This is a genomic window from Ruegeria sp. ANG-S4 (genome assembly GCF_000814005.1).
GTDB lineage: Bacteria > Pseudomonadota > Alphaproteobacteria > Rhodobacterales > Rhodobacteraceae > Ruegeria.
This window is the reverse complement of sequence record NZ_JWLK01000002.1, coordinates 403,700-461,370: the sequence shown is the minus strand read 5'-3', so window position 1 is coordinate 461,370 and position 57,671 is coordinate 403,700. Positions and strand designations below refer to the sequence as shown.

The 57,671-nt window shown below is 57.1% G+C and carries 52 protein-coding genes (1 of these 52 cut by a window edge); 36 read left to right on the top strand and 16 right to left on the bottom strand.

Going from position 1 to position 57,671, the window contains the following annotated elements:
- The first annotated feature begins 56 nt into the window (after window positions 1–56).
- Both RA28_RS09595 and RA28_RS09590 read left to right on the top strand, forming a co-directional pair.
- A complete protein-coding gene (locus RA28_RS09595; protein ID WP_039527850.1) occupies window positions 57–1,454 on the top strand; it encodes an aminotransferase in 1,398 nt (465 codons plus the stop codon).
- Window positions 1,375–2,799 carry an aldehyde dehydrogenase family protein gene (locus RA28_RS09590; RefSeq protein ID WP_082029789.1) on the top strand — a complete coding sequence of 475 codons (1,425 nt, stop codon included), beginning with the start codon at window positions 1,375–1,377 and terminating at the stop codon, window positions 2,797–2,799. Before RA28_RS09595 ends, RA28_RS09590 begins: the two co-directional genes overlap by 80 nt.
- A gap of 140 nt (window positions 2,800–2,939) precedes the next feature.
- Here the strand turns inward: RA28_RS09590 and RA28_RS09585 are convergent, their stop codons facing one another.
- From RA28_RS09585 to pdxR, 3 genes are all read right to left on the bottom strand, one after another.
- The gene (locus RA28_RS09585; protein WP_039527235.1) at window positions 2,940–5,855 is read right to left on the bottom strand and encodes a LamG-like jellyroll fold domain-containing protein; all 2,916 of its coding nucleotides are present in this window, start codon (window positions 5,853–5,855) and stop codon (window positions 2,940–2,942) included.
- A 401-nt stretch (window positions 5,856–6,256) separates the two neighbouring features.
- Window positions 6,257–6,832 carry a DUF1349 domain-containing protein gene (locus tag RA28_RS22210; RefSeq protein WP_052261393.1) on the bottom strand — a complete coding sequence of 192 codons (576 nt, stop codon included), beginning with the start codon at window positions 6,830–6,832 and terminating at the stop codon, window positions 6,257–6,259.
- A 180-nt stretch (window positions 6,833–7,012) separates the two neighbouring features.
- Entirely contained in the window at window positions 7,013–8,440 is a 1,428-nt protein-coding gene (gene pdxR / locus RA28_RS09575; RefSeq protein WP_052261392.1) for a MocR-like pyridoxine biosynthesis transcription factor PdxR, read from the bottom strand.
- 98 nt (window positions 8,441–8,538) lie between these two features.
- On the opposite strand from pdxR, the gene RA28_RS09570 reads away from it, so the two are divergent.
- Together RA28_RS09570 and RA28_RS09565 are read left to right on the top strand one after the other, a co-directional pair.
- Window positions 8,539–9,576, top strand: coding sequence for a histone deacetylase family protein (locus tag RA28_RS09570; RefSeq protein ID WP_039527231.1), 1,038 nt, complete (start codon window positions 8,539–8,541; stop codon window positions 9,574–9,576).
- A gap of 26 nt (window positions 9,577–9,602) precedes the next feature.
- Window positions 9,603–10,271, top strand: a complete 669-nt coding sequence (locus RA28_RS09565; protein WP_039527228.1) for a pyridoxamine 5'-phosphate oxidase family protein — start codon at window positions 9,603–9,605, stop codon at window positions 10,269–10,271.
- 195 nt (window positions 10,272–10,466) lie between these two features.
- Here the strand turns inward: RA28_RS09565 and RA28_RS09560 are convergent, their stop codons facing one another.
- Window positions 10,467–11,441, bottom strand: coding sequence for a GlxA family transcriptional regulator (locus tag RA28_RS09560; protein ID WP_039527225.1), 975 nt, complete (start codon window positions 11,439–11,441; stop codon window positions 10,467–10,469).
- 108 nt (window positions 11,442–11,549) lie between these two features.
- Between RA28_RS09560 and RA28_RS09555 the strand changes: the two genes are divergently transcribed.
- Window positions 11,550–12,146 carry a DJ-1/PfpI family protein gene (locus RA28_RS09555; protein ID WP_039527222.1) on the top strand — a complete coding sequence of 199 codons (597 nt, stop codon included), beginning with the start codon at window positions 11,550–11,552 and terminating at the stop codon, window positions 12,144–12,146.
- A 205-nt stretch (window positions 12,147–12,351) separates the two neighbouring features.
- Here RA28_RS09555 and RA28_RS09550 read toward each other — a convergent pair whose 3' ends face one another.
- The 6 genes from RA28_RS09550 to RA28_RS09525 are packed head-to-tail and all read right to left on the bottom strand — an operon-like array spanning window position 12,352 to window position 19,501.
- Window positions 12,352–13,719, bottom strand: a complete 1,368-nt coding sequence (locus RA28_RS09550) for an FAD-dependent oxidoreductase (protein ID WP_152612060.1) — start codon at window positions 13,717–13,719, stop codon at window positions 12,352–12,354.
- Complete coding sequence (locus RA28_RS09545) at window positions 13,703–14,569, bottom strand: isocitrate lyase/PEP mutase family protein (protein WP_039527215.1); 867 nt, start codon at window positions 14,567–14,569, stop codon at window positions 13,703–13,705. The genes RA28_RS09550 and RA28_RS09545 overlap by 17 nt, the downstream gene beginning before the upstream one ends.
- Window positions 14,566–15,186, bottom strand: coding sequence for a cysteine hydrolase family protein (locus tag RA28_RS09540; protein ID WP_039527212.1), 621 nt, complete (start codon window positions 15,184–15,186; stop codon window positions 14,566–14,568). Before RA28_RS09540 ends, RA28_RS09545 begins: the two co-directional genes overlap by 4 nt.
- Window positions 15,187–17,247, bottom strand: a complete 2,061-nt coding sequence (locus RA28_RS09535; RefSeq protein ID WP_193747379.1) for a hydantoinase/oxoprolinase family protein — start codon at window positions 17,245–17,247, stop codon at window positions 15,187–15,189.
- Window positions 17,244–18,938, bottom strand: a complete 1,695-nt coding sequence (locus tag RA28_RS09530; RefSeq protein WP_039527206.1) for a hydantoinase B/oxoprolinase family protein — start codon at window positions 18,936–18,938, stop codon at window positions 17,244–17,246. The genes RA28_RS09535 and RA28_RS09530 overlap by 4 nt, the downstream gene beginning before the upstream one ends.
- Complete coding sequence (locus RA28_RS09525) at window positions 18,935–19,501, bottom strand: tautomerase family protein (protein ID WP_039527202.1); 567 nt, start codon at window positions 19,499–19,501, stop codon at window positions 18,935–18,937. Before RA28_RS09525 ends, RA28_RS09530 begins: the two co-directional genes overlap by 4 nt.
- A 147-nt stretch (window positions 19,502–19,648) precedes the next feature.
- Between RA28_RS09525 and RA28_RS09520 the strand changes: the two genes are divergently transcribed.
- The 6 genes from RA28_RS09520 (at window position 19,649) to RA28_RS09495 (ending at window position 25,449) form a co-directional block, all read left to right on the top strand.
- Window positions 19,649–20,452: a GntR family transcriptional regulator gene (locus RA28_RS09520; protein WP_039527199.1), complete on the top strand. Its 804-nt coding sequence runs from the start codon at window positions 19,649–19,651 to the stop codon at window positions 20,450–20,452.
- On the top strand, window positions 20,449–21,855 hold the full coding sequence (leuC, locus tag RA28_RS09515; protein ID WP_039527196.1) for a 3-isopropylmalate dehydratase large subunit: 1,407 nt from the start codon (window positions 20,449–20,451) through the stop codon (window positions 21,853–21,855). Before RA28_RS09520 ends, leuC begins: the two co-directional genes overlap by 4 nt.
- Window positions 21,855–22,466, top strand: coding sequence for a 3-isopropylmalate dehydratase small subunit (leuD, locus tag RA28_RS09510; RefSeq protein ID WP_039527192.1), 612 nt, complete (start codon window positions 21,855–21,857; stop codon window positions 22,464–22,466). Before leuC ends, leuD begins: the two co-directional genes overlap by 1 nt.
- Before the next feature lie 98 nt (window positions 22,467–22,564).
- Window positions 22,565–23,578, top strand: a complete 1,014-nt coding sequence (gene dctP, locus RA28_RS09505) for a TRAP transporter substrate-binding protein DctP (protein ID WP_039527189.1) — start codon at window positions 22,565–22,567, stop codon at window positions 23,576–23,578.
- Between the two features lie 63 nt (window positions 23,579–23,641).
- Window positions 23,642–24,142: a TRAP transporter small permease gene (locus tag RA28_RS09500; protein WP_052261391.1), complete on the top strand. Its 501-nt coding sequence runs from the start codon at window positions 23,642–23,644 to the stop codon at window positions 24,140–24,142.
- Complete coding sequence (locus RA28_RS09495) at window positions 24,142–25,449, top strand: TRAP transporter large permease (protein ID WP_039527186.1); 1,308 nt, start codon at window positions 24,142–24,144, stop codon at window positions 25,447–25,449. The genes RA28_RS09500 and RA28_RS09495 overlap by 1 nt, the downstream gene beginning before the upstream one ends.
- Window positions 25,450–25,565: 116 nt before the next feature.
- Here the strand turns inward: RA28_RS09495 and RA28_RS09490 are convergent, their stop codons facing one another.
- The 3 genes from RA28_RS09490 to RA28_RS09480 all read right to left on the bottom strand — a co-directional run bounded on the left by RA28_RS09490 (window position 25,566) and on the right by RA28_RS09480 (window position 27,990).
- Window positions 25,566–26,258, bottom strand: coding sequence for a glutathione S-transferase family protein (locus RA28_RS09490; protein ID WP_039527183.1), 693 nt, complete (start codon window positions 26,256–26,258; stop codon window positions 25,566–25,568).
- Window positions 26,259–26,339: 81 nt separating this feature from the next.
- Window positions 26,340–27,503 carry an NAD(P)/FAD-dependent oxidoreductase gene (locus tag RA28_RS09485; protein WP_052261390.1) on the bottom strand — a complete coding sequence of 388 codons (1,164 nt, stop codon included), beginning with the start codon at window positions 27,501–27,503 and terminating at the stop codon, window positions 26,340–26,342.
- 82 nt (window positions 27,504–27,585) lie between these two features.
- Window positions 27,586–27,990, bottom strand: coding sequence for an RrF2 family transcriptional regulator (locus tag RA28_RS09480; RefSeq protein ID WP_039527180.1), 405 nt, complete (start codon window positions 27,988–27,990; stop codon window positions 27,586–27,588).
- A gap of 395 nt (window positions 27,991–28,385) precedes the next feature.
- Here RA28_RS09480 and RA28_RS09475 point away from each other — a divergent pair, with 395 nt between their 5' ends.
- The 19 genes from RA28_RS09475 to RA28_RS09385 all read left to right on the top strand — a co-directional run bounded on the left by RA28_RS09475 (window position 28,386) and on the right by RA28_RS09385 (window position 48,228).
- Window positions 28,386–29,909 carry an ABC transporter substrate-binding protein gene (locus RA28_RS09475; RefSeq protein WP_039527177.1) on the top strand — a complete coding sequence of 508 codons (1,524 nt, stop codon included), beginning with the start codon at window positions 28,386–28,388 and terminating at the stop codon, window positions 29,907–29,909.
- Window positions 29,906–30,589 (top strand): ATP-binding cassette domain-containing protein, encoded by a 684-nt coding sequence (locus RA28_RS09470; RefSeq protein ID WP_039527173.1) that lies wholly within the window; start codon window positions 29,906–29,908, stop codon window positions 30,587–30,589. Before RA28_RS09475 ends, RA28_RS09470 begins: the two co-directional genes overlap by 4 nt.
- Window positions 30,583–31,308 carry an ABC transporter ATP-binding protein gene (locus tag RA28_RS09465; RefSeq protein WP_039527169.1) on the top strand — a complete coding sequence of 242 codons (726 nt, stop codon included), beginning with the start codon at window positions 30,583–30,585 and terminating at the stop codon, window positions 31,306–31,308. The genes RA28_RS09470 and RA28_RS09465 overlap by 7 nt, the downstream gene beginning before the upstream one ends.
- Window positions 31,305–32,243, top strand: coding sequence for an ABC transporter permease (locus tag RA28_RS09460; RefSeq protein WP_039527165.1), 939 nt, complete (start codon window positions 31,305–31,307; stop codon window positions 32,241–32,243). The genes RA28_RS09465 and RA28_RS09460 overlap by 4 nt, the downstream gene beginning before the upstream one ends.
- Window positions 32,236–33,024 (top strand): ABC transporter permease, encoded by a 789-nt coding sequence (locus RA28_RS09455; RefSeq protein WP_039527162.1) that lies wholly within the window; start codon window positions 32,236–32,238, stop codon window positions 33,022–33,024. The genes RA28_RS09460 and RA28_RS09455 overlap by 8 nt, the downstream gene beginning before the upstream one ends.
- Before the next feature lie 418 nt (window positions 33,025–33,442).
- Window positions 33,443–35,530, top strand: a complete 2,088-nt coding sequence (locus RA28_RS09450) for a 3-hydroxyacyl-CoA dehydrogenase NAD-binding domain-containing protein (RefSeq protein WP_039527160.1) — start codon at window positions 33,443–33,445, stop codon at window positions 35,528–35,530.
- 10 nt (window positions 35,531–35,540) lie between these two features.
- Window positions 35,541–36,740 (top strand): acetyl-CoA C-acyltransferase, encoded by a 1,200-nt coding sequence (locus RA28_RS09445; RefSeq protein WP_039527157.1) that lies wholly within the window; start codon window positions 35,541–35,543, stop codon window positions 36,738–36,740.
- The gene (locus RA28_RS09440; RefSeq protein WP_039527154.1) at window positions 36,731–37,927 is read left to right on the top strand and encodes an acyl-CoA dehydrogenase family protein; all 1,197 of its coding nucleotides are present in this window, start codon (window positions 36,731–36,733) and stop codon (window positions 37,925–37,927) included. The genes RA28_RS09445 and RA28_RS09440 overlap by 10 nt, the downstream gene beginning before the upstream one ends.
- Before the next feature lie 11 nt (window positions 37,928–37,938).
- A complete protein-coding gene (locus RA28_RS09435) occupies window positions 37,939–39,072 on the top strand; it encodes an acyl-CoA dehydrogenase family protein (protein ID WP_039527151.1) in 1,134 nt (377 codons plus the stop codon).
- 9 nt (window positions 39,073–39,081) lie between these two features.
- Window positions 39,082–39,489, top strand: a complete 408-nt coding sequence (locus RA28_RS09430; RefSeq protein ID WP_039527149.1) for a PaaI family thioesterase — start codon at window positions 39,082–39,084, stop codon at window positions 39,487–39,489.
- Entirely contained in the window at window positions 39,486–40,280 is a 795-nt protein-coding gene (locus RA28_RS09425; protein ID WP_039527145.1) for an oxepin-CoA hydrolase, alternative type, read from the top strand. The genes RA28_RS09430 and RA28_RS09425 overlap by 4 nt, the downstream gene beginning before the upstream one ends.
- Complete coding sequence (locus RA28_RS09420; protein ID WP_039527143.1) at window positions 40,277–41,284, top strand: NAD(P)H-dependent flavin oxidoreductase; 1,008 nt, start codon at window positions 40,277–40,279, stop codon at window positions 41,282–41,284. Before RA28_RS09425 ends, RA28_RS09420 begins: the two co-directional genes overlap by 4 nt.
- Before the next feature lie 13 nt (window positions 41,285–41,297).
- The gene (locus RA28_RS09415) at window positions 41,298–42,806 is read left to right on the top strand and encodes a class I adenylate-forming enzyme family protein (RefSeq protein ID WP_039527140.1); all 1,509 of its coding nucleotides are present in this window, start codon (window positions 41,298–41,300) and stop codon (window positions 42,804–42,806) included.
- 162 nt (window positions 42,807–42,968) lie between these two features.
- Window positions 42,969–44,030, top strand: coding sequence for a C4-dicarboxylate TRAP transporter substrate-binding protein (locus RA28_RS09410; RefSeq protein WP_039527137.1), 1,062 nt, complete (start codon window positions 42,969–42,971; stop codon window positions 44,028–44,030).
- 66 nt (window positions 44,031–44,096) lie between these two features.
- Window positions 44,097–44,594, top strand: a complete 498-nt coding sequence (locus tag RA28_RS09405) for a TRAP transporter small permease (RefSeq protein WP_039527134.1) — start codon at window positions 44,097–44,099, stop codon at window positions 44,592–44,594.
- Between the two features lie 31 nt (window positions 44,595–44,625).
- Window positions 44,626–45,966 (top strand): TRAP transporter large permease, encoded by a 1,341-nt coding sequence (locus RA28_RS09400; protein ID WP_039527131.1) that lies wholly within the window; start codon window positions 44,626–44,628, stop codon window positions 45,964–45,966.
- Window positions 45,967–46,032: 66 nt separating this feature from the next.
- Window positions 46,033–46,827 carry an IclR family transcriptional regulator gene (locus tag RA28_RS09395; RefSeq protein WP_039527129.1) on the top strand — a complete coding sequence of 265 codons (795 nt, stop codon included), beginning with the start codon at window positions 46,033–46,035 and terminating at the stop codon, window positions 46,825–46,827.
- Window positions 46,828–46,987: 160 nt separating this feature from the next.
- Complete coding sequence (locus tag RA28_RS09390; protein WP_039527126.1) at window positions 46,988–47,491, top strand: RNA polymerase sigma factor; 504 nt, start codon at window positions 46,988–46,990, stop codon at window positions 47,489–47,491.
- The gene (locus RA28_RS09385) at window positions 47,488–48,228 is read left to right on the top strand and encodes an anti-sigma factor family protein (protein ID WP_039527123.1); all 741 of its coding nucleotides are present in this window, start codon (window positions 47,488–47,490) and stop codon (window positions 48,226–48,228) included. Before RA28_RS09390 ends, RA28_RS09385 begins: the two co-directional genes overlap by 4 nt.
- Window positions 48,229–48,253: 25 nt before the next feature.
- On the opposite strand, the gene RA28_RS09380 is transcribed toward RA28_RS09385, so the two are convergent.
- From RA28_RS09380 to RA28_RS09370, 3 genes are all read right to left on the bottom strand, one after another.
- The gene (locus tag RA28_RS09380) at window positions 48,254–48,955 is read right to left on the bottom strand and encodes a c-type cytochrome (protein ID WP_039527121.1); all 702 of its coding nucleotides are present in this window, start codon (window positions 48,953–48,955) and stop codon (window positions 48,254–48,256) included.
- A 59-nt stretch (window positions 48,956–49,014) separates the two neighbouring features.
- Window positions 49,015–50,310: a sulfite oxidase gene (locus tag RA28_RS09375; protein ID WP_039527831.1), complete on the bottom strand. Its 1,296-nt coding sequence runs from the start codon at window positions 50,308–50,310 to the stop codon at window positions 49,015–49,017.
- A gap of 269 nt (window positions 50,311–50,579) precedes the next feature.
- Window positions 50,580–51,779 carry an ROK family transcriptional regulator gene (locus tag RA28_RS09370; RefSeq protein WP_039527826.1) on the bottom strand — a complete coding sequence of 400 codons (1,200 nt, stop codon included), beginning with the start codon at window positions 51,777–51,779 and terminating at the stop codon, window positions 50,580–50,582.
- Between the two features lie 186 nt (window positions 51,780–51,965).
- Between RA28_RS09370 and RA28_RS09365 the strand changes: the two genes are divergently transcribed.
- From RA28_RS09365 to RA28_RS09340, 6 genes are all read left to right on the top strand, one after another.
- Window positions 51,966–52,985, top strand: coding sequence for a sugar ABC transporter substrate-binding protein (locus RA28_RS09365; protein ID WP_039527823.1), 1,020 nt, complete (start codon window positions 51,966–51,968; stop codon window positions 52,983–52,985).
- Between the two features lie 116 nt (window positions 52,986–53,101).
- Window positions 53,102–54,172, top strand: a complete 1,071-nt coding sequence (locus RA28_RS09360; RefSeq protein WP_039527820.1) for an ABC transporter permease — start codon at window positions 53,102–53,104, stop codon at window positions 54,170–54,172.
- Window positions 54,172–54,954: an ATP-binding cassette domain-containing protein gene (locus RA28_RS09355; RefSeq protein ID WP_039527118.1), complete on the top strand. Its 783-nt coding sequence runs from the start codon at window positions 54,172–54,174 to the stop codon at window positions 54,952–54,954. Before RA28_RS09360 ends, RA28_RS09355 begins: the two co-directional genes overlap by 1 nt.
- A complete protein-coding gene (locus RA28_RS09350; RefSeq protein ID WP_206539622.1) occupies window positions 54,951–55,622 on the top strand; it encodes a nucleoside triphosphate hydrolase in 672 nt (223 codons plus the stop codon). Before RA28_RS09355 ends, RA28_RS09350 begins: the two co-directional genes overlap by 4 nt.
- Window positions 55,623–55,930: 308 nt before the next feature.
- Window positions 55,931–56,965, top strand: a complete 1,035-nt coding sequence (locus tag RA28_RS09345; RefSeq protein ID WP_039527115.1) for an amino acid ABC transporter substrate-binding protein — start codon at window positions 55,931–55,933, stop codon at window positions 56,963–56,965.
- A gap of 69 nt (window positions 56,966–57,034) precedes the next feature.
- Window positions 57,035–57,671, top strand: partial view of an ABC transporter permease subunit gene (locus tag RA28_RS09340; RefSeq protein ID WP_039527112.1) — the 5' portion only. It continues 497 nt past the right edge of the window; 637 of the gene's 1,134 nt are visible here — the first part of the coding sequence; its start codon is at window positions 57,035–57,037; the stop codon falls past the right edge of the window.

Below are 57,671 nucleotides of genomic sequence, written 5' to 3'. Positions count from 1 at the left end.
AAATTTTGCGCAAGTCGTATTGTGTCATGTTCGGGGAAATTTTTCCGGAGGGTTCCATGTACGACCAGGTTGATATCGGAGCGCTTGATCGCGCCTCCACTTTGCACCCCTTCACACCGTTGCGCGCCTTCTCGAACGGAGAGCTTGGCGGCCCACGCATCATGACCGACGGGCAGGGTGTTCGGGTGCGGGACGCTGAAGGGCGCGAGGTTCTTGACGGCTTCGCCGGACTGTATTGCGTCAATGCAGGGTATGGGCGGACAGAAATTGCGGATGCGATTTCCAAGCAGGCGCATCAGTTGGCGTATTACCACACATATGCTGGCCACACGAACGAACCGCTTGCCATTTTGTCGGACCGGCTGGTCAAAATGGCCCCCGGTGACATGGATAAGGTGTTTTACGGTCTGTCGGGTTCCGACGCGAATGAGACCAACGCCAAGCTGGTCTGGTACTACAACAACCTGCGCGGCAAACCGCGTAAAAAGAGAATAATCTCGCGTGAGCGTGGGTATCATGGCTCGTCTGTGATTTCCGGGTCGATGACCGGGATGAGCTTCTATCACGACAACATGGATCTGCCCTTCGACATAGTCCTGCGGACGGGTGTACCCCATCACTACTGGGGCGGAAATGACGCGGAAACCGAGCGTGAGTTTTCCGCCCGGCGCGCGCAGGAACTTGAAGAGCTGATCCTGCGCGAAGACCCTGAAACCATTGGCGCATTCATCGCTGAACCCGTTTTGGGTACCGGTGGGATCACGCCTCCGCCAGAAGGTTATTGGGCCGCTATTCAGGAGGTGCTGCGGCGCTATGACATTTTGCTGATCGTTGACGAAGTCATCACGGCTTTCGGTCGTACCGGGGCGATGTTCGGATCGGATTTGTACGAAATCGAACCTGATCTGATCACGACCGCCAAGGGGCTGACATCAGCCTATGTGCCAATGTCGGCATCGCTGGTCAGCAGGAAAATGACCGAAGTTTTTGAGGCTCACAGCGATGAAGTTGGGCCTTTCTCGCACGGGTATACCTATTCAGGTCACCCGCTGGCCGCTGCTGCAGCGCTTGCCTCGTTGGATGTGGTGGAAAAAGACGATCTGCCGAACAACGCAAAGGTTGTGGGGTATTACCTGAATGACCGCCTGAACGACGCGTTTGACCAACACCCGATCGTTGGTGAGGTCCGTGGCGTCGGGCTTATGGCCGCGCTCGAGTTTGTCGCCGACAGGGAAGTTCGCCGCAGGTTTGACCCGGGCCTCGCAGTGGGTGCGCGTGTCTCGCGGGCGTGCCTTGAACGCGGATTGATTGTCCGGGCGATGCCGCATGGTGACATTCTTGGATTTGCCCCGCCATTGGTCGCAACCAAAGAGGATGTGGATCAAATGGTTGAAATCACGCAAGCCGCCGTGGCCGAGGTCACAAATCAGTTGTCGCAAGTGGGATCGTTCTGAAGTGTTGCAATCGATAAGCCCGGCGGTTGAGCCACAAATTTGCTTTGCCGACGTAATTAGAAACGCAAAGCGTGCTGGTTCAAGACTTGCTGAAAAGAGTTCGTTTGAAAGATCGCAAGCGTTGTTTGCACTGGCAGATGGAATTGCCCTGCGCGCCGATGACTTCGCCCGAGCCATCGTTTACGAGGGGGTCAAGACGATCACCGAAGCCCGTGGTGAGGTTGCCAGAGCAGAGTTGACGTTTCGCATCGCGGCGGAGGAGATCAAACGATTTTCCGGTGAGCGGATCGACTTTTCCGCCGATCCCAGAGGTGCAGGTCGACACGGATGGGTAGACCGTAAACCGGTCGGTGTGGTTCTGGGCATTACGCCATTTAACGATCCGTTGAATCTGATCGCACATAAAGTCGCCCCTGCGATTGCGACGGGCAACGCTGTCATCATCAAGCCGCACCCTGATACGCCGACGCCTGCAGTGATGCTGGAAGGCCTCGCCAAGCAAATTGATACCCTCGGAAACAGCCTGCAGGTTTTTCTTGCGGACGGTGCAACGACCGAAGCGATGATCAAGCATCCTGATGTTGATTTGGTGTCTTTTACGGGTGGTCGCGAAACCGCGAAGCATGTCGCGCGCGCCGCGGCGGGAAAACCGCTGATGATGGAACTGGGTGGCGTCGCAGTCACGATTGTGCACAAGGATGCGGACGTCGACGCGGCGATTCCGGCCCTGGTTTCCGGAATTACCGCAGCGGCCGGTCAAAACTGCCTGCATGTTCAACGTGTGTTGGTCCACGACTCGATCCGCAAAGAAGTCGAGGCGCATCTTGCGCAGCGTTTGAACGAACTGGTGATCGGCGACCGATTGAATGACCAAACCGAGATGGGTCGTCTCATTAACAGGGATGCGTTTCACCGGTGTATCGATTGGGTGCATGATGCAGTCTCTGGCGGAGGCTATGTCATCTGTGGCGATTACAACGACGATACTGTGACCAAGCCCATATTGATCGGAGATCCGGGTCCGAATTCGAACATCGTGACGCAAGAAATTTTCGGTCCGCTCACAACGTTGGAATCCTATTCGGACATTGATGAGGCGATTGCGATGGCGGCCCGATCCGGGCCAGCGCTGGCAGCGGCGGTATTTACGCGGGACATCCACGTCCCCCATAAGCTGAGTCAGCTGAAAGTCGGACAGATCATGGTGAACGACACAACCGATTTTCGCATCGACTCGATGCCGTTCGGCGGACCGTCAAGCGCCGGTATTGGTCGTGAGGGTGTGCGAAGTTCGATGCTGGCCATGACGGAGCCGCAGGTGTTCTGCATAAAGGCCCCGGTATAGGTTGGTGATACTGTTGCTCGTCGTTCGACCCGACATGTGTCGTTTGCACAAAGCAATCTGAGAACTGGCCAAAGTGAGCCTAGGTTCGGCTCCGTCTTGTAGAGAGAGGCACGGTCCCTAGAAAGGACCGTGCCATTTTTTTATGCCCAGAGATCGTCGACAGACACTGTCTGATCGGCGAATACCAGAAGGTCGATGTCCATCAACTTGTCGGTTCCTTCGTTGACACCATCCGCACCGCCGTCGTCAGCATCTTTGACGATAACCTGCGTCATGTATTCGCCGCGGGTTCCGTTATAGACAGACATCACGCTGATCTCGTAGTCATCGAAATCGCCGAGATAAACAACCGAGTCCTCGGCGTCCGCGCCAGCGTCACCACGGTGGTTGGCAAAGATGATGTCGTCGCCTTCGCCGCCTTCAAAGACGTCAGCGCCAAGGCCGCCCATCATCTCGTCATTGCCAGCGCCACCAACGATCACATCGTCATCAGCATAACCGTACAACTTATCGTTGCCGTTTCCGCCGTTCAGAGTGTCGGCACCATCGCCGCCAATCAGCGTGTCATTGCCGTTTCCACCGGAAAGATGATCATCGCCCTCGTTTCCGACAAGACGATCATCGCCCATGCCGCCGACGATCAGATCGCCCGCGTCGTAGCCGTGGATGGTGTCATCACCGTCGGTTCCGACCCGAATCTGACCGATGTTGAAGGTTTCCGATCCGAACTGCAGAAACTCGACGGTGTCATCGATTTCCACTTCGGTTCCGTCCAGGAATACTTCCAGCGTGCCGTCATCCGCGATCGAGATCACGTAATCTTCGGGCGCACCATCCAGCGACAGGATGGAGTCGTGGGCCTCGTCGCCGTACAGGTCTTCCGAGGACAGCTGACCCTCGTACACTCCGAAGTCCTTGATGCTTCCATCCAGGTAACCGTAGACCTTGTCCGACGTGCCCGGTGTGCTTGCCCATGCGCCAGCACCCAGCAGCAGGTCTTCGCCATTTGTGGCCAGACCAACCGTGACATCCGGAAGGGTGGCCATAACCACGCCGTTCAGCAGAACCTGAACACCTTCGTCGCCAAAGCTCATCGCGAAGTCGTAGTCAACGCCAGCCTGGACAGCATTCGGTATCTTGATGACATGCGCGCCGGTACCGTCGTCGATGGTGATCGTGAAGGTGCCGAACTGGTCGACCCGTACGCTGAACTCGCCTTCGGCCTTGTCCTTGGATTCTTTCGAGACCAGGGTCGATCCCCACTTCAGGGTTTCGATGTTGAATCCAAACGCAATTGTCGCCGAGTCCAGTGCAATGGAATCGGGTGATCCCAGGTTGACTTCCTGTGCGGCACCGCGGTCGAATTCCATTGTGCCAGGCACAAAGAATACGGCGTTCTGACCGCCAGGCGTTTCGGTGTTGGGTGCGTCAAGCTTCGGTTTGGGCGTCGAAGACGTGCGTTCTTCACCGTTGGTGATCGGCGTGACCGCTTCTTCCACATCCTTGATGTTGTCCACGATGCCATAAGCCGGTGCAGCGTTCTGTTCGATGTCGCCTTCCTGCACGAGATCGCCATAGACGGTGATTGTGCCCAGTTTGTCGTACTGGTGCGCGCCGCCATTTGCGCCCTGATCCGAATACAGATGAATGATCGAATGATCGAGAACACCGTCACCGTTTGAATCACCATAGGTGATCTCATAGATCTCGGTGGTGTGCCCCTCGATGACGATTTTGTCGCCTTCTTCCTTGCTGTAGTCGAGGATGACGTCGTTGCCTATTACATCCACCCAGTGATCATGCAGCTTGTCGTTTTCACCAGCAACGCCATGCCAGTTGATGGTGCCATCGGCTTTGGTGTGCTCGCGGATGTAACGCTCTTTGCCGTTGATCAGCAGTTGGAAGTAGAAGGTATCGGCGCCTGCGCCACCTTCCAGCACGTCGTCTGCCGGGATCGGTTGATCGGGGTAAAGCTTGCCATCCGTCAGCTCGTTGTACGGATCGCCTTCGTCCCGGCCCGGGATGTCCGTGATGTATCCCTCGCGACCATCAGACCGCGCGATCAGCAGGTCATTGCCAGCACCGCCACGCAATACGTCTTCGCCGTGACCTCCATCAAGAACGTCGTTGCCTGCGCCGCCTTTCAGGGTGTCATTGCCGTAACCGCCCTGCAGAACGTCATTGCCAGCATTCCCCTTGAGAACGTCGTCACCAAGTCCGCCGTGAAGGCCGTCGTCGCCCTTGCCACCCTTGATATTGTCATCTCCGGCGCCGCCAAAAATGGCATCGTCGGATTTGCCGCCTGCCATGACGTCGTCGTCGGACGTACCCATCTGCATATCATCATACGGATTGTCGCGCATTCCATGATGGTTGTAGCCGTAGTCTGACATCAATTCCTTGAGGGTATCGCTGCCGTGGTGTGCTTGCAGGAATGCCGGCACGAGATCGGTCATCGCTTCGTGCATCATCGCTTCGCGCGCTTTGTCCTCGACAATGCTCAGGGCTTCCGAGTGAATTTGGTGCTCGGTCAGTTGGCTGTCGAAAACTGCGATCTCGGCGATTTCACCTTCAAACAGGGCTTTCGCACCTTCTTTGTCTGGGCCGTAGTCCGCATTGGATCCACCAAAGATCATCTCGCGGGTGTTCATCTCGATGCCTTGCGTGAAGTCGGGGTCAGCCGCAACGATTTGGCCATCCAGCCAAACGGCCAGACCGTCTTCTCCGAAGGACATAACGATGTGATATTCTTCGTCCGCCTCAATCTGGACGTTTGGAACGCGGAACATCTTTGTTTTGTCCGCCGTTTCCATGCTGAGCAAAAGCTCAGGCCCGTCCAGCGACAAAGTGAAGTGTCCGCCTTCGTCGCGACCGCTGCCGTTCTTCGAGACCAAGGTCTGGCGACCCGTGGTGTTCGCCGCGGTGAACGCAAACGAAATCGAGCCGGATTCAAGTGCCAGGGCATCAGAGTGCCCGCCGGAAATGTAACTCCCCGGTTCACCGGTGAGTATTGCGCCATCGACGTTTTCATAAACTCTGTTCGTCGGTCGGTGCATTGCGTCTAGCATTTTAAAAGCCTTTCTGGTTTCGGTCGCTCACATGAACAACCGGAAAGTGTTTACTAGGGTGCGCCTTGAAGATCAGGAGAAAGCCAACTTAACCAAAAAATATTTATATACAGACCGTTAAGCGACCTTCAAGCGTGGCTGTCTTACAATTAAGAATTGTGTTGAGTCTTTGACATTCATTTGAGTTGGCGGAAAAAGCAGCATTTTTGGCTCGAAAAGTTGTTGTCCGTTTCGGAAGTTTGGAAACCTTCAAATCCTGTTTTGTTCTTGCTTGTTTTCGCCTGCCCGATCATCTCAAAAAGTCCAGTGATCGGTCATTGCATCGGGATGAAAAACTGTCGCGTCAAAGAGACGATTATGGTTGTGTTTCTCGCGACTTTTCCGCAGGTTCATTGGCCATTCCTGATGTTCTCAAGCGTTTCTGTGCGGATCACGGGGCGGCTGAAATGGGCACGAACACCGTCTGCCATCGGAGATTGTGCAAAAAGCCCAAACTCAAGCGATGACCGATCGGGCAATCTGGCGTAACGCACAAGACGCCACGTGCCGTCCTTTAGCCGGATGTGAAGTGCCAGCGTGGGTCCAATCACCGATACCCGAAGGTTGACCGGCATTTCAGTTTCGGGCCCGTTGCAATCGTCAGAGAAGTCTGTCGTCAGAACGGAAACTGCGAGAACCTCACCAGTAGGGGATCGCTCGGCGACAAACTTCATCGACCATGAAGGACCGCACCTCAAGAAAAAGCCAGCCGCATCAAATGTGTTTGGCAATTCAGCGTCAACCGACAATTCGCATGTGAAGTCTTCGTCGGGGGTTTCGACATACGCGACCGGGATCTTCACGACCCGGTTTGTGCCCATCGGATCCGCGAAATAATCGCTTTTCTCAGAAACAACGATGTCAAAGCCTTCGCTCTTAGATTCCCATGTTGCAAGGTCCTCGTTTTCGGTTCTGTATATTTGCATTTGACCCGACCCAACGGCTGCTTGGGTGTCCCGACCAGCGTTTAATACTCGCTGGAACAGTTTCACACCTCGCCAGAGTTTTCATCCGAAGAGAGCATGGAATATTGGCCAAATGGCGGTCTGTTCATGCCAAGTGGGTCATGCGGTATCTGGGTTTTTCAATGCCGCAACCTGTGACTGTTACCCGCGGATGATCCCGATCAGCTTTCGCAGATGTGCATGCGCATTGGCATCATCAATCATGCCGATACCCAGCAGTAACCCGGTTCTGACATCAGATGACCGATAAAACTTGGACAATGGTTCGACGATAATGCCGGCATCGAGAGCGCGGGCGGCGATCTCTTGGTCGGCACGCATATCGCGGAACCGGCAGGTCAGGTGCAGGCCGGCGGATTGCTCCATAACGTCGACCAGATCTCCGCAATATTGTTTCAGTATATTGGCCACGAGTGTCCGCCGATGCCGATAGACGTCGCGCATCGTACGGACATGAGCGGCGAAGTGTCCGTCGCGGATAAATGCATCCAATGCAAGTTGCGGCAGGTACGGGGCAGGGCCTTGTACGCTTTCCTTGAGTGTACAGAACGGCTCGACCCATTTCGTCGGCAAGATCGCGAAGGCAAGCCCTACGGACGGAAACAGGACCTTGGACAGCGTGCCGAGGTAGATCACGTTCTCTCCGGGGTCGAGTTCGTAGAGTGTGGTCAGCGGGCGACCCGTTTCGGTGAACTCGCCGTCGTAATCATCCTCGATAATCAGCGCGCCGGACTGTGACGCCCAGTCGAGCAATTGCAAACGCCGTTGAAGCGACAGAACTTGACCTGTTGGAAACTGGTGTGAGGGTGAGACGGAGACCATTGCAGCTGGTCCATCCGGCAACTGGTCGGTGCGCAATCCCTGATCGTCGACGGGGACTGGGACAAGCTGGGCTCCGTTTGCAAGAAAGGCATTGGCTGCGCCCAGATACCCCGGATCTTCGATGCAGACCCGTTTCGAACGTTTTGAGGCAAGGCGATAGATCAGGTCAAAGGACTGTCGGGTTCGTTCCGTGATAACGATATTCTCGGCGCTGCACCGGATGCCTCGCATAACGCTGACATAATTGGCCAAGGATTCCCTGAGCGATGCAACCCCCTGCGGCGGGGCATATCCCCATGCCATCTCGCCGCTCTGGCGCAGTACGGTGTTGAACGTTCGCATCCATTTCTTTCTGGGCAGATGATTGAGGTCGGGGATGCCAACCGCAAAGGGTCGGCAGTCTTGCCCTTCGACGATGAAATTCGATTCCGTTGGGCTATCCTGGACTTTTTGACCAGACGGTGACGCGCTGGTCAGCGCAATGTCATTGTTAACAAAAGTTCCGGCACCATGATGCGTTTCGATCAGGCCTTCGAACAGCAGATGCTCGTAGGCCTCGATTGCAACAACCCGCGACACCGATAGTGCCGCCGCAAGCGCGCGGGACGATGGCAATCGCGTACCCCCGGCCAAACGGCCCGAGACGATCGCGTCGCGGATGGTGGAGCTTATCTGAATATAAAGCGGCGTGCCGCTCGACCGGTCAATCGAGATCAGCGAGATGAGTGACGTATCGATTTCGCGCATGTCAGGAACTCTAAAAGTGGTCTGCCAATTTGGCACAGAATGGCTATACTGGCAATCCACTCAGCGCGCTAGAAAACTCCCAAATCTAGGAGTTGCTGATGGATACAGTTTATAGCGAAGGCCACGCGGTACATCACGCCAGCGGTGAGTTGATAAGCGGAGAGTTCAAGCCTGCGTTCGAAATGCCGCAGCGCGCGTACAACGTGATCGATGCCGTGCGTGAAGTCGGTCTCGGCGAAATCCGCGAACCGGAAAAGCACGGCAGCGCCCCCGCCACACGTGTCCACACCGAGCGTATGGTGCGTTTTCTGGAAACCGCATGGGATGAGTGGGTGGCAAAGCGTGGTGAAATCGACGCGTTCCCACTAATTTGGCCTTCGCGCAGCCTGCGTGACATTGAACCCAACGATATCGACGGAAAGCTGGGCTTTTACTGCGCCGACGCCGGTACGCCGATCACCGCTGGTACATGGCCCTGCGTTTCCGCCGGGGTCGACGTGGCTGTGACAGCTGCTGACATGGTTCTGAACGGCGCGGACTCGGCCTTTGCCGCAACGCGCCCGCCGGGACATCACGCCGGGAAAGAGATTTTCCTCGGGTATTGCTACCTGAACTTCACCGCAATCGCTGCGCAGCACATGATTGATGCGGGCAAGAAGAAAGTCGCGATCCTGGATGTCGATTACCATCACGGCAACGGCACGCAGGACATTTTCTATGACCGCGATGACGTGTTGTTTGTATCCTTGCACGCCGACCCAATGGAGGTCTTTCCGTTCTTCGCCGGACATGCTGACGAAACCGGCACCGGAGCAGGTGAAGGCTACAACGTAAACATGCCATTGCCGCTGGGTGCGACATGGGAAAGCCACTATGCCGAAGCACTTGATCGCGGGATTGAAGCTGTAAAGGACTTTGATCCGGATATTCTGATCGTTTCGCTGGGCGTTGATACCTATGAGCATGATCCGATCGGGCAAATCTGTCTGAAACGCGAAGATTATGCCCGGATTGGCGAAGCGCTGAAGGGCATCAACAAGCCCACGCTCTTCATGCTCGAAGGTGGCTACATGGTCGATCATGTCGGTGTGAACGTCGTCGATGTTCTCAAGGCATTTGACGCAGCAACCGTATGACATCCTGAATTTCGCGGAGAAATAGAATGGCCGAACAATCTGCACCGTCCGAGTTGATGCGTCTGAAACGCGCCCACAAGCGCGGCCACTATGATATGGACACGATCTATTCCGTGCTGGATGCGACCTTCATCTGTCACATTGGATATGTCGTTGACGACCAGCCGCTGGTTGTCCCAACAGCCTATATTCGCGAGGGGGATACCGTTTATATCCACGGGTCCAGCGCAAGCCGCATGCTGCGAGCTTTGGCGAACGGGGCGTCGATGGCGTTTACCGTGTCAATCGTTGATGCGCTGGTTCTGGCACGGTCCGGGTTTGAACACTCGATCAACTCGCGCAGTGTCATGGCCGTTGGCACCGGTTTCGAAGTCACCGATGCCGAGCACAAGTACAATCTGTTGGTCGAATTTGTGGACAAAGTGGCACCGGGCCGTGGCAAAGACGTGCGCGGCCCAAGCGAACAGGAAATGAAGGCGACCAAGGTGATTGGTCTGAAGCTCGATAACGCGTCGGCCAAGATTCATACGGATGCTGTGACCGATGAGCCCGAAGACCTGGACATTCCGGTCTGGGCCGGGGTCGTACCTATGGGTATGGACGCGCAGGCTCCGATCCGGGACAAAGATCTTTCGCCGGAAATCGAAGAGCCTTCGTATCTGAGCCTGTGCCCCATCCACAGAAATCGGACCTGATCGGTCCTAAGCTCGGCCACTAAAATTTGTCTCCGCCTGCCTAAGTCATTGAGTGTCGTATTACATACGCACAAAGCAGGCTGGCGGGGCGCACTATTGCCAGCCGCAACTATGATTGCAGGGTTTCTTGTAGTTTCCAACGCTGTATTGAAGCCGCGTTAGACCACGCCGAAACCGAAGCCCCCGCAGAGCACCTCATGCGTTTGCACCCGCTTGACCAAAACGTTCTCGATAATCGAGCGGGGAGACACCAAGCTCTCGCCGGAACGCGCGGCGCAGGTGATCGTCACCCGTGAAACCACATCGGTAGGCAACCGACTTGATCGAGATATCTGTGTCGGTCAGCAGCGACTTTGCGGCATCAATTCTCGCGCGTTCAACGTATTTGGCCGGAGTTAGTTGGACGGCCGCAGTGAAAAGGCGTGCAAATGTCCGGCTGCTCATGTTCATCATCTCGGCCAATCGATCGACCCGCAAATCGTCGGCAAGATGATCTCTGATCCAGCTTTGAAGTTCATCAAACTGGCCTTTCGCGTCTCGAGACTGTCGTGCCAATGGCTCGCTGAACTGCGACTGACCGCCGGGCCGCACCATGTACGAAACCAACGACTGGGCGATCTTCATCGCGGTGTTGCGGCCGAGATCCTCTGAGACCATCGCAAGGGCGAGATCAATACCAGAGGTGACGCCGGCAGATGTCCAAACGGCGCCGTCGCGAATGTAAATTGGGTCTTCCTCAACGTGGATGTCAGGATATTGCCGGGCCAGCGCGGCGCAGGAATCCCAATGCGTGACAGCACGCTTTCCCGACAGAACCCCCGCTTCGGCCAAAAGGAACGCACCGGAACAGATGGAGCCGACGCGCTCTGCGCATTCAGCGGTGTTACGCACCAGTTCGATGTATCCCGGACCATGGCCACCATGACGGGCACCATCACCGCCGACCACGAGGCAGGTGTTTATGGGCCCTGTGTGTTCCGACAGGGCAATGGTTTCGATACCAATAATCGCATCTGATGAAATCGTGCCCCCGTCCTGAGACGCCAGCGTGATTTCATAGGGCGGATTGTCCGGGTTGGTTTTGTTGGCATCCACAAAAACCTGCAACGGACCCGTCAGGTCCATCAGTTTTATCGGATCAGTCAGCAAGAATACGATAGATTGCGCCATTGGCAGAAAAAGACTGAACTATATCATTTCTGTCAAGAGGCATTTGGATAAACTGACGTCAGACCAACTCTCCTAACGGTCACCAGAGTGAAACTGAGTGGATGGATCATGAAAAATATCGCAATTTTGATTTTCGACGGGGTCGAAGAACTGGACGCTGTCGGGCCCTATGAAGTCTTCGGAACGGCTGCCACGCAAAAGGATGACGTCTGCAACGTCTACCTGGTCGGCGAAACAATGGACCCGGTGACCTGCATTCTCAACATGAAGCTTCCCCCGCACTACACCTTTGAAGATGCACCAAAGCCCGACATCCTGATTATTCCGGGTGGCCCGGGAACGCGCAAAGCGCAACACAATGAAAAGCTCATCGAGTGGGTGAACAAAACCGCCGAAGGCTGTGAGATGGTGGCGAGTGTCTGTTCAGGGGCCCGTATCACCCTGACATCCGGTATCGCCAAAGGTAAGCGGATCACGACGCATTGGGGCGTTGTCGAAGAACTGCGCGAACGTGGTGAAGCGGCAGAAGTTCTTGAAGATGTTCGGTTTGTCCGCGACGGAAACTACATCTCGTCGCAGGGTATTTCTGCGGGTATCGACATGTCGCTTTGGATTGTAGGCCAGATCTCTGACCCTGCTTATGCGCGTCTGGTTCAGCGCGAGATCCACTATGATCCCGCCCCGCCATATGCGTTTGATGTCTAAGCCGCAGGTTTAATGGCGAACTGACCAAAGGGGCCGGACTCAGTGTCCGGCCTTTATTCGACCGGATGCAGGCGCACGGCGGCTTTTCGCCTCAAAAACAGGAAGGAAACTGTGGGTCTCGCAGGATCCCAAAGGCATCCAAGGACATTGATGTCTCGGCCCTGATCGACGCCGGTCAAGCGCGCTTGCTGACACAATGCGCCCATCAGTGATTTCGCCCGGCAATTCGACCTAGCACAACGGCACTCAATAACCCGTTTCCGGAAAGATAGCCGCTGTCGCCGGTACCGGAAATACCTGCCGCCGCGCCGCCGCCTGCGAACAGGTTGGTGAATGCGGTACCGTCTTGTTTAAGAACGCGAGCCGATGAATCGACCCGCAAGCCGCCTTGGGTATGAAACAAAGCACCCGTGACGCGTACGCCCTTGTATGGCGGCGACAGTGAAGGCGGAGTGAAACGCCTGCCAAACTGATCCGATCCCTCGTCAGGTATTTCCTGCAGCGTTCGCTCCAGTGTCTCTGGGGGCAGGCCCAAACTGTTGGCAAGGGCACCGATCGTATTGCCGGTATGAATAGCCCCGGACGCCTCTGCGCGTTTGAAATCTTCGAACTGGCGCGCGATTGCGGCGATGCGTTCGTCAAAAATTGCGAATGCCGCGCCGCCGGGCTGCATAAGAACTGCGCGGGCCGCCTCGGAATAGCCTTGCGCCTCGTTCCAGAATCGGTGCCCGTCGCGGTTCACCTGCACTCCGCCCTCCGTGATCACAGCCCAGGTTATCAAGATGCCGTGTGGATGCGCGACATTGCCGTGACCTTGGTAAGCGCCCAGGTTTTGCAATTGCGCACCCAGCGTTTGACCCCAAACAACGGCCTCACCGCGGTTACCGCTGTGCCCAAACCAGAGCGCCCGTTCAATTTGCGGCATATGCTCGGCGACCAGGGCGCGATTGCCGCCAAATCCATTGCATGCGAGGATAAGGCGGTCGCAGGAAATTTTTTCGATACGCGAGTCCGGTCCGGTTACGGCTATGCCTCGGATTCGATCCTGATCCTTGTAGATCGTAGCTGCGCGGAGATTGCAGATAATGTCCAGTTCTTCCCGCTCACAAGCGCTGCGCAAGGCGTTGATCAACTCCTCACCGGACCGCGTCGGCAGCCCATGCATGCGACGGCGAGAGTGGCCGGGATAGTCGAAGTCCGTCACTAACGAAAAGGGCAGGGCGTGACGGTCGCCCAGCCAGTCGATGACCTCGGCAGCGTTGTTGGCCAATAGATCGACCAGCACCTGCTCGTTTTCATTTCCCGCCTTGGCCTGGATGTCGTTTGCAAAGCGGCCAGCGTCGTCAGAAATTCCGGCGGCCTTTTGTACTTTTGTACCAGCTGCCGGGATCAAACCTGCCGACAATGCTGTCGAGCCGCTGGGAACTGGATCAGCTTCGATAACCAGCACATCCTGCCCGGCCTCGGCAGCAGACAAGGCAGCAACCATACCGCACGCTCCTGCGCCGATAATCAATGTGCCGGTTTTTAGATCGAACTGATCAGGCAGGGACTCTTCAACCCTGGGTGTCATCATAGCGTGCCCCAGCCTGCAGCATCTCATCCGTTCCGATGACGTCGTTCAGCCCGGCAAAGTCGAACATGCTATTCGCAAAAGGCTTGTTTGAGCCGTTGGCAGCCAAGCTCTGGTAATACGCCTGTGCCGTCTTGGCCAAGGCCCGCACAATCCCGCCCGGGAAAATCACGATCGAATAGCCTTGCGACTCCAGATCGGTCGCATCAAGTATCGGTGTTGCGCCACCTTCGACCATGTTTGCCAACAAAGGAACCCGAGGTGCAAAACGATCCGCGATGCCGGCCAGTTGGTCACGGCTTTGCGGCGCTTCGAGGAAAAGAACGTCCGCCCCGGCTTCCAGATAGGCTTCGGCGCGGTCGGTTGCTGCGTTGAAGCCCTCAACAGCTATGGCGTCTGTTCGAGCGATAATCAGCGTGTCGTCTCTGACGCGCGCGTCGGCCATAGCCGCGATTTTTCCAGCCATTTCCTGCGCCGAAATCAACGATTTGTCAGACAGATGTCCACATCGTTTGGGATAGGTTTGATCTTCGATCTGCAATGCCGATGCACCGGCCCGCTCATAAAGCCGCATGGTGCGCTGGGCGTTCAGCGCGTTGCCAAAGCCAGTATCGGCGTCGATTATTACGGGCAGTGAGACCCGATCGGCGATAAGCGTCATCGTGTCCGCCATTTCAGACGCTGTGGAAAGCCCGATATCGGGGCGGCCCAATCGGGCGTAAGCGACCGCCGCCCCGCTGAGATAGAGCGCTTCAAAACCGGCGTCTTCGGCCAACGAGGCCGTCAAGCCATCGTAGACACCGGGCGCGACAAGAATTTCCTTTTTTGTCAGGCGGGATTTAAGGGTCATCCGGTTCCCTCCAGCCAATTCAACATCTGGGTGCAAGTGCGCTGGTGCGTAACTGTGCCCAGCGAAAGCAGCGTTGCGTCATGAACGTCTTGCCGGAACGCAGCGCATCCGTCTGTCAGCATCACGGTTTCGATATTGCGCAAATGTGCATCCCGCAGGGTTGAGGCGACACCCCCATTGGTCACGATCCCGCCGACAATCAGGTTTTCGATTCCCACGGCACGCATCAGAAATTCAAGGCGCGTTTGAAAAAAGGCTGAGTAGGCTACCTTTTCGATGACAAAATCGCAGGGCTGCAGCGCATCAACCAAACCGTGACCAAACCCGCCCGGTGCAAAATCACCTTTGGTCAGAAATGGCCTTAATTGCTTGAGGTGCGGTGCAATCAGGGGCTGTCCATCGCGGTCTGGAACTAGCGTGAATTGCGCTGAAAAATACCGCCCGCCAGCGGCTTGCAACTGGCGCGCCAATGGGGCGATGCGATCGGGAAGCGCCATAATGCTTTGGGCCGACTGGCCAGCTCGACCATATGCTCCGTCAGGGTGAATAAAGTCGTTTTGCAGGTCGATGGTCAGCAGTGCGGTCTTGCGGGGGTCCCAGGTCTCTGGATCGCTCATTCAGCCTACCTCCTGCAGCTCGATAATCGTGTTTCCAAAGCTGTCTACGCGTCCGTGAAAACCGGGTTCGATCAGAACGGTCGTGTCTGGCTGCGTCAGGATTGCCGGTCCATTGATGATGGTGCCGACCGGCAAAGACAGGCGGTCGTAAATGGCGGTATCGTGCCAGGCATGCCCAAAATGCACTTTCCGTGCTCCGACTGGTGTCGCGGCACCTTCAGTCTGCGGCGCCAGCGAGGAAAGGTCGAATTTTGGCCGCCTGCCGGTAACTGCGCTGCGCAGATTCAGAATCCGACGCACGCCGTTTCTTAACAACCTTCCATAGGTGGCATGATATGCTGCATCAAAGGCCTGTTCGATCTCGGCTTTGTCGGGTGCGCTGACTTTGCCGTCTGACAGTGTGACGACCAGCGGGACGGGCACAGTATGCGTTTGCCCCACGTAAGCCATGTCGAGTTCGAACGAAGTGTCTCTTGTGTCGAAGGTTGTTCGAGAAGCGTCCAGCAGGCCCATGCCCTGATCAACATGATCCTGCATGAACGCGCCAAGGGCACTTTCGTCCAGATGAGAGACCAGAGTGTTGATCGTCTGAACGAAATCCTGCCGCATATCGGCGATCACGCACCCCAGTGCCGAGGTCACACCGGGATAGCGTGGAACAATTGCGCGGGCGATTCCGACTTCGGCCAGCATCGCACCGGCATGCAAAGCGCCGCCGCCGCCAAACGGCATGAAAGCAAAACGTTTGGGGTCAAATCCGCGCTCGATACTGACAAGCCGAATTGCGCCTGCCATGCGGGAATTGGCAACGCGCAGGATGGCTTCGGCGGCCTCAAGTCGCGACAGGTTGAGCGGCTTGCCCACGTGGTTGTCAATCGCTTTTCCGGCGGCCTCGACGTCCAGACGATCCAGCTTGCCACCAATCGGGTTGTCCGGATCAATCCGACCAAGAACGACATTGGCATCCGTGACCGTGGGGCGATCATTGCCCAGCCCATAGGCGACTGGACCGGGGTTCGAACCGGCGCTTTCCGGGCCGATATTCAGCAACCCGCCTTTATCGACCCACGCAATCGAACCGCCCCCGGCACCTATGGTCGTTACCTCGATCATGGGGTTGCGCACAACCATGCCAAAGTCGATTGAGGTTTGTGCCGACAACATCGTCTGCCCGGCTGAGATCAGCGAGACATCAAAGCTTGTGCCGCCCATATCGCCGGTAATGACATTGTCGAAACCAGCGGATTGCGCGATGTAACCGGCCGCAATCACGCCCGCTGCGGGGCCCGAAAGCGCCGTTCGGACAGGCAGGCGACTAGCAGTGTTGACACCCATGACACCGCCATTGGATTGCACGATCATGAACTCACCATCAAACCCGCCAGAGCGCAGCGCGTTTTCCAAACGCGTCAAATAGCCCGAGACCTCGGGCTGCAGGTAAGCGTTCAGCGCGGTGGTCGAAAACCGCTCGAATTCTCGTATCTCCGGAAGAATTTCCGATGAAGCCGACACATGCGGATTGGGCCAGATGGCTCTTACTGCGGCCACGGCGGCGGCTTCGTTTTCCGGGTTGGCATAGGCGTTTGCAAACAAGATTGCCACGGCCTCGCATCCCTGTGCGCGCAGTTGCTCGGCAGCATTGCGCACCGCGTCCAGATCGACCGGCGTGCGAATGCTGCCGTCTGCAAGGGTACGTTCGGGAACCTCGAGCCTGTTGCGGCGGTCGACAACGGGCTCGAAATCACCGCGCAGGCCCCAGGTCCGTGGTCGGTCGCGGCGACGCATCTCCAAAACATCTCTCAGGCCTTGGGTGCAGATCACGCCTGTTTTTGCGCCCTTGCGCTCCAACAGGGCATTTGTCCCGGCTGTGGTGCCATGAACAACGACAGCAATCTCGGACAGATCGCGGACCTCGCGCCCAATTCCGTCAAGGAACCCGCCAGACTGATCCGGGCGCGTTGTTGGCACCTTGGCAACGGTTGCACGTCCATCCGCTTCGTTCAGAACAAAGACATCTGTGAACGTCCCGCCGACATCCACCCCGACCATGCGCCCAGTCATTGTGACACCTTTCGCCATGCGGTCCCGTAGGCCTGATCGGCGTGGTCTGCGCTGACAAGCCCACGCGCGACATCTGTCGCAATGGCCTCTGCAGCCCTGCTGCCTGCCGCGCCGTATCCGCCGCCGCCGGGTGTTTCCAGACGAACAGCCTGTCCTTGCTTCAACTTGATCCCTCGCATCTTTGACACCAAGGGCGGTGCCTTCCAGCCTTCGCTTTGCTCGTAGGTAAAGACGTTCATTGCCCCATCGCCGCCTTCGGCAACTCCTTTTGGTGAAAACTTGCCGCGTTCACCGAAAAGAAAGGCCTCGGCGCCGTTTTCTTCCAGGACTTCAATTTCGTAGACCGCGCCAAGCCCGCCGCGATGAGCACCCGCGCCTGCGCTGTCAGGGCGCAGCGCCCATTGCCGGAACATGACGGGATACGCCGCCTCGAGGATTTCCATAGGCGGAATTGTCGCTGTCGAGATCGGCGCATTACCGTGGTTCAACCCATCGCTTTCGATCGAGCCACCGTGTCCGCCGCCATAAAAGCTGAACATGACCCAAGGCTGCCCGTTCGCGCGTTTTCCGGCAATCGAAAGCGCGTTGATCGTGCCATAGGCATTGGCAACAACCCGATCCGGCGCGGCCTTGGCAAAGGCAGAAAAAACCACGTCGATCATGCGCAGAATCGTCTCGGTGTAACCACCTGTCGGGGCAGGAAACTCTGCGGACAAAAGACTGTCCTCGGGTACGATTACGTCGATAGGGCGCATCACGCCGGCATTTGCAGGTAGCGAAGGAAAGACGTGCTTGATCGCGACATAAGCCGTAGCGACGGTCGTCGGAAGGGCGATGTTTACGGGTCCTGCGCATTGCGCCGACGAGCCCGTGAAATCCAGAACCATCCGGTCCCCTTCGATTTCAAGCGCCAGATTTATGCGCAGCGGCGTATCGGTGATACCGTCGTTGTCGAGGAAATCCTCAGCCTCCCACCGGCCGTCCGGCAAGTCCTGCAATTCGGACCGCATGAGAACTTCGGCCCGGTTCCCCAGAGCCTCAAGCGCGGACGCGACGGTATCCGCGTCGTATTCGTCAAGCAGTTCGTCCATCCTGCGGACGCCCAGATCCAGTGCGCCCAGTTGCCCGTTCAGATCACCCATTGCCGATTGAGGCAGGCGTGTGTTTCGAAGCAGAATGTCGATGATGTCCTGATTGACTTCACCCTTGCGTGCCAGCTTGACAGGCGGCAGAACAAACGCTTCCTGAAAAACCTCGGTTGCGGCGGGGTTGTAATTTCCGGGAACGGCACCGCCGACGTCATGCCAGTGCCCAACCGATGCGAGATAGCAGAACAGCTTGCCATCGCGGAAATAGGGCCGCACCAGCCGCATGTCAGACAGATGTGTCCCGCCGATATGCGCATCGTTGAAAATATAGATGTCTCCATCTTCAAGATCGCCATCTGATGCGGCCTTCTCGATAACCGCTTTCACAGCAAAAGACATGACACCCACGAATATCGGCAGGCCGGACTTGCCTTGAACCAAGGTGTCGCCCGTCGTTGCGGAATACAGGCCATGGCTGGCGTCATGCGCCTCGGCAATGATTGGATTGAAAGCGGCCCGAAACAGGGTTGCGTCCATTTCGTCGGCGATCTGTTCCATACGGCCCGCCAGAACCGATAGGGTTATCGGGTCAATTTCGCTCATGCCTGTGCCTTTACTTCTGCAATGTCGTTCCAGACGTCCTGACGCGTTATAAGGTTGTCTTCGACTTCGAAGCTGTCGATGAACCGGATGCCTTCGAAAGGGGTGCCATCCAACCACTCACCGGACAGTGTTCCGCGGCAATAAACGATCGCTGCGTTGCCATCACTTTGCAGCGCGTCAAACCCAACATATGTTTTTGCAATTTTGCGATAGCGGATTGCGGCCCATGCCATCAGGTCTGCAAGATCTCGCATCGGCGGTGCCCCGGGGAACTGCATGACAAAGTCTGGGGCAAGCCTGAGGCCCGCGTTTTCAAATGCTCGCTCACCCATTTCGGACAGGAACGCACGCACGATCAGCTCCGGGTCTTGCTTCGCCCGGGCAAGTTGTTTCGGCTCGCCACCGCGAAAGAAATTCTGTTCGGGGGTGTCGTGGATGAGAACGGTGACCGCGTCCGGTTCCGCAGGTATCACGAATCGTACTGCCCGAGTCAAAAACGCGCCAAGCCGCTGTTTTTCTTGCACATCGTAACCTTCCATCACATGCAATTCGACAATCGGCACGTCGCGGCTCCTCTCTTTTAATGTATTAAACGTAATACAGATTAACAGAAAAAGATAAGACTAATTTTCTCAGCAAGGTAATACTAAAGCTTGATTTTCCAAGGGGCCGTTTTACGATCAGTGGTGTCTCAAACGGGGAATCACAGGGTGAACAAGATCAGCGCGGCCAATCTTCCGGACGGAACCAAGGCGCAGCGCGTCTATCTGTCTTTGCATGATCAGATCACCGAGGGGCAGCTTTCAGCCGGGGACACTCTACCGGGCGAACAGCGGTTGGCCGAGAAGTTCGGAGTGTCTCGTGTAACCATCCGGCGCGCGCTGGAGGCGCTGTCGAACAATGGTTTGATCGAACGGCAGGCAGGCAGCGGCACAAAGGTCTCGGGCCAATCCGCGCTTGCGGTGCCCGCTGCGATGAATTTCAACACGTTGATGCCGCAGCTTGTCGAAATGGGGCAAAGCACCACCGCGCGGCTATTGTCGTTTTCTTATGGAAAGGCCCCCGATGCTGTTTCCGCGGCCATGGGGCTGCCTGTCGACCATCAGGTGCAGATCGCCACGCGCGTACGTCTGACCGGTGACGTTCCGTTTTCACATCTGACAACTTACGTGCCCGCGTCGATCGCGCGGAACTATTCGGAAAGCGACCTTGCCACCACGCCACTGTTCAAGCTTTTGGAACGGGGTGGGGTACAAATCGAAGAAGCGCATCAAACAGTGTCTGCAACTCTGGCTGGCCCCGACGTGGCCGAGGCCTTGGGCGTCGCTGTCGGATCAGCCTTGTTGTCTCTGAAGCGGATCGTTCGCGATGTCGAAGGCAACGGGGTCGAGTATCTTTCGGGCCTGTACCGGCCAGACATGTTCCGCCTCGAAATGCCTTTGGCGCGCGTTGGGACCGGCTCGGCTCGTCATTGGGAACCCGCCATCGGACGCAGCGAAGAGGGCGGGGAATGAGCCCACCGCGCACCATGCTCGACAAGCTCTGGGCCTCGCATGAGGTTCTGACGCGTGAGGATGGTGTATCGCTGCTGTGGGTCGACAGGCACCTGGTGCACGAAGGATCGCATCATGCCTTCGCAAAATTGTCAGAGCGCGACTTACCCGTGGCCGAACCCGGCCTGACCTTCGCGGTTGTCGACCATTATGCGCCAACCCGGAACCGATCTCGGATCGCCGACCCGAATATTGCCGGAATGATCGAGACATTGCGGGGGAATGCAGCGCGTCACAACCTTCGTATCTTCGATCTGGACGACCCGGCGCAAGGCATAGTGCATGTCATCGGTCCAGAGCTTGGCCTGACGCTGCCGGGGCTTTTGATAACCTGTGGTGACAGCCACACTTCGACACATGGTGCGTTTGGCGCGCTGGCTTTCGGGATCGGGGCGACCGAGGTCGCGCATGTGCTGGCGACCCAGACGATCTGGCAGCGAAAGCCAAAGTCGATGCGGATCAATATCGATGGCAGTCTTGGAGCAGGGGTGACGGCCAAAGACATCGCGCTGAACTGGATCGCGCGATTGGGAACCGGCGGTGCACAAGGTCATGCGGTTGAATACGCGGGACAAGCAGTTCGGGATCTGACGATGGAAGGGCGCATGACCTTGTGCAACCTTTCAATCGAAGGCGGTGCCCGGTTTGGCATGGTGGCCCCGGACGAGGTTACTTTTGCCTATCTCAACGGAAGGGAATACGCGCCTATGGGCCAAGACAACGATACGGCCCAAAAGACGTGGCGGGGCCTCGCCACGGATCAGGGTGCCGTTTTCGACCGTGAGGTGACCTTCATCGCCGCTGATATCGCGCCAACAGTCACCTGGGGCACCAGCCCGGAGCAGGCTTTGCCCGTCACGGCAAAAATCCCAGTCCCGGACCAAGCTGACCCTGCCAAGAAGCATTCGACGCGCGAAGCACTGGATTATATGGGTCTGAGGCCGGGGCGACCGTTGGCTGGAATTCCCGTAGATCAGGTCTTTATCGGCTCGTGCACAAATGGCCGCATCGAGGATCTCAGAGAGGCGGCGTTGGTTCTGAGCGGGCGCAGAGCGTGCGTGCCCGGCCTGATCTCTCCGGGTTCGGCGCGGGTCAAGGCGCAGGCCGAAGCCGAGGGGCTGGACAGGATCTTCAAGGATGCTGGTTTGGAGTGGGCTGCATCCGGATGCTCAATGTGTGTTGGTATGAATGGTGACGTGGTGGGCGAAGGCAAGCGTTGTGCGTCTTCGACGAACCGGAACTTCCGCGGCCGACAGGGACGTGGGGCACGCACGCATTTGATGTCGCCAGCCATGGTTGCGGCCGCGGCGGTGACAGGCGCCATCACGGATGTGCGGTCGCTATTAAAGGGCAGGGCGGCGTGATGGCCGGATGGACCCAGCACAGGGGTCAGGCGCTTGTCCTGGCGATTGATAACATCGACACGGATCAACTGATCCCGGCGCGCTTCATGTCCGTTCCGCGCAGCCAAGGCTATGGTCGCTATCTTTTGCACGACATGCGGCGGGACGAGAGCGAAAAACTTACCGCGGATTTCCCTCTGAACCGGCATGAAGGCGTCAGCATTTTGATCACTGGGCAGAATTTCGGAAGCGGGTCGTCGCGCGAGGCCGCGGTTTATGCACTTGTGGACGCCGGTTTTCGAGCGGTCATCGCGCCGAGTTTCGGGGACATCTTCGCCAACAATGCGATCAATAATGGCCTGCTGCCTGCGCAGATTAATGAATCAATGATTTCGCAGATGAAGGAGGTATTGAAAGGTGTCTCGGGAGAACTTTCCATTGATCTCACAAGGAACCAACTGAAACTCGGTGACATCACGACCACCTTTGAGCTGGATAAAGGATGGCGCGTCAAACTGATCAACGGCTGGGACGACATAGATCTAACCCAACAACACAAACGAACAATCGGCGCCCACAGGAACCTGCGCAATCAGTCTACCCCCTGGGCGTGGCCAACAGGTCCCGATTGACCGACGTCGCGTGAAGACGGCGCAAGACAGGCAAAAATGCCATGAAAAACATGGGGCGATCTCAACAAAATGCCCCCGAAACAAGTGGAGGAAAAACTATGAAAATGAATTCATTGGCTGGCCTGTTGGCAGGGGCCGTACTGGTTGCCGGAACGGCCAAAGCCGAAGAAACCATCTCGGCCGTGCATGCCTTCCCCGAAACCCTGATCTACACTCAGAGCTTTCTTGATTTCGTCGACAAGGTGAACGAGGCGGGCAAAGGTGTCATCCAGATTGACGTGCGCGGCGGACCCGAGGCCATTGGTATGTTTCAACAGCCAGACGCCGTGCGAGACGGGATTGTCGACATGGTCTACACGCCCGGTTCGTTCTATGGCGGCGCGCTGCCCGAAAAGGATGCGATGGTCGCATCAAACCTGACCGCGATCGAGACCCGCGCCAATGGTGGCACAGAGTTGATCGACCAGATCCATCAGGAAAAGATGGGGCTGAAATACCTCGGCTGGTTCGACAGTGGCGTCTGCTATAACCTTTGGACCCGTGACGAGCCCAGTTTCGATGCTGACGGCAATCTTGAGGTCGAAGGCCTGAAGCTGCGCGGTAACAACGTCTACAACGCTTTCTTTACGAACTATCTTGGCGCGCAGGTGATCGATCTGCCGACGGGCGAGGTGTACTCGGCCCTGCAGCGAGGTGTTGTGGACGCGACAGGGTGGACCCAGATCGGTCTGATCGACCTGAAATGGAACGAGTTTCTGAACTACCGCATCGAGCCTTGCTTCTTCTCGACCGACCTGGGCGTAATCGTCAATCTGGAGCGCTGGAATTCACTGTCTGACGAGGCTCGTACGATCCTGCAGGATGTGGCGATTCAGCACGAGAAAGACAGTGTCGAAGCGCTGCGCAGCAAGCGGGACGAAGATTTCGCGGCGTTGGATGCGGCTGGAATGACGGTTGTCAGCCTCGAAGGGGACGCCAAGGCGAATTACCTGGCCGCCGCGCGTGAAAAGACGTGGGAACGGATGAATGGCCTCATGGCGGAACAGCCCGGAGGAACAGGGAATTATGACCGTCTGATCGAACTGTTCTACGATCTCGACGCTGCAAACTAGGTCTGGCGGCAGGCCCGCGCGCATTTGCCGGGCCTGTCAAATTCTTGGGGCAGAACAGGCTGGATGATGAAAAAGGTCTACGACGCAGTACTGTTTGGTATGGCCATCATCGCGGGTCTGCTTCTGGTCTGGTTGATGTTGTCCGTCATCACGTCGGTCCTGATGCGAAACGCTGGGCTCCAGCCCTTTGCATGGCTTTTCACATCCGCTGAATACGGTCTTTTGTACATGACAATGCTTGGCGCGCCGTGGTTGGTGCGGGAGAAAGGGCATGTACATATCGAACTTGTAACTGCTGCACTGCCTTTGCACCTGCGCCGCATTGTCAGCCGTGCGGTCGCGGCTGCCTGCGTCGTTGTCTGCTTGATCCTTGCATGGCAGGGGGCTGATCTGGTCCTGACCAATGTCGAGCGCGGAGATTTTGATACCCGCGCCTACTACTTTCCCCGCTGGATGCTGACGATCTCCTTCCCGCTTTCATTCGGGCTTATGGCGATTGAGTTCTCGCGATTTGTTTTTGGGGCCGAACTGATGCACAGCGGCGAAGCCGGGATTCACGAATAATGGAGTGGTACGAGGCTCTGGCTCTGTTGTTGGGATCAATCGTGTTCCTGATGGCCATTGGCATGCCTGTCGCTTTGGCGTTTCTGGCCGCCAATATCGTTGGGGCCTGGGTGTTCATGGGCGGGGAACGGGGCGTCACGCAACTGCTCAACAACGGGCTTGGGGCATTGACGAAATATGCCCTGATGCCGATCCCCCTTTTCTTGTTGATGGGCGAGATTTTCTTTCATACCGGACTGGGCGGGCGCATGTTCAGTGCGATCGACAAACTGCTCGGCCGATTGCCGGGGCGGTTGAGCTATGTGACCGTTTTGGGCGGCACTGCGTTTTCCACCCTGTCCGGTTCTTCGATGGGCTCAACAGCCCTGTTGGGATCGCTCATGGTGCCCGAAATGAACAGGCGTGGTTACAAGTCGCATATGAGCATCGGGCCCATTCTGGGCACAGGTGGTCTGGCAATCATAATCCCGCCTTCAGCTCTTGCGGTTCTTCTGGCGACACTTGCGCAGATCGACGTTGCGGCGCTGCTTATTGCAGGGGTCATCCCCGGACTGATTCTGGCTGCGTTTTACATTGGGACCATATGGTTGCAGACCCGGATAGACCCAGATGCGGCCCCCGCCTATGACGTTGCGCCGATGTCTCTGGGATACCGCCTTAAGTTGCTCATGACCGAGGTCGTCCCGATGGTCGGCGTCATGGTGGTAATTATCGTTCTGATGATTCAGGGCTTTGTGACCCCATCCGAAGCGGCGGCTTTCGGCGCGTTGGGTGTTTTGGTCCTTGCGGCGCTGTTCCGTTGTTTGACGTGGGAGGCGATCAAAAAGTCGGTAACAGGCGCTTTGAAGGTCACTCTAATGGCCTACCTGATCGTTTTTGGCTCGGCCACGTTCAGTCAGCTATTGGCGTTTTCAGGTGCGTCCCGAGGATTGGTGAACTGGGCCATTGCATTCGAACTGGCCCCGCTGGCAATGCTTTCGGTTATGTTCGCGGTACTCCTCTTGCTGGGCATGTTCATGGAGCAGATATCGATCATGCTGCTGACCGTGCCGATCTTTTTTCCCCTGGCGCAGACCCTTGGGTTTGACCCGATCTGGTTCGGACTGATCATGCTGCTTTCGCTTGAAATCAGCTTTACAACGCCGCCCTTCGGGCTGTTGCTTTTTGTAATGAAAGGCGTCGCGCCGCCGGGCACGACGATGCGTGAAATCTACACGTCCGCCTTCCCGTTTATCTTCTGCTCACTTTTGCTGGTCGTTCTACTGATCGCGTTCCCCGGGTTGGCACTGTTTTTGCCATCCTTGTGATACGTATGCCCATACCTTTAGTGGTCACTTTCCGAAGTGCTGAATCCGTTGCTGCGCGGTCGCTCTGTTGTTAGCTCGGGATATGGCGCCCTGACTTAATCCCCAACACACCGACTTCAAAGCTCATGCCATTTGAAATCAAGCCGGTCGTGGAAGTTTCGCTGCCAGATTGGTCGTATGTCGTCGTGGGTTGCGACCTGAGTGGTGATCCAAGTGCACTTTGGCAGGTCGGGTTTTTGGTTGTGCCACGCGTAGAGCATGGCCAGAAAAATGTCACAAGCCGACAGTCGGTCACCTAAGAGATATTTATGGTCAGCGGTTTCTGTTTCGATGCATTTGAAGGCGGCGTGAACCTTATCACTCGCCGCCTTGCGAATGGCCGCTGTCATTTGCGCTTCGACCTCGGTGCGCGTGCCATCGGTGCTGTCCGGCGCGTTGGGCGCACCGTCAAAGTACCGATGGGTGTAGCTTTTTCGAAGGATGCCTTCATACGCGTTGACCGCAAGAAAAACGGACCACCGCAAAAACAATGGGTGGTTGTCGATCCAAAGTGTTGGGCCATGCTTCAGGGCGGGTTCGGCATAGGATAAATGGGCGAGGATGGCAGCGGTTTCCGTCAACCTCGTTCCGTCTTTCAGTTCCAATACCGGCACCTGACCCCAGGAACTCAGCCCGTCCAACTGTGGTCCAAGCGGTTGATTTGGCGTGGATTCTATCGGCTCATAGGCAAAGTCGATGTTTGCCGCGGCAAGCGTTGCCTCGATGACAAAACCACCGGACCCCAGGCGGTTGTGCAGTCTATACTTCATCGTCTGTCGCGCCTTTGCTTAGTCCAATGCTACCTTAATGCCGGCTCAGGTTTGCGGTTCAGCCTCCCGGTCTCGTTACGATCAAACCGGAAGAGCCAGCTTCTCGCGCGAAACCTTTGTTGACCACGGGTTGCCGCTGATCAAATCAGCCGCAATGCGACCCCATTCGTCCGAACCTTTTGCGCCCTTGCCACAGCCGCCGACGGCAACGGCGATACGGTCGTCCTGGGCAAAGTCGATAATCGGCAGATCACTGCGTGTTTGGGTAACTGCGCAGGTGTCGGTCAGCCATACATGGCAGTGGTTGAGGATGGGAAACAGCTCTTTCAGCCGCGCCGTGAACTCTTGTCGATCTACGTCCGCGCCGTCACCTTTGAACCAGGATTGCAGTTCGTTCAGTGACGTAAAGCGGGGATCCGTTGGCCTTCCAACACCGATCTTGAGGTAGGAATGGCCGTCGGGATATCGGATGGGCGGCAGAATGTAGGCACCAACCTTTGTGTCGATCATCGTCGGCATGTCGCTAAGTGTTTGGCTCGCCTCGCCTTCGATCCGGACCAATACTGTGGTTCGCCCAAAAACCGTGAGGCCGAGATCTTTGGGGCTGAGACCACAAGCCGCGGTGAATGCACCCGTCGCGATCAGTGCTTTTTCGGCCTGCACGACCGAACCATCCCACAGTTCGACCTCAACGCCTTTGGGAACGGTTCGAACCGCTCTCGCCGCTTGGCGGATACAGGTTGCACCGGCTTTTTCGGCAAGATGGGTCTGCGCTTGAACCATACGTCTTGGGCTAATGAATCCAGCCCCCCCGGTTTCGACCAACCCATCCACGTCGTCGGTCACCGAAAGATACGGATACCGCGCCCGAATTGCAGCGGCATCAAGATGCTCAATCTCGGCACCGTTGGCCTTACCGGTTTCCGCGCAGCGCGCGTTATAATCGGATTCGGGGACACCGAGCCCGAGGTATCCGACAGGGGCGTAGAACGTGATTCCGCTGCGGTCTTCAAGATCGCGATAGCGCCGGATGGAGTGACCCGCCGTGATCGACCATTCCGGTGTTGGATCGACGTACCGCGTCATTCGGCCTTCGTCGTAATGGCTGGCAAATACCCCGGTGTGCATATCCTGATCATCGGGCTCGTCCGGCCCGATACAGGCTATTCCGTCTTGATGTTCGGCAAGATGGCGGGCCGCGGCGCTCCCGATCAGGCCCCGGCCAATAACTACAATTCGATGCATTGGTTTCCTAAATTCAGCTTTGTTTTGTTTTCGGCTCGATTGGTGCAGATCCCCTCAGACCTCTGCTCGACGCATGACGGCATCAGGTTGCAGAAATGTCAGAAATTGAGGTGCTTGCAAGTCTTTCAACAAGACTGCGCTCAATTTCTTCCAAGACAACCGTGACCTTGTCATGCAGCGCTTGTTCGACGGAACACGACAACGCCTGACCGCTGTTTTTCTGCGCGATCATTTGTTCGTCCAACGCCAGATAAACATCGGCCAACGTAATGTCCTGAGGGCTTTTGGCCAGCCACCATCCACCGGCGTGGCCTTTCTCTGACAGCAGCAGGCCCGCTTGCTTCAACCGGCCCAAAACGCGACGCACTACGACGGGATTTGTGCCCGAGTGCTGTGCAATTTGAGCCGAGGTTCGCACGCGTTCCGGTTCGCCGGCCATGTGACCCAGGGTATGCAGTGCGAGGGCCAAGCGGCTATTGGGTTTCACGATCCGGCTCCTTTTTGCATTTCATGTATCTTTGTGTGTTGCGTATTTCTAGTAACCTTTGTAGTTGCGTGACGTCTGAGGGAGATTTTGGCGATTTCGCATGTCTGCGCGGTACTATCGCAGTTTCGGTAAAGCAAGCCTTCGCGGTGAAAGCCGGTTGAAGGGCGCGATACCAGAAATCTGTTCGTCGCCCGCACTGCACTGCAAACCCCTCTCGCAGGCAAACATTTCAGGTTCACGGGTGTCCGCAAGACCGGTTCGGTCCGAAATCTCGGGATTGAGAAGGCGCTTGAGTGGAGCACCAACAAAACTGTCAGGCAGAATCGCGCACCTTCGCCGGGGAACGCCATTCCACCCAGTCTTAAATCAGATCTCATAACTAAAAGGGAACGCTCATGACTGTTTTCTCACGGCTCGCGCTTGCAGCTTGCGTCGCGTTTGCGCCGGCTCTGCCAACACTCGCCCAACAAGGAAGCCTGACGATCTCGTCGGGCTACGGCCCGCGGTCAGAGGTTCCCGATCCGCGCGCAGAGTACAACGGATGGACGTCCAATCAGACAGGCGTGACCGAAACGCTGATGGGCATCGACTACGATCTGAAGCTGTATCCGCGTCTGGCTGAAAGCATCGAACAGTCATCGCCCACAACGTGGCGCGTTACTTTGCCCGATGGCATTACCTTTCACGACGGAACACCAGTGACTGCGCAGGCGGTCGTGGAGTCGATTGCGCCGATCTCGGAAGAAGGTCATCCCGGTCACAACAAACGGGTTGCCAACCTGCTGGATCTGGCGGGGATGTCGACGGATGGCGAAAACGTCGTCGTTTTCGAAACCAACAGCCCAAACGCCGCATTCCCATGGACGCTGTCCGAACCCGGAATCGCCATTCTTGGCCAACCTTCCGATGCATTCCCGATCAATGCCACAGGCCCCTTTGTTTTTCGCGAAGCGGTCGTGGAGCAATCCTACCATGTCGAAGCAAACCCGGACTACCGGCTTGGCGCTCCGGGGCTGGAAGAGGTCACGGTGGTGTACGTCGATGATCCGGGCACTCAGGCATTGGCGTTTGAAGCTGGAGAAGTCGATATGGTCATCAACTATCCCGAGACAGACTTTGAACGGATAAAAGAAACCGGTGCACTTGGGTTTTCGGCTCCGACCGCCCGGCTTTACTTTTATACTGTGAACGCAGCAAGCGGTCCTATGTCGAACCCTCTGATCCGTCAGGCGGTATCGATGGCGATAGACCGTCAGGGGGTTGTCGATGCGGTATTGTCGGGCGTTGGCGGAACGCCTGCTGGAACGGTTTTCCCGACAGGTATGGGCTGGGCGGTGGACATACCGGCGACCTACGATATGGCCGGGGCAGAGGCCCTGCTGACCGAGGCGGGTGCCGTCAAAGAAGGCGGTCAGTGGATGCTGGATGGCGCGCCGCTTGAAATTGATATCGTGACCTATTCCGGTCGCGCAGCGCTGTCTCCCACAGCGGAGCTGACGCAGGCGTTTTTGCAGGCGATCGGGATCACCTCCACCGTTCGTGTTGGCGAATGGGGCGCCATGACCGATGAGATTGCTGCCGGAAATGCCGACATGTTCCTGCAGGCCTGGGTTATGACGCCCCAAGGCGACCCGGGCGGCGTGTTGGAAACGCTGCTTAAGACCGATGGCGGATCAAACTCCGGGGGCTACTCGAACTCGGAACTGGATGCGTTGCTCGCAGATGGTCGTCTGACGTTCGACGAGGAGAAGCGCGTAGCGATCTATGACAAGGTGCAACAGATCATTCATGCCGAGGGCGCATTGATCCCTGTTTTCCACGTAAGTCAGGTCAATGTCGCAAAGCCCGGACTGACGGGTTATGCCGTGCACCCGACAGAAACCTATTGGGTCACGCACGAAACAAAGTTCGCTGAATGACACTCTCGGTGTCCGACCTGCGCGTTGAACGCGCGGGCCGGATCATACTTCACCCAACATCGCTGGATATAGAGCCTGGTGCGCGGATCGGTCTGGTCGGATCGTCCGGCTCGGGCAAGTCCACACTCGGTCACGCTTTGATCGATGACTTGCAGAGGCAGGGCCGCGTCGTCGCGCAGGTTCCCCAAAGCCCGGATGAAGCGCTCGATCCCTTGCGGACCATGGCGTTTCATTGGCGCGAGGCGGAAAAAGCGTTGGGGTTGAACCACGACAAACAGCGTCGGCAACAGCTGTTTTCGGCACTCCGGATCGAACATGGCGATCTGCGCAAGCGACCTTGGGGCTGGAGCCGTGGGATGCAACAGCGATTTGTCATTGCCATGGCGCTGATTGGATCGCCCGAGTTGATTGTTCTGGATGAGCCGACCTCTGCGCTGGATCCGGTTGTTGCGGCCGACACAATGGACTTGCTGGACAAATTTTTGTCCGGTCGGCGGACCGCGATGATCCTGATCACACACGATTTGGGCCTCGCTGCGCGGCGGGTCTCGCAACTGATGGTCATGGATGCGGGGAACATCGTGGAAAACGCTTTGACAACGGATTTGTTGGAAAGGCCCAAGACCCAGGCGGCACGGGCGTTGGCGGCTCATAGAAGCTGGCTTGAGTTGCCATGCTGAACGTCGGCAATATCACGGTGAAGCGCGCGAAGTCGGTGGCGCTCAATGATGTGTCCTTTTCGATCCAAGCGGGCAAAACGCTTGCCGTTGTCGGTGAAAGTGGCGCAGGAAAGTCCACGTTGATTGCAAGCATTCTGGGGTTGCTTACCCCGTCACAGGGTGCAATCACATGGTCCGGTGCGCCTGTGCGCGCCTGTCGACCAGCATTGGTCATGCAAGAACCGCGCGCTGCCTTTAACCCGGTTCATTCCCTTCGTCGCTCGGTTCAAGAGCCGCTACGCGCCCGCAAGACAAATATCCTGACGGAACGGCTGAAACGTCTGTGCGATGGTCTTGAACTTGCGCCCGAGTTGTTGAACCGGAAGCCTGCGGAGGTTTCGATCGGTCAGGCGCAGCGCGTCGGAATTTTGCGGGCCTTGGTTGCAGCCCCTCCTCTCATCCTTTTTGACGAACCACTGTCCGCACTGGACGCCATTACGCAAAAGCATACCGCGAAACTGATTGCGGATTTGCAAGCCGAAGAAGGTTTTACGGCGTTGATTGTCACGCATGACCTTGGATACGCCTGCGCGTTTTCCGATGAAATTGCTGTCTTAAGGGCTGGCAGTATCGAGGAGGTCGGAACCCCAGACGCTTTTGTTTCGAACCCAAAGACGAACTATGGGCGCAAGCTGAGGGACGCGGCCTTTTCTTTGGGTGCGCTGGAGCGAAGACGATGACCTTTGCCATACTGGGACTGGTGTTGCGGGCCGCCGTTGTCGTAACCGGCGCGGCTTTGTTGACATTTGTGTTGCTTTGGAACGCTCCGGGCGATCCGGCAATGGCGATCGCGCAAGCGCGTTACAACTTCGTGGTTCCCACAGAAGTTTTGGAGCAAGTACGCGCAGAATCCGGGCTGGACGCCGGGTTTTGGGCGGCGTTCAAAGACTGGATCGGCCCCTTGCTGGTCGGCGATTTCGGTCGCTCATCGGTGACCGGGCGCGAGGTGTGGCCAGACCTCGTCACGGCGATCGGCTACACAGTACCGTTGGCGTTGATGGGACTTGCAATTGGTTTGGCAATCGCGCTTCCTCTCGCAGCTTTGGCGGCAAGAAACCCGGGCAGCGTGTTGGACCGTGTTTGCGTCGCACTGGCCTCGGTGGGTGTTGCGATCCCTCAGTACTGGCTGGGTTTGCTTTTGATCCTTTTGTTTGCTGTCCATCTGGGTTGGTTGCCCGCCATGGGGGCACGCAGCACGGCAAATCTTGTCCTACCGGCCCTAACGCTCGGCTTGGGTGTCGCGGCGTCGCTGACACGGATCATCCGCTCGGGAATACTCGAAGCCCGCAACCAGAGCTTTTTGCCGGCGATCCGTCGCCGGGGCGTATCACCGTCTTCGATAGAACGCGATCACGTGGCGCCCCATGCCGCAATCCCCGTTGTCACGGTCTTGGGTCTTGAACTTGCGTTTCTGTTGGAAGGGGTCGTCGTGGTCGAAGTGATCTTTGGACGCCCGGGTTTGGGCGGTTTTCTGGTCACCGCGATCGGAGCCCGTGACTTCCCCAAGGTGCAGGCGGTCGTATTGCTGACCGCGCTCTTGTTTGTGATCATTAATCTGCTCATCGATATCTTTTATCAGGTGCTGGATCCCCGGATTGGAGAGCACGATGCGTAGTGTTTTCGCCCTATCGCTGGTTTTAGTCGCATTGGCTGTTTTTGGCCCGATGCTTGCGCCGCATGACCCAACAGCGATCAATATACCCAACCGCCTTAGCTCGCCATCGGAACAATGGCCTTTGGGTACGGATGCGTTGGGTCGGGATATCCTTTCTAGGCTGCTGTACGGGGCCAGATGGTCATTGGGTCTGGCCTTTCTGATTTCGGTCATCGGACTTTCGATTGGTACGCTTGTGGGCCTTGCAGCCGCACAGGGCGGTAAGCTGGCGGATTGGGCTTTGATGCGGACGACCGACACGTTCCTCGCCTTTCCAGAACTTGTCGCCGCCGTGGTCATTGCCGGCCTTTTGGGGGCGGGAACGGGAAGTCTGATCTTTGCGCTCGGCATTACCAGTTGGATGCGCTACGCGCGCGTTGCCAGAGGCGTTGGTCTGTCGCTCAAAAACAGGGGATTTGTCATACAGGCAAAGCTGGCCGGTTTGTCACCGCTTGCAATTGCGCGATCACACTATGTTCCCGCTCTGGTGCCCTCGCTGATCGTTGTCTGGACTGGGATGTTCGCACGCGCGATTCTTGGAATTTCCGCGCTCGGGTTTCTGGGTTTTGGCGTTCAACCGCCCATGCCGGAATGGGGCACCATGCTATTGGATGCCCGAATCCACATGCGGTCGACCCCATTGCAAATGATCTGGCCCGGATTGTCCGTGGCGGCCTGTGTTCTCGCAATCAACCTCTGCGGCGACGCTTTGCGGGACAGTCTGGTTGACCGACAAAGCTGATTGGAACCAGGACGTATTCCTTGTGAGAGCGGCGTTCCCTGGACAAATGGCACGAAAATGAATCGACTCAATTGAGCCGCGATCTCATACTGTTGGACTTGGCCGGCTGCGGAACGCTGCAACCGGAAAGTCCCGCATCAGGAACGAATAGACGACTTGCCCGGCGGCATGTGGGTTGCTGATCAATTTGACTTTCTCATCGCGAGACTCCGTTCTGAAGCGCCAAATTTTCTTTGCCTTGCGTCCAACTTCAACGCAGGTGGCGGCAGGTCATTTCGATCATTCTGATGCGTCGGAAATGGAACCTTGGGGATCGGACATGTTCTGATTATAGAAATTAAATTCTGCATGTTGAAATTTCTACAATTGGAGAATACAACCGGTTCAAGCTTGGATCGTTGGGGTAGGGAGAAGCCAATTGCCAAAGCCGGTAAGCTTGAAGCTATGTGGTGAGGTCGCAGTCATTGAGGTTGCAAACCCGCCGGTCAACGCATTGTCCGTCGCAGTGCGCGAGGGTTTGTTGCAAGCGATTGAGCAGGCGGCCTTGGATGAACGCGTTTCGGCAATTGTGATTTACGGCGCGGGGCGCACGTTCATTGCCGGTGCGGATATCAAGGAATTTGGGCAACCGCCGAAAGAGCCAATGTTGCCCGGCCTTATCAACAAGATCGAAGCAAGCGAAAAGCCGGTTGTTGTGGCCTTGCATGGCACGGTACTGGGTGGTGGATTTGAACTGGCGTTGGGCTGCCACTACCGCGTGGCTGCGCCAAACACGAAACTCGGCCTTCCCGAAGTCACGCTGGGCCTGTTGCCGGGCGCGGGCGGTACCCAGCGGTTGCCGCGATTGGTTTCTGTCGAGAAAACTATCGCCATGATAACCAAGGGCGCGCCGATCAGCGCTGATGAGGCGCTGGAGTTGGGCATAATTGATAAACTGGAAGAGACCGATGATATGCGCGCGGCAGGGATCGCCTACGCGGAAGAGCTGATCGCGGAAGGTGCCAAATCGCGCCGAACAAGCGAGTTGCCGTGCAAGGCTGTTGAGCCTGAACTGTTCGACACCGCCCGCGCCAAACTTGCCAAATCCGCGCGCGGCCAGATCGCGCCTTTGAAATGCATGGATGCCATCCAAGGCGCTGTGGAACTGCCATTTGCAGAAGGGCTGGCGCAAGAGCGTGCGCTTTTCCGGGAATTATTGGATTCCGACCAGCGCTCGGCACTGATCCATGCCTTTTTTGCCGAACGGCAAGTGGGCAAATTGCCAGAGATTGCAGGCGTAAATCCGCGCGAAATTGCCGCCGTCGGGGTTGTTGGTGGCGGCACAATGGGTGCGGGCATTACTGTTAGCTCGCTCTTGTCCGGCCTTGATGTGACACTGATCGAACGCGACGCCGAGGCGGTTGATCGGGCAATCTCGACTGTTTCCAAACTGCTGCAGGGTGCGGTGAAGCGCGGTAAACTGGACCAGGCCGCATATGATATGATTTTGGCGTCAAAGTTTCGAGCCAACCACGATTATGCAGCCTTGGCGCATGTGGATTTAGCAATCGAAGCCGTATTTGAAAGCATGGAGGTGAAGCGGGACGTATTCACCAAACTGGATGCTATCTGCAAGCCCGGAGCCATTCTGGCCTCGAACACGTCGTATCTGGACGTGGACGCGATCGCCGCCGTGACCAGCCGTCCCGAGGATGTGATCGGGTTGCATTTCTTTTCGCCCGCGCATGTGATGAAGCTGTTGGAAGTGGTCGTCGGTGAAAAGACGGCGCCCGATGTGACGGCGACGGGTTTCGCGCTGGCAAAAAGGATGGGCAAAATCGCCGTGCGGGCAGGGGTTTGCGATGGCTTCATCGGCAACCGTATTCTCGCCCATTACCGTAAGGCGATAGACGGCGCAGTTCTGGCCGGTGCCAGCCCGATTGAAATCGACAATGCTCTGGTCGCCTTTGGATTGGCGATGGGGCCGTTTGCCGTAAGCGATCTGGCCGGTCTTGATATCGGATGGGCCAACCGCAAGCGCGTCGCGCCGGATCGGGACCCGCGGGAGGTCTATGCCGACTTCGCAGACAAGCTCTGCGAACAAGGCCATTTCGGACGCAAGACCGGCACAGGATATTACATCCACAAGGACGGCAAATCCGAACCGAACCCCGAGGTGCTGCAATTGATCGAGGCGGAACGCGCTGAGAAAGGCATCCAAACCCGCGAGATTGATGCTCAGGAGATTGTGGATCGCTACATGGCCGCCATGGTTAACGAAGCCGCGCGGATCGTTGAAGAGGGTATCGCGCTGCGTCCATTGGACGTGGATGTGACCTTGCTGAACGGCTACGGCTTCCCACGCTGGCGCGGTGGACCGATGCAGTATGCCGACACTGTCGGACCTGATAAAATCCTGAAGGATATCAAGAAATTCGCCGCCGAGGATGACTTCCTCTGGCAACCTGCCCCGTTGCTCGAGAAGCTTGTCACTGAAGGCAAGACTTTCGCCAGCCTGAACGCCTGAGGACAAAGCCGTGAAACAAGCCGTCATCGTATCAACCGCCCGCACCGGCCTTGCGAAGTCCTATCGCGGGGCGTTCAACGAAACACATGGCGCGACCATGGCTGGCCATGTGGTGAAACATGCGGTCGAACGGTCCAAAGTGGACCCCGACCTGATCGAGGACGCGTTCATTGGATGTGGCTATCCCGAAGGTCTCACGGGCGCAAACATCGCCCGTCATGCGGTGGTTCGAGCAGGGTTGCCGATCACGGTTGCAGCGGCAACGGTGAACCGTTTCTGCTCGTCGGGCCTGAACGCCGTCGCCATGGCGGCGCACGCGATCACCGCCGAAGGTGCACCGGCAGCGATTGCCGGAGGGGTGGAGAGCATCAGTCAGATGCCACCCTCGCGCCCGCCGCAGAAGCGTGAAGCGTGGCTCGATGAAAACAAACCGGCCATTTACGACTCGATGATCCAGACGGCGGACACGGTCGCCAAACGGTACAATATCAGCCGCGCGGCGCAGGATGAGCTGGCGCTTGAGAGCCAGATGCGCACGGCGGCTGCGCAGGCCGCTGGAAAATTGGATGATGAAATCGTCCCGATCACGGTCACGCAGGCCTTCAAAGACCGCGAAACCGGCGAGGTGACGCGTAAGGAAGTCACCTTTGGCATGGATGATTGCAACCGGCCGAATACGACTTTGGAGGGTCTTGCAGGTCTCGCGCCTGTGCAGGGTGAGGGCAATTTCATCACGGCGGGAAACGCGTCTCAGCTCTCCGACGGAGCAGCAGCTTTGGTCCTGATGGACGCGGATCTGGCAGAGCGGCAGGGTCTTGAGCCGCTGGGTGCCTTCAAAGGCTTCGCGGTGGCAGGGTGTGAGCCGGATGAAATGGGCATCGGCCCGGTCTTTGCCGTGCCGCGCTTACTTGAGCGCCATGGCCTGACCGTGGGGGATATCGATCTGTGGGAGTTGAACGAGGCCTTCGCCAGTCAGGCGCTGTATTGCCGCGATCAACTCGGCATCGATCCGGCGATCTGCAACGTCAACGGTGGCTCAATCTCGATCGGTCACCCGTTCGGAATGACCGGGGCGCGGATGACCGGCCACATCCTGCTTGAAGGCCGCCGCCGCGGCGCCAAGCTGGGTGTTGTCACCATGTGCGTCGGCGGTGGTCAGGGTGCCGCTGGCCTGTTCGAGATTTTCCGAGGAAGCCCAAGATGGATCTGAGCTTTACCCCGGAGCAAGAGGCATTTCGCGCCGAAGTTCGCGCGTTCATGGCTGCGAACCTGCCCAAGCGCATCAGCGAAAAAGTGCGTCTTGGCAAGCGGTTGTCCAAGCAGGACAGCGAGGATTGGAATGCCATTCTGAATGATCGCGGTTGGTTGGCTGCGAATTGGCCCAAGGAATACGGCGGGGCCGAATGGGACGCCGTGCAGCGGATGATTTTTGAAGAAGAAGCCTGTCGGGCCAACGCGCCGCGGCTGGTGCCATTTGGCCTGACGATGCTGGCACCCGTGTTGTTCGCCTTTGGCACTGAAGAACAAAGGCAGCGGTTTCTGCCGAAGGTTCTGAACAACGAACACTGGTGGTGTCAGGGATATTCCGAACCGGGGGCCGGGTCCGACCTTGCAGCGGTGAAAACCCGCGCCGTACTGGAAGGCGACCACTATGTCGTGAATGGCCAGAAGACATGGACAACGCTGGGCCAGCACGCGAACTGGATTTTCTGTCTCGTGCGTACCAATCCCGAGGCAAAAAAACAGGAAGGTATCAGTTTCCTTCTGATCGACATGAAATCGCCGGGCGTCACTGTACGACCTATCGTTTTGATTGATGGTGAGGCCGAAGTGAACGAGGTCTTTTTCGACAACGTTCGCGTGCCGGTCGAAAACCTTGTGGGTGAGCAGGACAAAGGCTGGACCTATGCCAAATACCTGCTGACCCATGAGCGTACCAATATCGCGGGCGTTGGGTTTTCGCAGGCTGCCTTGGCGACTTTGAAAACCGTTGCCGCCACGACAATGGCGGGTGGGCGTCCACTGGCCGAAAATCCGCATTTCGCAGCCCGCATGGCACAGGTCGAGATTGATCTGATGGCGATGCAAACAACCAATCTGCGGGTGGTCTCTGCGGCGGCAAAGGGTCAGGCACCGGGGGCCGAAAGCTCGATGCTCAAGGTCAAGGGGACGCTGCTGCGGCAAGAGTTGACCTCATTGCTGCGCCGCGCGGCAGGGCCGGACGCGATGCCGTTTCTGCCCGAATATCTGGAAGGCGGTGACAACCAACTGCCCAATGGGCCAGAACACGCCCCATCTGCCGCACCGACCTACTTCAACATGCGCAAACTCTCGATCTTTGGCGGGTCCAACGAGATTCAGCGCACGATTATCTCCAAATCCATTCTGGAACTCTGAGGAGAGCGTTTATGGATTTCAATCTGACCGAAGAACGCGCCATGCTGCAGGATATGCTGCAGCGCGTATTAGCCGAAACCTACGACCATGAGGCACGGCGGAAACTGCTGGCTGAGGGCAAGCCCTATGACGCTGAAGTGATGGCGAAACTGGCGGAGCTGGGCGTCCTGGGGGCCTTGTTTCCCGAAGAGGTCGGTGGTTTCGGCGGCGCGGGTTTTGACTTGTCCGTTGTTTTCGAAGAGCTTGGCCGCGCAGGAACTATAGAACCCATCCTTGGCAACGCGGTTCTGGCTGGCGGGCTGGTTGCCGCACTTGGGTCCGAAGACCAAAAAGCGATGCTGAATGAGGTCATTGCGGGGCAAGCCATTCTGGCTTTCGCGCATTCAGAACCCACCGCACGCTATGATCTGAACCAGATCTCTACGAAGGCGGTGGCCGAGGGTGACAAGATTGTGCTGACCGGTACCAAAGCGCATGTGCTGAACGGGGCAGAGGCGAACATGCTGGTTGTGTCAGCGCGTGAGGCCGGGGAAGACCATGACCAGGACGGAATTTCGCTGTTTGTCGTTCCCGCCGATGCGGAAGGCGTAATGATCACGGGCCGTTTGAACATCGATGGAACGGCTGCGGCGATGATCCAGTTGGAAGGCGTCGTTTTGGACACCTCCGCCCGATTGGGTGAACCGGGCAAGGCTTATGATGCGATCGAGACGGCAGTCGCCCGCGCAATTCTGGCGGTTTGCGCCGAAGCGCTTGGCGCGATGGAAGCCGCCAAGGACCTGACCATCAACTACCTGAAAGAGCGCAAGCAATTTGGTGTTGCCATCGGTAAGTTTCAGGCGTTGCAGCACCGCATGGCCGATCTGTTGATCGAGGTTGAACAGGCGCGATCCGCCGTTGTCAACTTGGCAGGCAACATCAATGCGCCGCGTGATCAGCGAGAGCGTTATGTCAGCGCGGCAAAGAACCTGGTCGGTCGGGCCGGGGCTCTGGTGGCGGAAGAGACCATTCAGATGCATGGCGGTATTGGGATGACGGATGAATATGCCCTGTCACATTTCGCGCGACGCTTGGTGATGATTGATCACCTGTTCGGCGACGTCGATCACCACCTTGAGCGTTTCATTGCGCTGAACGCCGCCTGAGGACGCGCGATGTTGCACAGACCACCTTTGCCGCTTGCCGATTTGTTGGGGTTTCGCGTCGAAATCGATGCGGAGCGAAAGCAGGTGTCTTGTCTGCTGGAGGCGGCCGAGGTGCATTTGAATCGCCACGCTGTGCTGCATGGCGGAGTGGCGGCGACGCTGTTGGATTCAGCAAGCGGGATTACTGCGAGCCTGACGGTCGATGAAACGGGGGCCATGCCTTTCACCACGATTTCACTGAACATCAACTACCTTGCACCGGCTGCCCCGGGTTCGTTGCGTGCAGTCGCGAAGGTTACAGGGGGCGGGCGCTCTTTGGTCTTCGTCGAGGCCGCGTTGACCGACGCGCAAGATCGTCTCATCGCAACTTCAACCGGCGTGTTCAAACGATACCAAAAGCCGGAGGCTGTGGCATGAGCAATCTGTTTCGCCGAGAGCTTCGCGGTCCGACGCTGATCCTCTGGAACACGAACGCGGAAACGTGCAACGCTCTGTCGCCGGATTACTACAAGGGTGTCCTTGACGGGCTGAAAGATGCTGCCGAAAACCCGGACATCGCCGCGGTAGTTCTGACTGGTCAGGATGGTTTCTTCTGTTCCGGCGGGGACCTGAACTTGCTCAAGGACCGCCGCGAAATGTCGATGAGCGAGCGGCTTGAGAGCATCAACGGCCTGCATGACATCATCCGCGCAATCCGCAATTGCCCGAAACCGGTCATTGCTGCGGTTGAAGGGGGTGCTGCGGGCGCGGGGGTCAGCATCGCTTTGGCCTGTGACATGCTGATCAGCGCCTCTGGCGCGAAGTTCGTTCTGGCGTATGTACGCGCGGGGCTGGTGCCCGATGGCGGAGCGACGCAAACGCTGATGAAAATCCTGCCACGCGCGACGGTCGCACGTATGGCCCTTTTAGCGCATCCGATCTGGGCGGAACGGCTGTACGAGCTGGGCGCAATCACCGAGATCGTGGCGCCGGGCGGGGCGTTGAACTGTGCTTGCGATCTGGCCGAAGAAGTCGCCAACGGTCCGCAAGAGGCCATTTCCGCCATCAAGAAGCTGATGAACGCGGGCGAAACCGCCAGCCTTGAGGGGCATTTGGAAACGGAACGCACCGCAATGGCCGATGCGCTTGGCCGGGACGAGGCTCAGATCGGTATCAACGCCTTTTTGACCAAGCAAACCCCTGTTTTTCGTAGGGAGGGGACACGATGATTGCATTCAATCCGGAAACATCGGCCTTTGATACCGCTGTAACCCGAACCTACGGAACCCGGTTGCCAGTCATTGCCGGTGGGCTGCAATGGCTGGCGCGGGCTGAATATGTGGCGGCAGCGGCCAAGGCGGGGATCGTTTCGTTCATCACCTCAGCAAGCTTTGCCGAACTCGATGACCTGAAGGCAGAAATAGAAAAGTGCCGAGAGATGTGCGACGGCAGGGCTTTTGGCGTCAATGTCTCGATGCTGCCGAAACTGGTGCAAGGCGAGCGAACCGAGCAGGTATTTCACCTGATTGCGGGCTCCGGTGTGAAATTTGTGGAAACCTCGGGACGTAATCCCGAAGCGTTCATGCCGATCCTCAAAGACGCGGGGATTCACGTTCTGCACAAGGTGCCGTCGATCCGATACGCCGTGAAGGCACAGGATGTGGGTGTCGATATGGTTGCAATCGTCGGAGCAGAATGCGGCGGGCATCCCGGTATGGACATGATCGGCTCGATGGCGAATGCCGGGCTGGCCGGTGAGCGTCTGGATATCCCGTGGCTGATTGGTGGCGGGATCGGACGCGGCTCGCAACTGGTGGCGGCTTTGGCGATGGGGGCCTCGGGCGTTGTGATTGGCACGCGTTTTCTTGTGTGTGAAGAGATCAGGGCACATGTGGACTATAAGCAGAAACTGATCGATGCGACCGAGCTGGACACGCAGCTATGCATGACCTCAATCCGCAACACCACGCGGTCTTTGCGCAATGTCACAACCGAAACCGTGGCAAGAATTGAAAGCGAAAATCCTGACGTCAGCCTGCAGGAGCTAATGCAGCACATCTCGGGCGCGATAGGGCGCAAAGCCTATGAAACGGGCGATACGTCGCGTGGGATATTGGCCGCCGGGCACGCGCTGGGGTTTGTCGACAAGGTTCAGCCGCTGGCCGAAATCGTCGACCGGTTTGAAACCGATGCGACCTTGGCATTGCGGCGTCTGGGTCTGACAGGATGCTGAGGAAAGGTTCTTGATGCAGACGCGTATCCACGATTTTCTGACAGAGGCCGCTGCGGTCGCCGGGGAGAGTGTCGCCGTCGTTGATCATAAAGATCAGCGACATACCTGGGGTGAGGTTCTGCAGGCGGCGGATGAAGCTGAGGTGGTTCTGCGTGCCTTCGGTGTACGTGCCGGGGATCGCGTGGTTTTGGTTTTCGAAAACTGTATCGCGGTTCCGGCCTTTATCAACGCAGTGAGCCGGTTGGATGCCATTTCTGTGGTGATCAACGCGCGGCTGACGGAAACAGAACTGTCGCGGATTTTCGGTCATAGCGACCCGAGCCTTGTGATGTTCAGCACCGATGTCTCCAGCGTCGCGCAGAGCCACGCGGATCATTTCGAGGCCAAAACCGTATCCGGTGCCTTTGGCTCGGTCGCGCTGCTGCGTCGCGAAGGCAGCGCACCAGAGCCGGTTTTTGAAGCGGCGGACGAGCAGGTTGCGCTCATGCTCTACACCTCGGGCACGACTGGTGCACCGAAGGCGCCGATGCTGACCCATGGGAACCTGATAAACGCAACCAAAGCCACGGCGGCGGTGCGCGATGTGCAATCCGATGATGTGTGTTTCCTCGCGCTCCCGCTGAGCCACATCTATGGCTTTGTGACCTTTCTGGCGATGACATGGGCGAAAGGCACCATTCGGATGGAAGCGCGGTTTGCTGTCGAACGGATGTATCAGGCGATGCAAGAGGACGTGACCTTTCTGCCGGGCGTTCCGCAGATGCATGCCCAACTGTTTCACTACGCCCGCGCCAACAACAAGGCGCGGTATGATCGCGGTCTGTTGCGGCATGTGTCATCGGGTGGAGCCCCGCTGGATCCGGTCTGGAAGCGCGAGGCAGAGGCTTTTTACGGCCTGCCGCTGCAGAACGGGTACGGCCTGACCGAAGGCACAGCCGGGGTCTGTGCGACGCAGAACGCCAAAGGTGATCCGGATATCAGCGTTGGCCGGCCCATGCTGAACTGCAAATTTCGTCTGGACATGGATGTGCCCGGTGCGGATGCCGAGAAAGGGATCGGCGAAATCCAACTGGGTGGTCCGCAAGTCATGAAAGGGTACTTCCGTGATCCGGAACAGACAGCGCAAGCTCTGACCGAAGACGGATTTTTTCGCACCGGTGATCTGGGCCGGATTGATGACGAAGGGCGGATGCACATTTCCGGCCGCTGCAAGGAGTTGATCATTCACTCCGGGTTCAACGTTTACCCGAACGAAGTCGAGGCCACACTCTCCGAACATCCGGATGTGGTGTTTGCCGGCGTGGTCGGGCGTGCGATCCAAGGCAACGAAGAGGTGCTTGCCTTTGTCAAAGTCGATGCGGGTTGTGCCATTGGCGAGGCTGATTTGAAGGACTTTGTGCATGACAAACTGGCGCCATATAAGCGACCCGCGCGCATTATTGTCGCGACAGATCTGCCAGCGGCACCAACAGGAAAAATACTGAAATCCAAGCTGATTGAGGCCTTTGCTGATCAGCTTTGAGAACGAGACAGACGAAACACAGGATCAACACACAAAACAACTGAATTGGCGGTGGGTTCACCACCAAAAGTCAGTTCTCACCAAATTTTCTAATTCTTTTATGTGGAATTTAATTCCACAAAAGAGAACCACCCAGACATCCTGAGGAGGAGGAGGAATCTCATGGGAAGGATCAAATCGTTTGTGGGCGGCGCGGCTCTCGCGCTGACAATGGGCACGGCGACCCTTGCGGAAACCACGATCTTTTACGGCCACAGCGGCCCGGCACGCGGCACGGTTCCGGCGGCGTTGAACTGGTTCAGTGAACGGATCAATGAACTGTCAGATGGCGACCTGAAACTGGACGTTCAGTGGGGTGGGGCGCTGTTTAAAGCTCCGGCTTCTGTTCAGGGGATCAGCAATGGCGTCGCCGATGCGGGCTCGATCATCTCGGCCTACTTTCAGAAGGAAATGGCAGCCTATTCACTGGCTGACCTGCCCTTGTCTGGTGCGAATGTCTGGGTCGGCCTGCGTGCTACCGACAAGTTAATGCGTGAGACGCCCGAGATCACCGAGCATCTGGCACAGCAGAACCTGGTCTATCTGGGTACATTCACCGCCTCTGACGTGAATGTTGCCTGCCGCGGGGTCGAGATCAACTCGGTTGAGGATATCGCCGGTCACAAGGTTCGCGGTGCGGGCGTTTATGGCAAAGTCTTTGGTGAGCTTGGCGCGACGATGGTCAACCTCAACATCTATGAGGCTTATCAGGGGTTTGATACCGGCCTCATCGATTGCAGCCAAGGCTATTCCTACGTCATCCCGGCGCTGAAGTGGCATGAGGTCATCGACAGCTACACGGTCCTGAACTGGGGCCAGCTTGGCGGTTATGGCATGTTCATGAACAAGGACATCTATGATGGTCTCAGCGATGGCCAAAAGGCGGTTCTGACCCAGGCCGGCACCGAGTTGCCGGACCAGTTTGCCAAGATCGTGATTGGTGCGAATGCCAAAGCGATGGACGCGATGAAAGCCAACGGGTTCGAGCGTGAGGTCAAAGTCATCGATCTGACCGAAGCCGACAGTGCCAAGCTGAATGAGGCAGCTGCCCCGTTCCTCGCAGACTGGAAAGAGAACGCGGCCTCTGTCGGTCTGGACCCGGATCAGTTGATCGGGATCTTCACCCAGGCCGTTGCCGAGTACACCGCAGAATTCGAAGCGCAGGGTTGTCCCTGGACGCACTAATCGCGGTATCGAAGCCCGATTGGGCACGGCGTTCTGGCCGTGCCCGGTTCCCAAAGGGAGAAAATCATGCTGAGCCGACTGGAGCGCATTTTTGTCGACGTTGCAACGATCTCGATCATCTTGCTGGCGTTGATGATCTTCGCCGACGTTGTTGCGTTAAACCTGTTCAATGCCTCGGTGCCAGATACGGTGATCATAGTGCGCGAGCTTATGGTTTTGGCGATTGTCATGCCTTTGGCAGCCGCATCGGCAAAACGGGCGCATATTTCTGTCGAGTTCATTACGAATTTCCTGCCCGTGCGAGTGGTCAACCTGTTCGTCATCTTTGGCAGTCTCGTCGGCGCACTGGCTCTGATGCCCTTGATCTGGTCGGGCGGCAAAGAGCTGGCACACCAATGGACGACCGGCAGTGCGTTTTACGGGGACCTGAGCCTGCCGCAATGGCCCGGGCGTCTGGCATTTGTCATCGGCATGACACTCTGTTGGTTGCGGCTGGTTGTCATGGTGATCGCCGATTCGGCGGCTGTGTTGCGCGGTCGTACGACCGAGCTTCCCGAATACTGACTTTCAAACCTTTAAAACAGGAATTCGCCATATGGATCCGGCAACCATTGGATTGATCGCCTTCGGCCTGATGCTCGTCCTTCTGGCGATGCGCGTGCCGATTGCATTTGCGCTGATCGGCGTGGCGACGACTGCCGCATTCCTGATCTTTGCGCTGCGTACGGGGACCTTCATGCCGGAACGCGCGTTTCGCGCGACAGCCTCTTTGGTGTTTTCGAATTCCTTCGAACTGATGCACAGTTTTGATCTGTCAATGATTCCGCTGTTTGTTGCCTTGGGCAATATCGCCTACCGCGCCGGGATTACCACGGCGGTTTACAACTCTGCGCGTGTCTGGCTGATGCAGATGCGGGGCGGTGTCGCCGTGGCCTCGGTTGTCGGATGCGGCGGGTTTTCGGCGATCACCGGCTCCTCGATTGCCTGCGCTTCGACAATGGGCAAGATTTGCACGCCTGAGATGTTGCGGCTGGGCTATGACCCAAGGATGGCAACAGCTTCCGTTGCCGCGGGTGGGACCATGGGGTCGCTGATCCCGCCAAGCGTCCTGTTCATCATCTATGCGATTTTCACGGAAACATCGGTCAGCAAATTGTTTCTGGCCGGTGTCTTGCCGGGTCTGTTGACACTGATCGGCTTTGTGCTGGTCATCTGGATCTGGATCGCGATGGACCCCAAGGTCGCCCCTGTCCGGGAAAAGCCAGCCAGCCGCGGCGAGAAGCTGAGCGCCGCCATTGAGGCATGGCCCGCGATGTTGATTTTCCTGATTATCGTGATCGGCATTTATGGAGGTTTCTTCACGGCAACGGCTGCGGCCGCGGTCAGCGTTGTCATCACGACGTTCATCGGATTTGCGCAGCGCCGTCTGAGCTTGAAATCCCTTTGGGAAGCCGTACGCGAAAGCTGCGTACAGACTGCCGCGCTGTTTATTGTGGCTGCGGGTGCAAAGATATTTGTTGCTGCAATCGCCCTGACCGGTACGGCCCCGGCTCTGGTGCAGGCCGTTGCAGATGCTCAGTTGTCACCAACTGTCCTGCTGTTGTGTATCTGTGCGGTCTACCTGCTGCTGGGCATGTTCCTTGACCCGATCGGCATCATGGTTCTGACCCTGCCGCTGGTGATCCCGCTGGTTGAAACATACGGCATGAACCTGATCTGGTTCGGGGTCGTCGTCGTGAAATTGCTCGAGATTGGCCTGATCACGCCACCGGTCGGTTTGAACGCCTTTGTGCTGTCCAATGTCGTTGGCCGTGCTGCGCCACTGGGAACAATCTTTGCCGGCATCTGGCGCTTTTTGTGTGCGGATATCGTTGTGTTGGCGTTGATCCTGTTCTTCCCGGCCATCTCGCTTGTTCTGTCGGCTGGTGCCCCCTGATCCGGGTTTTCGCAGCGATGAAGTTCTATATAGTGAAATTTGCGGAGAATTGGGGAACAAAAACGGATGCGTGATCTGAAGGACGACAAGCGTTTTGCAAATACTCTGGCCAGGGGCTTGAGCGTTCTGCGGGCCTTTCGCCCGACGGACAAAGGCTTGGGCAATCTGGAAATCTCGGAGCGCACCGGCCTTCCGCGTTCAACCGTGTCGCGCCTGACCTTCACGCTGTGCGCTTTGGGGTATCTTACCCACCGCAGGCATCACGATAAGTACTACCTCGGCCCGGCAGCATTGGCGCTGGGAAACATCGCAGCCGCGTCTTTCGGGTTTATCGAAACCGCATCCCCGATTATGCAGAACCTTGCGAACGCAACAAAAACGCTGATCGGTGTCGCTATTCAGGACGATGGCCAGATGTTGGTGGTCAAGACTTGGCGGCCCGAGAACACGCCACCCATATGGATCAACGTGGGTTACCGCATGCCAATTCTGACGTCTTCTACCGGGGCGGCGTATCTGGGCGTTTTGACGGATGAGGAACAGGAGAAGCTGACGACGGCCGTGCAAGGCAATCAAACGAACCAATACGGCAAAGTGGGTCGAAAAGCGCGCAGTGATTTGCTGGCGCAGGGCTATTCAGTGGTGTCGGGTTCCGAGCGGTTCAGTTCCTCCATCAACGCGGTCGCGACACCTTATCGACCCTCGGAATTTGCCGAGCCTGTGGCGTTTCTCAGCGGAGCGCCTACGGAAAGCCTGAGCGATGAACGAATTCAAGCAGAGGTCGGTCCCGCACTGGTACAGGCGGTGGAAGAATTGCGGAGCATAACCGGGCAGTATTATTCCTTGGTCGCGACCTCCTGATCTTTCACCAAGTACAAATCTGGGGTGATGTTCGCGCTTAATCCGACCGGCTAATGCGTTTCCTGCTATTAGACGGACAGCCCTTCGCACGGCGTGACAGGTTCGCGACGGGCTCGCCATGTGAATTGACTAGCGAACCAACAGACTGCAAGTTCCGGGCATGCCTTTGGCCAAACAAATCGAACTTCTGATTCCCGAATTTCGGGCCTATGCGACCACCTTGTGCGCCTCGGCAAATGATGCCGAAGATCTGGTTCAGGACGCCGTTGAAAGAGCGCTGCGGGCCAAGGACAGACCGTCGGAACCTGAACAGTTTCGCCCCTGGATGTTTCGGGTCATACGGAACCTTCACTACGATGAACTGAGAAAACTGCGGGTTCGCAGGGAATATTTGGCGGCTGAAAGACGTCTATCCGATGAAGCCGGTTCTTCGGATACCGCACGGGACATCATGATACGCTTGGCGTTTGAAAAATTACCGCCGGACATGCGGGAAGTGTTGTGCCTTGTGGATATTCTGGGGTTGAAATACGTCGAGGCTGCGAAGGTCATGAATGTGGCAAATGGCACGGTGATGAGCCGTGTTAGCCGAGCAAGGAAAGCGTTGCTGGAATTGGTCGAGGGGGCCGATCTGCAAGAGATTGAAAAGAAGCGTGGTCGATGAGTGAGTTGAGTGAACAGGACTGGGAACTGGTGAACGCCTATCACGACGGTGAGATGGGCGCGGAAACCCGGCGTGAGTTTGAAGACCGTTTGGTTACCGAGCCCGCGTTGGCGCAGGCGTTGAAAGACGTTCGCGAAGTGTCGGCTGGCCTTGCCGCGTTGCGGCCCAGCACGGTGCCTTCAATCGCTGTGCCGATTAAGCCTGCGGCGAACAGCTCTCGGCGCCCGACGAAGTGGCTGGCAGGTGGAGCTGCCGCGGCAATAGTCGCGACTGCGATTATTCTGGGGGCGAACACGCTTGCTAAACCAACGGCTTTGGACATTCACGAGGACTTTGCCAAGCAGGACTTTGTCGTCGGCGGTGGCGATCTGCGTGCCGTTGCGGCGGGTGGTTATGAAGGTATCCCTGATCTGTCCAGCGCGCGGCTGACTCCGGTGGCGATCCGTACTTTGGATACAGGTCTGGTTACGCATTACGCGGGTCGGAACGGATGCCGGTTTTCGTATTTTCGCGGGGCATTCGAATCGCAAGCCGAAATCGGTGGCACTGACCGGCAAATTGAGACGTGGACGACGTCCGACAGCACTGGCCACATGATCATTGCCAGCGGCATGGATCAATCGAGATTTGACGCAATCGCGGCTTACCTAAAGCTGTTGACCCAAAGCAATGCGACAGAGGTCAGCATGGCCTCGGTTTCCGATGCAACAACAGCCGCCGCCCCATGTGTGGGCTAGCGGCTGGCGAAAGGTTTCAAACAGCTCAGCGTTTCGGAAAGTTGGGGCGATCCTCGCCGTAATGCTGGGTGAGGTAGTCGAGGATTTCCGTGTACTCAGGCTCTTCGATTTCCGACATACCCTGTTCGTCGACCATCCATTCGAACATCTCAATCCAACCGTCGCGGGTCAGCCCCTGTTGTGCAACAATCATTTCGGAATGGCAGGCGGTGCAGGCGTAAAACGTCGAATCCACGCCCGGTGCGTCGAATAGCACGCCGAACTCGTATTCTTCTTCGGTCTCCTCTGCGACTACTGCCTCGGCAGTGCCAAAGTTCATTGGGTTATCTGAGTATTGGTTGAGGAAGGCGATCAGATTGACTCTGTCCTGATCCTTCTTCAGACCAGCGAAGGTCATCTTCGTTCGCTTCACTTCGGCCTTTGGTTTCTTGAGAAACAGATCAAGCCGTTCGGGCGTCCAGTCTCCGCCATATTCGACCATCGACTTGGAATATTTGAAACCCTCGACGACAGCGACTGGGCCGCCAACAATACCAAACAGATTGGGTCCGACTTTGTTCTTGTCGCCTTGCTCGACAGTGTGGCACGCTACGCATTTTTTAAAAACGCGCTCGCCTTTCGCGATATCGGCACTTGCCAGCGAAGGCATTAGATCAGCAAGGACAGGGGGCGTGGCGGTACAACTGAATGCCACAATAGAAACAGTTCGCAGGGTTGCGAAGCGCATTGATTTACTCCGGTGCAGGGAAAGGTTTTGGGGGCGACGCTTTGGTCGCCCCGGTTTGCTCAGCTTACGCGAACGCCGACACGGTGCATCGTGTTGTTCAAGTAGCCTTTCGGGTTCCAGTCGATCGCAAAGGGTTGCATGACGCCTTCGCTGTCGGTGGCACGAGCCCAGACCTCGTAATACCCGGCTTGTGGAAAACTGACATTTGCACGCCAGTTCTGCCACGCGCCGGAATTGACCGGCGCGTCAAGCTCGGCCTCTTGCCAGGTTGCGCCGAAATCCGAGGAAACCTCGACCTTGCTGATTGAACGGTCGCCTGACCAGGCGTGACCGCGCACCTGCGTTTCCATCCCCAGATCGGCACCGTTTGCGGGAAACGTGACCAGAGACTTGACGGGCATACGCTCGATTATGACGAAGTCTTCCTTCGGTACATCCTGTCCAGGCTCCACAGGATAGCTTGGAACGCGGTAGGATGTCCCGGTCATTTTCGGGCCATCATGAACCTGATCGCGCAGTTCAATACGGTTGAGCCATTTCTGAGCGGTAGACGCGGGCCAGCCTGGCACCACAAGGCGCAGAGGCGCACCATTCATCGGATGCAACTCGGCTCCGTTCATTTCAAATGCGATCAGCACATTGTCCGTCAGTGCCTTGTCGATCGGCAGACCGCGAGAGATCGGCATCTTCTCGGGATCACCCGACAGATGTCCGTCGGCACCATAGTGGGCGGTATAGACCACGTTCGATTGTACACCCGCCTTTTCAAGCACGTCTTTCAGCCGGACACCGGTCCATTCGGAACAGGCGACAGCGCCGTAAGTCCACTGGTTGCCTTTGGCTGGCGGGTTGAAGAAACCGCGCCCGTTGCCACCGCATTCCAGCGTCAGGGCCATGGTGACAACCTCGAATTGCTCACGCAGGTCATCAATCGTCAGTGTCATGGGTGTGTCCACAAAACCGTCGACTGTCAGTGTCCAGGTGGAGGGATCAACGTCTTCCGGCGGGATGCCGTTGTTGCGGATAAAGTGGCGGTTCGTGGGTGTGATCAGATCGTCAAGCAACTCGGGCGGGGTTTCTGCGTTTACGGGACGGTCGTTCAGCAATGTCAGCCCGTCCTTGCCAACCAGAACGTCTTCTTGCGCCATTGCCGCGGGAACAAAACCAATAGGCATGTTGCGATGGAACGGTATCGACGTTCCAACCATGGCGGCCATCGTGGCCAAGCCGGTGCGCTTCAGAAACCCGCGCCGATCCGGGTTTGCGACCCGTCCAAAAAATTCTGCATCTGCCTTTTCGGGGTCATTTGCAAAGAACTCGCTGACCGAGCGGTTCTTGTCCTCAACTGGCGCCATCGTTTCCTCCCTGGCTGCTGGCATGGCGCGCAGTGGCGCACCTTTATGCAGGAAAGACGTATGGGAGACTCGTTTTATTCCATCCCGAGATTCAGAAACGCGCTCACGCGCACCTAGAGGTGTGCGAGACGGATACGAAGTTGACGCGGGTGACTGAGTATTCGACCCAATAAGGGCGTGATGAGGGGCGGTATTCGTTGGCCAAGAAGGTCGCGGAGAGGTTGGGACGACCAACCGGCGCCGCGGAAACCGTTCCCAAGTGGCCGCAATTACATCGCGGAGAGCCCTGCATTGGTGTTCAACAGGAACTGACGGAAAATCGGGCTGCTGGCAGCACCGATGCCGCGGGCGCTTTCTCCAACCGCGGCAGCTTTGACAACGGGTGGGATCAGGCCGCGCTTGTCCTGATTGGCCAGATATCGTCGGACTCTGGAAACCAGTTCTTCCCGAACGTTTGGCGGGAATGCGCCGTCAATGAATATCGCCTCAAAGTCGATGACAGCGCAAATAGACAGGGCAGCCTTGGCCAGTTCCTGCGCGGTCGTGCCAATCCAAGGTTCGACATATCGGGAAATGCTGCTCCAATCCTGCGGCTTCTTCCACAGAATGCCCGGATCGACCCCCGCTTCGATCAACCTATCTTCGAGTAAAAACAGCGAGGCCGTGTCGATCAGCTGCTGGCTTTCGCCCAGTGGGCCCGTTGTGCGCATCGCGCCCAACGCACCGGCATTGCCCTGGTTGCCCTCGAAGACGGTGCCGTTCAAAGCGACGCCGCCGCCGATCATGGAGCCTATGAAGAAATAGAAATAGTCGCGATACTCGGCTCCGCGCCCGTAAAGATGTTCTGCGTGACAAGCGGCTGTCGCGTCGTTGACGACAAAGACGGGAAGGTCGCTGAACTTGGCGACTTCGGAAAAGAAGTTCACGTTTTTCCAGGATCGGAATTTTCTGGCAGCGACTCCTGACAGGTCGTGCCACTTCCAAAGTTCGAACGGCGTGCCAATTCCGATACCGCAAACCCGGTCGCGGAGCTTTCTCGGTTCGTCGGACAGGAGCGTTTCCAAACCCGTCTCCAGAAATCCAAAGACGGTTTCGGGCAGCGGGTAATCATATGTCGTCGAAATCTGCTTTCGCGGCCTGCCTGTGAAGTCGATCAAAAGCAGGTCTGCACTGCGTCGACCGATCTTCATTCCAACCGACAGAACGCCGTCCGGGTTAAGCTCCATCGGCACCGAAGGTTTGCCGACTTTTCCGCGCAACGGTGTTCCCCGTTTGAGAATCTCGTCCTTCTCTAGCTTGCGTACAATGTTTGATACGGTTTGTGGCGACAGGCCCGTAAGCCTTGCAATGTCGGCGCCAGCCGTTGGCCCATGTCGTTGTAAAACCGTCAAAATAAGACGCTCGTTATGATCGCGAACGCCACTTTGGCTTACCCCGCCAGTCAGTATTTTGAGCGCCTCTTTCTCCATAAACCTGAACATAACCACCTCGTATCGTTATGAAAAGACGCGCGGGCAAATTAATAAATAAACTTTATTTATTTATTGACAGCGCAGTGAGAATCGCGTTTGCTTATTTTCGACCTGCATTGGAGGATGGAGGTAGGTCTCGCTGGCACACCCGGCGGGGCGACGACAACATTTTGGGAGGACAACATGAGAAATCTACTCAAGCTGGCCGCATCGGCGACCGTTCTGACGATGGCTGCAGCATCTGCTCAAGCGGCCGGGGAAACCGTCTGCCTGATTACAAAAACCGACACCAATCCTTTCTTTGTCAAAATGAAAGAAGGTGCGACAGCCAAGGCGGAAGAGCTTGGCATGACGCTTAAGGCATTTGCCGGTAAGATTGACGGTGACCACGAAACTCAGGTGCAGGCCATCGAAACCTGCATTCTTGACGGTGCAAAAGGAATTTTGTTGACGGCTTCTGACACCAGCTCGATCGTGCCCGCGGTTCAGCAGGCGCGGGACGCAGGTGTGTTGGTCATTGCTCTGGACACACCCCTCAGCCCGATTGACTCCGCCGATGCAACCTTTGCAACGGACAACTACAAAGCCGGGCTTTTGATCGGTCAATGGGCCAAGGCGAAAATGGGTGATGCTGCCGCGGATGCAAAAATCGCAACGCTGGATTTGAACGTCAGCCAGCCAACGGTGGATGTTCTGCGCAACCAGGGCTTCCTTGACGGTTTTGGTGTCGATCTGGCCGACCCGAACGTCATCGGGGATGAAACGGATGCCCGCTTGGTTGGCAGCGATGTGACCGACGGAAACGAAGAAGGTGGGCGTCGCGCCATGGAGAACCTTCTGGCCAAGGACTCGACCATCAATGTTGTGCACACAATCAACGAACCTGCCGCAGCGGGGGCCTTCGAAGCGCTCAAATCCATCGGACGCGAAAATGACGTTCTGATCGTTTCAGTCGATGGCGGCTGCCCTGGCGTTCAAAACGTTGAGGCGGGCGTAATTGGCGCGACAAGCCAGCAGTATCCGCTGTTGATGGCATCGCTTGGCGTAGAGGCTGTGAAAAAATGGGCCGATGAAGGTGTAAAGCCGGAAAACACGCCCGGAAAAGACTTCTTCGACACGGGTGTTGCTCTGATCACCGACCAACCGGTTGATGGCGTGGAGTCGATCTCGGTCGCGGAAGGCCTGGAACTCTGCTGGGGCTAATTTAGCGCCGCTTCTGTGAGGCGCGGTTTCGCGCCTCACAATTCCCTACACCCGCATAGCGAAACTTCCTGTAAACTGTCCTCGTGGCCATCAGCCTGCCGCGAAAAGGGGGAGAAATGTCTGAACCAAACCCAGGTGCCCAAGAATTCGAAGCTGCCGCAAGCCGAAGCGAGACTGTTGCAGAGTTTGAAGATCATCGGCGCGGTCTGCTCGGGAAGTTGCAACATCTTCTCCATGTGAACCCGTCGTTCGTGCCACTCATCGTGCTGGTCGGCGCAATTGTGATCTTTGGCCTTCTTCTGGGCTCGAAGTTCTTCTCTCCATTCGCCATGACATTGATCCTTCAGCAGGTTCAGATCGTTGGCATCGTGGCTGCTGCACAGAGCCTTGTTATCCTCACCGCGGGCATTGACCTGAGCGTCGGAGCGATCATGGTCTTTTCATCTGTCATTATGGGGCAGTTTACCTTCCGGTATGGGATTCCGGTTCCGGTGGCCGTTTTCTGCGGTCTTGCCGTTGGCACATTGATCGGGGCCATCAATGGCTGGCTTGTCAGCCGCGTCAAGCTCCCGCCGTTCATCGTGACGCTGGGCATGTGGCAGATCGTGCTGGCGACCAATTTCCTGTATTCCGCGAACGAAACCATTCGCAGTCAGGACATCGAGGCGAACGCGCCATTCCTGCAGTTCTTCGGCACCAAGTTCAGTATAGGGGGCGCGACCTTTACAGTGGGTGTCATTTTTATGCTCGCCCTGATATTCATCCTGGCTTACGCGCTGAAACACACGGCCTGGGGGCGGCATGTCTATGCCGTCGGTGACGACCCCGAAGCGGCAGAGCTCTCTGGTGTCAACGTCCACAAGACCCTGATGTCCGTCTATATGTTGTCAGGTCTGATCTGTGCATTTGCAGGCTGGGCTTTGATCGGGCGGATTGGATCGGTCTCTCCGACATCCGGTCAACTGGCCAATATCGAAAGCATCACCGCGGTTGTGATTGGTGGCATCTCTCTCTTCGGCGGGCGTGGGTCTATTCTTGGGTCGCTGTTTGGTGCACTGATCGTTGGGGTCTTCACCCTCGGGCTCAGGCTGCTGGGCGCGGACGCACAGTGGACCTTCCTTCTTATCGGACTTCTCATCATTGGCGCCGTTGCGGTTGACCAGTGGATCAGAAAGGTATCGGGCTAATGTCAGACACAACACCAGTCGTACAAGGGCGCGGGATCGTGAAGCGTTATGGCCACGTAACCGCCATCGACCACTCTGACTTTGAACTGCGCCAGGGCGAAATCCTGGCGGTCATCGGGGACAACGGAGCGGGAAAATCCTCTATCGTCAAAGCAATCTGCGGCGCGACGATCCCGGATGAAGGCGATATCCTGATCGAAGGGAAGAAGGTCAACTTCACCTCTCCCATCGACGCGCGGAACATGGGGATCGAAATTGTGTATCAGCAACTCGCAATGTCACCCGCACTGTCCATTGCGGACAACATGTTCATGGGGCGCGAGATCCGCAAACAGGGTTTCATGGGCCAGTATCTGCGCCAGCTTGACCGCCCCGCGATGGAGAAGTTCGCGCGCGAGAAACTGACCGAGCTTGGACTGATGACCGTGCAATCGATCAATCAGGCTGTCGAAACGCTGTCAGGTGGTCAACGCCAAGGGGTTGCCGTTGCGCGGGCCGCGGCATTTGCGACCAAGTTCATCATCATGGACGAACCAACCGCCGCCCTTGGGGTCAAGGAAAGCCGGAAAGTGCTTGAACTGATCCAGGACGTGCGGGCACGCGGCATACCGATCATTCTGATCAGTCACAACATGCCACATGTTTTCGAGGTTGCAGACCGCATTCATGTTCACCGTCTGGGCAAACGGCTCTGCACGATCGACCCAAAGGACTACACCATGTCCGACGCGGTGGCCTTTATGACAGGGGCAAACGAACCCCCGAAAGAGGACGCGGCGTGATTCAAGAAGACGCGGAACGCGTTTGTGACCTGATATCCTCCCGAGGGCAGGTTGGGGGCCGGACGATTGTTGCAATCGCCGGCCCTCCTGCGTCGGGCAAGTCCACATTGGCCGAGGCTGTCGTTCATGCCCTGAACGCCCAGCAGGATACATCAGTACCGCACGCTGCGCTTTTTCCTATGGATGGCTATCATCTGGACAACCGCGTACTGGAAGAGCGCGGTTTGCTGTCCAGAAAGGGCGCACCGGAAACGTTCGATGCTCATGGGTTTTGCAGTGCAGTCAAGACCATCCAAACCGCCGAATACGAGACCTTTCACCCGGTTTTCGACCGGAATCAGGATTTGGCAATAGCCAACGCAATTCCCATTCATCCCAACACGCCGGTGGTCGTGGCAGAAGGAAACTACCTTCTGATGGAGCAAGACCCCTGGACTTCTCTGGCCGACGTATTCAGTGCGACTGTTTTTGTTTGTCCGACACTGGAAGAGCTGAAAATCCGGCTGCGCAACCGCTGGCTGCAGCACGGGTTCGATCCAAAAACGGCGCTGGAACGCGCGTCGCGGAACGATCTGCCCAATGCAGAGCTGGTTCTGAGAAGCAGCCGAAAGGCGGATCTCACTTTGTCGCAAAATGACAGCAACACCGGGGCGCATCAGCCGGTCTAAGGCTGCGCGATTTTTGCAACCCGGTCTCATGTGACAATTCCGTTGGGGACTGTCGATCGCTGTGGCGTTGCCCCCCAAAAGCACAATCTGATTTTTCCGCTGACAGGTCCGAGCCCGCGGCACCTGATGGCGCGCGTGACCGGTCCTGTTCCCGTTTTCACTTGCTCGAATTTTGGGCACGACCGCATGGGCCGTGTAGGCAATTGATGAGTCTCAGACTCGACACTGTTGACTCGATGTAGCAAGTTGGTCATTCTCTATATCAATACAAATGTGCTGAAATATAGAACAACAGTGGAGAACGAAAAATGCAGATCAAGGGTCTAGCGACAGGGTTGGCCGTAGCTGCGGGACTGACGATCCCAAGCCTGGCTATGGCGAAAAGCCCGACAATCACGGCCATTCAAGACCGTGGGACCTTGTTGTGCTCGGGTCACAACGGCTCCTACTTTGGCTTCGTCGAGGTGAATGATCAGAACGAGTGGAAAGGTCTCGATATTGACCTTTGCCGCGCGATGACCACGGCACTGCTGGGAGATCCAGAAAAGGCGCAGATTGTTCCGCTCAGCTGGGCGCAGCGTTTTCCGGCGCTGCAATCCGGTGACGTGGACGTGATCATCAAGGCGACCGGCTGGACCATGGGTCGCGATACCGAGCTGGGTCTGCAATTCTCGATCCCGTACTTCTTTGGCGGTGCGCAGTTCATGGCACATGGTGATCTCGGGATTACCGAAGCCAAGGATCTGGAAGGCGGCACGATCTGTGTCGAGGCTGGAACCACCATCGAACGCATTGCCGCGAATTACCTGCAAAGCCTGGCCGTCGAACACACCATGGTCAGTTATGAAAAGGCGTCGGAATTGCGTGCTGCCTATCTGGCCAACCGGTGCGACAGCTTTGTGGCTTGGGGTCCGTTCCTGGCCGTTCTGCGCGCCACGGAACTTGAAAACCCCGATGCGCATGTGATCCTGAATGACCAGTTGTCGAACGAGCCAATCTCCGCCGCAATGCGTCAGGGTGACGAAGATTTCGTCGATTTCACCAACTGGATGTTGGCCGCGCTGCTCATCGCCGAGGAAGAAGGCATCACCTCGGAAAACGTTGAAGAAATGGCCGCAAACCCGCCGAACCCGAAAATTGCCCGTCTGCTGGGCGCTGAGCCCGGTATGGGCGAACGTCTTGGGTTGCGCGACACTTGGGCCAAAGAAATGATTGCCGCCATGGGTAATTATGGCGAGATCTACCATCGCAATTTGGGTGAAAACAGCCCGTACAAGCTGGAGCGGGGTCTCAACAACCTCTGGAGCCATGGTGGCGTGCTTTATGCCCCGCAGCTCGACTAAGTCCTGACTTAGCCCGGGGCTGCAGGTTCTGCGGCCCCGAAACGCCCTTCAAAGCAAAAGATCTGACCCATGGACGCATCCGCACTCAAGGCGCGCGCCAATCGGCGTAAGCTGATCATACAAAGCGCGTTGATTGTTTTTTCGGCGCTTATCATTATCAGCGCCATCCAGAGTGCTCAGGTCAATCTCAATGCTTTGGGGCTTGCCAGTGGTTTTGGGTTTCTCGAACGCTCCACCGGTTGGTCGTACTCCTTCTCACTGATCGACCGAGACATCAACGACAGCTATGCCCGAACCCTGACCATCGGGTTTTTGAACACGGTTTTTCTGGGTCTGCTGACAATCGTATTGTCCACGATCTTTGGCTTCCTCATCGGTACTTTCCGCGATGCGCGAAACCCGGCGCTTAAGACCGCAGCCACTGTCTATATCCAGACCTTCCGAAACATTCCGCTGATACTTCAGGGGATTTTCTGGTACGCTATCGTGATCCACCTGCCGGGCCCGCGGCAGGCGATGAGCCTTGGCGATGCGATCTTCTTGTCGAACCGCGGCTTGATGATCCCGCTGTTGAACGTGTCACTGACCGTTGCGCTGGTGATGGTCCTTGTTTTGATCGCAGCCGCGTTTCTCATGGCGCGTATGAAAATCAGCGTCATCAAGATCGTGCTGGCCCTGATTGGCCTGGGCTTCTTCATGGTGCTGA

Excerpts from the sequence above, each read along its gene's own strand:
- RA28_RS09595 (WP_039527850.1), top strand. The coding sequence starts at position 57 with ATGTACGACCAGGTTGATATCGGAGCGCTTGATCGCGCCTCCACTTTG.
- RA28_RS09565 (WP_039527228.1), top strand. The coding sequence starts at position 9,603 with ATGGCCGAACAATCTGCACCGTCCGAGTTGATGCGTCTGAAACGCGCC.
- RA28_RS09500 (WP_052261391.1), top strand. The coding sequence starts at position 23,642 with ATGATGAAAAAGGTCTACGACGCAGTACTGTTTGGTATGGCCATCATC.
- RA28_RS09410 (WP_039527137.1), top strand. The coding sequence starts at position 42,969 with ATGGGAAGGATCAAATCGTTTGTGGGCGGCGCGGCTCTCGCGCTGACA.
- RA28_RS09590 (WP_082029789.1), top strand. The coding sequence starts at position 1,375 with ATGTGGATCAAATGGTTGAAATCACGCAAGCCGCCGTGGCCGAGGTCA.
- RA28_RS09390 (WP_039527126.1), top strand. The coding sequence starts at position 46,988 with ATGCCTTTGGCCAAACAAATCGAACTTCTGATTCCCGAATTTCGGGCC.
- RA28_RS09585 (WP_039527235.1), bottom strand. The coding sequence starts at position 5,855 with ATGCACCGACCGACGAACAGAGTTTATGAAAACGTCGATGGCGCAATA.
- RA28_RS09460 (WP_039527165.1), top strand. The coding sequence starts at position 31,305 with ATGACCTTTGCCATACTGGGACTGGTGTTGCGGGCCGCCGTTGTCGTA.
- RA28_RS09360 (WP_039527820.1), top strand. The coding sequence starts at position 53,102 with ATGTCTGAACCAAACCCAGGTGCCCAAGAATTCGAAGCTGCCGCAAGC.
- RA28_RS09355 (WP_039527118.1), top strand. The coding sequence starts at position 54,172 with ATGTCAGACACAACACCAGTCGTACAAGGGCGCGGGATCGTGAAGCGT.
- pdxR (WP_052261392.1), bottom strand. The coding sequence starts at position 8,440 with ATGCGCGAAATCGATACGTCACTCATCTCGCTGATCTCGATTGACCGG.
- RA28_RS09570 (WP_039527231.1), top strand. The coding sequence starts at position 8,539 with ATGGATACAGTTTATAGCGAAGGCCACGCGGTACATCACGCCAGCGGT.
- RA28_RS09495 (WP_039527186.1), top strand. The coding sequence starts at position 24,142 with ATGGAGTGGTACGAGGCTCTGGCTCTGTTGTTGGGATCAATCGTGTTC.
- RA28_RS09475 (WP_039527177.1), top strand. The coding sequence starts at position 28,386 with ATGACTGTTTTCTCACGGCTCGCGCTTGCAGCTTGCGTCGCGTTTGCG.
- RA28_RS09375 (WP_039527831.1), bottom strand. The coding sequence starts at position 50,310 with ATGGCGCCAGTTGAGGACAAGAACCGCTCGGTCAGCGAGTTCTTTGCA.
- RA28_RS09370 (WP_039527826.1), bottom strand. The coding sequence starts at position 51,779 with ATGGAGAAAGAGGCGCTCAAAATACTGACTGGCGGGGTAAGCCAAAGT.
- RA28_RS09385 (WP_039527123.1), top strand. The coding sequence starts at position 47,488 with ATGAGTGAGTTGAGTGAACAGGACTGGGAACTGGTGAACGCCTATCAC.
- RA28_RS09440 (WP_039527154.1), top strand. The coding sequence starts at position 36,731 with ATGGATCTGAGCTTTACCCCGGAGCAAGAGGCATTTCGCGCCGAAGTT.
- RA28_RS22210 (WP_052261393.1), bottom strand. The coding sequence starts at position 6,832 with ATGCAAATATACAGAACCGAAAACGAGGACCTTGCAACATGGGAATCT.
- RA28_RS09395 (WP_039527129.1), top strand. The coding sequence starts at position 46,033 with ATGCGTGATCTGAAGGACGACAAGCGTTTTGCAAATACTCTGGCCAGG.
- RA28_RS09380 (WP_039527121.1), bottom strand. The coding sequence starts at position 48,955 with ATGCGCTTCGCAACCCTGCGAACTGTTTCTATTGTGGCATTCAGTTGT.
- RA28_RS09465 (WP_039527169.1), top strand. The coding sequence starts at position 30,583 with ATGCTGAACGTCGGCAATATCACGGTGAAGCGCGCGAAGTCGGTGGCG.
- RA28_RS09400 (WP_039527131.1), top strand. The coding sequence starts at position 44,626 with ATGGATCCGGCAACCATTGGATTGATCGCCTTCGGCCTGATGCTCGTC.
- RA28_RS09435 (WP_039527151.1), top strand. The coding sequence starts at position 37,939 with ATGGATTTCAATCTGACCGAAGAACGCGCCATGCTGCAGGATATGCTG.
- leuD (WP_039527192.1), top strand. The coding sequence starts at position 21,855 with ATGGCCGGATGGACCCAGCACAGGGGTCAGGCGCTTGTCCTGGCGATT.
- RA28_RS09560 (WP_039527225.1), bottom strand. The coding sequence starts at position 11,441 with ATGGCGCAATCTATCGTATTCTTGCTGACTGATCCGATAAAACTGATG.
- RA28_RS09470 (WP_039527173.1), top strand. The coding sequence starts at position 29,906 with ATGACACTCTCGGTGTCCGACCTGCGCGTTGAACGCGCGGGCCGGATC.
- RA28_RS09430 (WP_039527149.1), top strand. The coding sequence starts at position 39,082 with ATGTTGCACAGACCACCTTTGCCGCTTGCCGATTTGTTGGGGTTTCGC.
- RA28_RS09420 (WP_039527143.1), top strand. The coding sequence starts at position 40,277 with ATGATTGCATTCAATCCGGAAACATCGGCCTTTGATACCGCTGTAACC.
- dctP (WP_039527189.1), top strand. The coding sequence starts at position 22,565 with ATGAAAATGAATTCATTGGCTGGCCTGTTGGCAGGGGCCGTACTGGTT.
- RA28_RS09345 (WP_039527115.1), top strand. The coding sequence starts at position 55,931 with ATGCAGATCAAGGGTCTAGCGACAGGGTTGGCCGTAGCTGCGGGACTG.
- RA28_RS09490 (WP_039527183.1), bottom strand. The coding sequence starts at position 26,258 with ATGAAGTATAGACTGCACAACCGCCTGGGGTCCGGTGGTTTTGTCATC.
- RA28_RS09405 (WP_039527134.1), top strand. The coding sequence starts at position 44,097 with ATGCTGAGCCGACTGGAGCGCATTTTTGTCGACGTTGCAACGATCTCG.
- RA28_RS09555 (WP_039527222.1), top strand. The coding sequence starts at position 11,550 with ATGAAAAATATCGCAATTTTGATTTTCGACGGGGTCGAAGAACTGGAC.
- RA28_RS09530 (WP_039527206.1), bottom strand. The coding sequence starts at position 18,938 with ATGAGCGAAATTGACCCGATAACCCTATCGGTTCTGGCGGGCCGTATG.
- RA28_RS09550 (WP_152612060.1), bottom strand. The coding sequence starts at position 13,719 with ATGACACCCAGGGTTGAAGAGTCCCTGCCTGATCAGTTCGATCTAAAA.
- RA28_RS09365 (WP_039527823.1), top strand. The coding sequence starts at position 51,966 with ATGAGAAATCTACTCAAGCTGGCCGCATCGGCGACCGTTCTGACGATG.
- RA28_RS09425 (WP_039527145.1), top strand. The coding sequence starts at position 39,486 with ATGAGCAATCTGTTTCGCCGAGAGCTTCGCGGTCCGACGCTGATCCTC.
- RA28_RS09485 (WP_052261390.1), bottom strand. The coding sequence starts at position 27,503 with ATGCATCGAATTGTAGTTATTGGCCGGGGCCTGATCGGGAGCGCCGCG.
- RA28_RS09545 (WP_039527215.1), bottom strand. The coding sequence starts at position 14,569 with ATGACCCTTAAATCCCGCCTGACAAAAAAGGAAATTCTTGTCGCGCCC.
- leuC (WP_039527196.1), top strand. The coding sequence starts at position 20,449 with ATGAGCCCACCGCGCACCATGCTCGACAAGCTCTGGGCCTCGCATGAG.
- RA28_RS09535 (WP_193747379.1), bottom strand. The coding sequence starts at position 17,247 with ATGACTGGGCGCATGGTCGGGGTGGATGTCGGCGGGACGTTCACAGAT.
- RA28_RS09540 (WP_039527212.1), bottom strand. The coding sequence starts at position 15,186 with ATGAGCGATCCAGAGACCTGGGACCCCCGCAAGACCGCACTGCTGACC.
- RA28_RS09415 (WP_039527140.1), top strand. The coding sequence starts at position 41,298 with ATGCAGACGCGTATCCACGATTTTCTGACAGAGGCCGCTGCGGTCGCC.
- RA28_RS09455 (WP_039527162.1), top strand. The coding sequence starts at position 32,236 with ATGCGTAGTGTTTTCGCCCTATCGCTGGTTTTAGTCGCATTGGCTGTT.